General features: G+C 70.9%; 59 protein-coding genes and 1 riboswitch (1 of these 60 cut by a window edge). Of the genes, 30 read left to right on the top strand and 29 right to left on the bottom strand.

The genetic code is table 11. The features are described 5' to 3' along the window. From B2363_RS01860 to B2363_RS01870, 3 genes are all read right to left on the bottom strand, one after another. Positions 1-540 (bottom strand): DUF6801 domain-containing protein (locus B2363_RS01860; protein WP_286928056.1); only part of this gene is annotated, 540 nt, incomplete at its 3' end. A 374-nt stretch (positions 541-914) separates the two neighbouring features. After that, positions 915-2,192, bottom strand: coding sequence for a fatty acid desaturase family protein (locus B2363_RS01865; RefSeq protein ID WP_181756667.1), 1,278 nt, complete (start codon positions 2,190-2,192; stop codon positions 915-917). Positions 2,193-2,203: 11 nt separating this feature from the next. Continuing rightward, positions 2,204-3,295, bottom strand: a complete 1,092-nt coding sequence (locus B2363_RS01870; protein WP_206680094.1) for a ferredoxin reductase — start codon at positions 3,293-3,295, stop codon at positions 2,204-2,206. A gap of 171 nt (positions 3,296-3,466) precedes the next feature. On the opposite strand from B2363_RS01870, the gene B2363_RS01875 reads away from it, so the two are divergent. The 4 genes from B2363_RS01875 (at position 3,467) to B2363_RS01890 (ending at position 7,095) form a co-directional block, all read left to right on the top strand. Beyond that, positions 3,467-4,093 carry a TetR family transcriptional regulator gene (locus tag B2363_RS01875; RefSeq protein WP_078700620.1) on the top strand — a complete coding sequence of 209 codons (627 nt, stop codon included), beginning with the start codon at positions 3,467-3,469 and terminating at the stop codon, positions 4,091-4,093. Positions 4,094-4,128: 35 nt separating this feature from the next. After that, positions 4,129-4,833 (top strand): GTP pyrophosphokinase, encoded by a 705-nt coding sequence (locus B2363_RS01880; RefSeq protein WP_181756669.1) that lies wholly within the window; start codon positions 4,129-4,131, stop codon positions 4,831-4,833. A 48-nt stretch (positions 4,834-4,881) separates the two neighbouring features. Continuing rightward, the gene (locus B2363_RS01885; protein WP_286928063.1) at positions 4,882-6,675 is read left to right on the top strand and encodes an acyl-CoA dehydrogenase; all 1,794 of its coding nucleotides are present in this window, start codon (positions 4,882-4,884) and stop codon (positions 6,673-6,675) included. A gap of 114 nt (positions 6,676-6,789) precedes the next feature. Beyond that, positions 6,790-7,095 carry a hypothetical protein gene (locus tag B2363_RS01890; RefSeq protein ID WP_286928065.1) on the top strand — a complete coding sequence of 102 codons (306 nt, stop codon included), beginning with the start codon at positions 6,790-6,792 and terminating at the stop codon, positions 7,093-7,095. Here B2363_RS01890 and B2363_RS01895 read toward each other — a convergent pair whose 3' ends face one another. Next, positions 7,096-7,641, bottom strand: a complete 546-nt coding sequence (locus B2363_RS01895; protein WP_181756672.1) for a MarR family winged helix-turn-helix transcriptional regulator — start codon at positions 7,639-7,641, stop codon at positions 7,096-7,098. A 48-nt stretch (positions 7,642-7,689) separates the two neighbouring features. Continuing rightward, positions 7,690-8,283 (bottom strand): TetR/AcrR family transcriptional regulator, encoded by a 594-nt coding sequence (locus B2363_RS01900; protein WP_181756673.1) that lies wholly within the window; start codon positions 8,281-8,283, stop codon positions 7,690-7,692. 187 nt (positions 8,284-8,470) lie between these two features. Here B2363_RS01900 and B2363_RS01905 point away from each other — a divergent pair, with 187 nt between their 5' ends. Both B2363_RS01905 and B2363_RS01910 read left to right on the top strand, forming a co-directional pair. Next, on the top strand, positions 8,471-9,583 hold the full coding sequence (locus B2363_RS01905; RefSeq protein WP_286928066.1) for a ScyD/ScyE family protein: 1,113 nt from the start codon (positions 8,471-8,473) through the stop codon (positions 9,581-9,583). A gap of 132 nt (positions 9,584-9,715) precedes the next feature. Continuing rightward, positions 9,716-11,428 carry an AMP-binding protein gene (locus B2363_RS01910; RefSeq protein WP_286928067.1) on the top strand — a complete coding sequence of 571 codons (1,713 nt, stop codon included), beginning with the start codon at positions 9,716-9,718 and terminating at the stop codon, positions 11,426-11,428. Between the two features lie 12 nt (positions 11,429-11,440). Here the strand turns inward: B2363_RS01910 and B2363_RS01915 are convergent, their stop codons facing one another. Continuing rightward, complete coding sequence (locus tag B2363_RS01915) at positions 11,441-12,178, bottom strand: MBL fold metallo-hydrolase (RefSeq protein WP_286928069.1); 738 nt, start codon at positions 12,176-12,178, stop codon at positions 11,441-11,443. 114 nt (positions 12,179-12,292) lie between these two features. Here B2363_RS01915 and B2363_RS01920 point away from each other — a divergent pair, with 114 nt between their 5' ends. From B2363_RS01920 to B2363_RS01930, 3 genes are all read left to right on the top strand, one after another. After that, complete coding sequence (locus B2363_RS01920) at positions 12,293-13,129, top strand: sulfurtransferase (RefSeq protein WP_286928070.1); 837 nt, start codon at positions 12,293-12,295, stop codon at positions 13,127-13,129. Between the two features lie 220 nt (positions 13,130-13,349). Beyond that, positions 13,350-13,826 carry a UdgX family uracil-DNA binding protein gene (locus tag B2363_RS01925; RefSeq protein WP_313600920.1) on the top strand — a complete coding sequence of 159 codons (477 nt, stop codon included), beginning with the start codon at positions 13,350-13,352 and terminating at the stop codon, positions 13,824-13,826. Positions 13,827-13,870: 44 nt separating this feature from the next. Further along, a complete protein-coding gene (locus B2363_RS01930) occupies positions 13,871-14,347 on the top strand; it encodes a TspO/MBR family protein (protein WP_286928071.1) in 477 nt (158 codons plus the stop codon). Between the two features lie 32 nt (positions 14,348-14,379). Here the strand turns inward: B2363_RS01930 and B2363_RS01935 are convergent, their stop codons facing one another. The 5 genes from B2363_RS01935 to B2363_RS01955 all read right to left on the bottom strand — a co-directional run bounded on the left by B2363_RS01935 (position 14,380) and on the right by B2363_RS01955 (position 18,349). Next, on the bottom strand, positions 14,380-14,682 hold the full coding sequence (locus B2363_RS01935) for an addiction module antidote protein (protein ID WP_286928073.1): 303 nt from the start codon (positions 14,680-14,682) through the stop codon (positions 14,380-14,382). Then, entirely contained in the window at positions 14,666-14,923 is a 258-nt protein-coding gene (locus B2363_RS01940; RefSeq protein ID WP_286928075.1) for a type II toxin-antitoxin system RelE/ParE family toxin, read from the bottom strand. The genes B2363_RS01935 and B2363_RS01940 overlap by 17 nt, the downstream gene beginning before the upstream one ends. 187 nt (positions 14,924-15,110) lie before the next feature. Next, positions 15,111-16,175: a helix-turn-helix domain-containing protein gene (locus tag B2363_RS01945; protein ID WP_286928076.1), complete on the bottom strand. Its 1,065-nt coding sequence runs from the start codon at positions 16,173-16,175 to the stop codon at positions 15,111-15,113. A 106-nt stretch (positions 16,176-16,281) separates the two neighbouring features. Further along, a complete protein-coding gene (locus B2363_RS01950; protein ID WP_286928077.1) occupies positions 16,282-17,331 on the bottom strand; it encodes an FUSC family protein in 1,050 nt (349 codons plus the stop codon). 61 nt (positions 17,332-17,392) lie between these two features. After that, positions 17,393-18,349 (bottom strand): alcohol dehydrogenase catalytic domain-containing protein, encoded by a 957-nt coding sequence (locus tag B2363_RS01955; protein ID WP_286928079.1) that lies wholly within the window; start codon positions 18,347-18,349, stop codon positions 17,393-17,395. Positions 18,350-18,437: 88 nt separating this feature from the next. Here B2363_RS01955 and B2363_RS01960 point away from each other — a divergent pair, with 88 nt between their 5' ends. From B2363_RS01960 to B2363_RS01975, 4 genes are all read left to right on the top strand, one after another. Next, positions 18,438-19,076, top strand: coding sequence for an alpha/beta hydrolase family protein (locus B2363_RS01960; RefSeq protein ID WP_286928080.1), 639 nt, complete (start codon positions 18,438-18,440; stop codon positions 19,074-19,076). A gap of 37 nt (positions 19,077-19,113) precedes the next feature. Continuing rightward, a riboswitch (TPP riboswitch) is annotated at positions 19,114-19,206 on the top strand. Further along, positions 19,197-20,006 (top strand): hydroxyethylthiazole kinase, encoded by an 810-nt coding sequence (thiM, locus tag B2363_RS01965; protein ID WP_286928081.1) that lies wholly within the window; start codon positions 19,197-19,199, stop codon positions 20,004-20,006. It overlaps the preceding riboswitch by 10 nt. Continuing rightward, positions 20,003-20,653 carry a thiamine phosphate synthase gene (thiE, locus tag B2363_RS01970; RefSeq protein WP_286928083.1) on the top strand — a complete coding sequence of 217 codons (651 nt, stop codon included), beginning with the start codon at positions 20,003-20,005 and terminating at the stop codon, positions 20,651-20,653. Before thiM ends, thiE begins: the two co-directional genes overlap by 4 nt. After that, a complete protein-coding gene (locus B2363_RS01975; RefSeq protein ID WP_286928084.1) occupies positions 20,650-22,155 on the top strand; it encodes a bifunctional hydroxymethylpyrimidine kinase/phosphomethylpyrimidine kinase in 1,506 nt (501 codons plus the stop codon). The genes thiE and B2363_RS01975 overlap by 4 nt, the downstream gene beginning before the upstream one ends. Here B2363_RS01975 and B2363_RS01980 read toward each other — a convergent pair. After that, positions 22,150-24,597: an ABC transporter permease gene (locus B2363_RS01980; RefSeq protein WP_286928086.1), complete on the bottom strand. Its 2,448-nt coding sequence runs from the start codon at positions 24,595-24,597 to the stop codon at positions 22,150-22,152. The genes B2363_RS01975 and B2363_RS01980 overlap by 6 nt on opposite strands. Next, positions 24,597-25,325, bottom strand: a complete 729-nt coding sequence (locus tag B2363_RS01985; protein ID WP_286928088.1) for an ABC transporter ATP-binding protein — start codon at positions 25,323-25,325, stop codon at positions 24,597-24,599. The genes B2363_RS01980 and B2363_RS01985 overlap by 1 nt, the downstream gene beginning before the upstream one ends. Positions 25,326-25,434: 109 nt before the next feature. Here B2363_RS01985 and B2363_RS01990 point away from each other — a divergent pair, with 109 nt between their 5' ends. The 4 genes from B2363_RS01990 to B2363_RS02005 are packed head-to-tail and all read left to right on the top strand — an operon-like array spanning position 25,435 to position 28,187. Next, entirely contained in the window at positions 25,435-26,679 is a 1,245-nt protein-coding gene (locus tag B2363_RS01990; protein ID WP_286928091.1) for a sensor histidine kinase, read from the top strand. Next, positions 26,667-27,314 carry a response regulator transcription factor gene (locus tag B2363_RS01995; RefSeq protein WP_286928093.1) on the top strand — a complete coding sequence of 216 codons (648 nt, stop codon included), beginning with the start codon at positions 26,667-26,669 and terminating at the stop codon, positions 27,312-27,314. The genes B2363_RS01990 and B2363_RS01995 overlap by 13 nt, the downstream gene beginning before the upstream one ends. Positions 27,315-27,366: 52 nt before the next feature. Then, complete coding sequence (locus B2363_RS02000; RefSeq protein WP_286928095.1) at positions 27,367-27,702, top strand: ArsR/SmtB family transcription factor; 336 nt, start codon at positions 27,367-27,369, stop codon at positions 27,700-27,702. After that, positions 27,699-28,187 carry an SRPBCC domain-containing protein gene (locus B2363_RS02005; protein WP_286928096.1) on the top strand — a complete coding sequence of 163 codons (489 nt, stop codon included), beginning with the start codon at positions 27,699-27,701 and terminating at the stop codon, positions 28,185-28,187. The genes B2363_RS02000 and B2363_RS02005 overlap by 4 nt, the downstream gene beginning before the upstream one ends. Here B2363_RS02005 and B2363_RS02010 read toward each other — a convergent pair. From B2363_RS02010 to B2363_RS02045, 8 genes are all read right to left on the bottom strand, one after another. Continuing rightward, positions 28,177-29,739, bottom strand: coding sequence for a hypothetical protein (locus tag B2363_RS02010; protein ID WP_286928097.1), 1,563 nt, complete (start codon positions 29,737-29,739; stop codon positions 28,177-28,179). The genes B2363_RS02005 and B2363_RS02010 overlap by 11 nt on opposite strands. 77 nt (positions 29,740-29,816) lie before the next feature. Then, positions 29,817-30,182, bottom strand: a complete 366-nt coding sequence (locus B2363_RS02015; RefSeq protein WP_286928099.1) for an HNH endonuclease — start codon at positions 30,180-30,182, stop codon at positions 29,817-29,819. Between the two features lie 40 nt (positions 30,183-30,222). Next, positions 30,223-31,788 carry a peptide chain release factor 3 gene (locus B2363_RS02020; protein ID WP_286928102.1) on the bottom strand — a complete coding sequence of 522 codons (1,566 nt, stop codon included), beginning with the start codon at positions 31,786-31,788 and terminating at the stop codon, positions 30,223-30,225. A gap of 19 nt (positions 31,789-31,807) precedes the next feature. After that, the gene (locus B2363_RS02025) at positions 31,808-32,815 is read right to left on the bottom strand and encodes a 5'-3' exonuclease (protein WP_286928104.1); all 1,008 of its coding nucleotides are present in this window, start codon (positions 32,813-32,815) and stop codon (positions 31,808-31,810) included. 43 nt (positions 32,816-32,858) lie between these two features. Next, positions 32,859-33,494, bottom strand: coding sequence for a hypothetical protein (locus B2363_RS02030; protein WP_286928105.1), 636 nt, complete (start codon positions 33,492-33,494; stop codon positions 32,859-32,861). Positions 33,495-33,607: 113 nt separating this feature from the next. Further along, positions 33,608-33,931, bottom strand: coding sequence for a hypothetical protein (locus tag B2363_RS02035; RefSeq protein WP_286928107.1), 324 nt, complete (start codon positions 33,929-33,931; stop codon positions 33,608-33,610). 114 nt (positions 33,932-34,045) lie between these two features. Beyond that, a complete protein-coding gene (locus B2363_RS02040; protein ID WP_181756713.1) occupies positions 34,046-34,174 on the bottom strand; it encodes a methionine/alanine import family NSS transporter small subunit in 129 nt (42 codons plus the stop codon). Then, complete coding sequence (locus B2363_RS02045; protein WP_286928108.1) at positions 34,171-35,712, bottom strand: sodium-dependent transporter; 1,542 nt, start codon at positions 35,710-35,712, stop codon at positions 34,171-34,173. The genes B2363_RS02040 and B2363_RS02045 overlap by 4 nt, the downstream gene beginning before the upstream one ends. A 208-nt stretch (positions 35,713-35,920) precedes the next feature. Here B2363_RS02045 and putP point away from each other — a divergent pair, with 208 nt between their 5' ends. Further along, a complete protein-coding gene (putP, locus tag B2363_RS02050) occupies positions 35,921-37,432 on the top strand; it encodes a sodium/proline symporter PutP (protein WP_286928109.1) in 1,512 nt (503 codons plus the stop codon). 104 nt (positions 37,433-37,536) lie between these two features. On the opposite strand, the gene glnA is transcribed toward putP, so the two are convergent. Next, positions 37,537-38,958, bottom strand: coding sequence for a type I glutamate--ammonia ligase (gene glnA, locus B2363_RS02055; protein WP_181756716.1), 1,422 nt, complete (start codon positions 38,956-38,958; stop codon positions 37,537-37,539). Between the two features lie 162 nt (positions 38,959-39,120). Then, positions 39,121-40,242: a CHAP domain-containing protein gene (locus tag B2363_RS02060; protein WP_286928111.1), complete on the bottom strand. Its 1,122-nt coding sequence runs from the start codon at positions 40,240-40,242 to the stop codon at positions 39,121-39,123. 361 nt (positions 40,243-40,603) lie between these two features. Here B2363_RS02060 and B2363_RS02065 point away from each other — a divergent pair, with 361 nt between their 5' ends. The 11 genes from B2363_RS02065 to B2363_RS02115 all read left to right on the top strand — a co-directional run bounded on the left by B2363_RS02065 (position 40,604) and on the right by B2363_RS02115 (position 47,923). Continuing rightward, positions 40,604-41,116 carry a hypothetical protein gene (locus B2363_RS02065; RefSeq protein ID WP_286928113.1) on the top strand — a complete coding sequence of 171 codons (513 nt, stop codon included), beginning with the start codon at positions 40,604-40,606 and terminating at the stop codon, positions 41,114-41,116. 143 nt (positions 41,117-41,259) lie between these two features. Next, a complete protein-coding gene (locus B2363_RS02070; protein ID WP_286928114.1) occupies positions 41,260-42,471 on the top strand; it encodes a CpaF family protein in 1,212 nt (403 codons plus the stop codon). Continuing rightward, a complete protein-coding gene (locus tag B2363_RS02075) occupies positions 42,459-43,313 on the top strand; it encodes a type II secretion system F family protein (RefSeq protein ID WP_286928115.1) in 855 nt (284 codons plus the stop codon). The genes B2363_RS02070 and B2363_RS02075 overlap by 13 nt, the downstream gene beginning before the upstream one ends. Then, entirely contained in the window at positions 43,310-44,218 is a 909-nt protein-coding gene (locus tag B2363_RS02080) for a type II secretion system F family protein (RefSeq protein WP_286928116.1), read from the top strand. The genes B2363_RS02075 and B2363_RS02080 overlap by 4 nt, the downstream gene beginning before the upstream one ends. Before the next feature lie 15 nt (positions 44,219-44,233). Continuing rightward, a complete protein-coding gene (locus B2363_RS02085) occupies positions 44,234-44,407 on the top strand; it encodes a hypothetical protein (RefSeq protein WP_286928117.1) in 174 nt (57 codons plus the stop codon). 2 nt (positions 44,408-44,409) lie between these two features. After that, on the top strand, positions 44,410-44,805 hold the full coding sequence (locus B2363_RS02090; RefSeq protein WP_286928118.1) for a TadE/TadG family type IV pilus assembly protein: 396 nt from the start codon (positions 44,410-44,412) through the stop codon (positions 44,803-44,805). Further along, positions 44,802-45,218 (top strand): hypothetical protein, encoded by a 417-nt coding sequence (locus B2363_RS02095; protein WP_286928119.1) that lies wholly within the window; start codon positions 44,802-44,804, stop codon positions 45,216-45,218. Before B2363_RS02090 ends, B2363_RS02095 begins: the two co-directional genes overlap by 4 nt. Then, positions 45,215-45,619, top strand: a complete 405-nt coding sequence (locus B2363_RS02100; RefSeq protein ID WP_286928120.1) for a pilus assembly protein TadG-related protein — start codon at positions 45,215-45,217, stop codon at positions 45,617-45,619. Before B2363_RS02095 ends, B2363_RS02100 begins: the two co-directional genes overlap by 4 nt. 208 nt (positions 45,620-45,827) lie before the next feature. Beyond that, the gene (locus B2363_RS02105; RefSeq protein ID WP_286928121.1) at positions 45,828-46,439 is read left to right on the top strand and encodes a type IV toxin-antitoxin system AbiEi family antitoxin domain-containing protein; all 612 of its coding nucleotides are present in this window, start codon (positions 45,828-45,830) and stop codon (positions 46,437-46,439) included. Continuing rightward, positions 46,439-47,203 carry a nucleotidyl transferase AbiEii/AbiGii toxin family protein gene (locus tag B2363_RS02110; RefSeq protein WP_286928122.1) on the top strand — a complete coding sequence of 255 codons (765 nt, stop codon included), beginning with the start codon at positions 46,439-46,441 and terminating at the stop codon, positions 47,201-47,203. The genes B2363_RS02105 and B2363_RS02110 overlap by 1 nt, the downstream gene beginning before the upstream one ends. A 339-nt stretch (positions 47,204-47,542) precedes the next feature. Beyond that, the gene (locus B2363_RS02115; protein ID WP_078700673.1) at positions 47,543-47,923 is read left to right on the top strand and encodes an RDD family protein; all 381 of its coding nucleotides are present in this window, start codon (positions 47,543-47,545) and stop codon (positions 47,921-47,923) included. A gap of 121 nt (positions 47,924-48,044) precedes the next feature. On the opposite strand, the gene B2363_RS02120 is transcribed toward B2363_RS02115, so the two are convergent. From B2363_RS02120 to B2363_RS02135, 4 genes are read right to left on the bottom strand one after another with little or no spacing between them, the layout of a single operon-like run. Beyond that, complete coding sequence (locus tag B2363_RS02120; RefSeq protein ID WP_286928123.1) at positions 48,045-48,752, bottom strand: DUF4191 domain-containing protein; 708 nt, start codon at positions 48,750-48,752, stop codon at positions 48,045-48,047. Between the two features lie 15 nt (positions 48,753-48,767). Continuing rightward, positions 48,768-49,664 carry a lipoyl synthase gene (gene lipA / locus B2363_RS02125; RefSeq protein ID WP_078701445.1) on the bottom strand — a complete coding sequence of 299 codons (897 nt, stop codon included), beginning with the start codon at positions 49,662-49,664 and terminating at the stop codon, positions 48,768-48,770. A 55-nt stretch (positions 49,665-49,719) separates the two neighbouring features. Next, entirely contained in the window at positions 49,720-50,412 is a 693-nt protein-coding gene (gene lipB, locus B2363_RS02130) for a lipoyl(octanoyl) transferase LipB (RefSeq protein WP_286928124.1), read from the bottom strand. Positions 50,413-50,416: 4 nt separating this feature from the next. Then, a complete protein-coding gene (locus B2363_RS02135; protein ID WP_286928126.1) occupies positions 50,417-50,914 on the bottom strand; it encodes a GNAT family N-acetyltransferase in 498 nt (165 codons plus the stop codon). A 68-nt stretch (positions 50,915-50,982) separates the two neighbouring features. Here B2363_RS02135 and B2363_RS02140 point away from each other — a divergent pair, with 68 nt between their 5' ends. After that, complete coding sequence (locus B2363_RS02140; RefSeq protein WP_286928127.1) at positions 50,983-51,375, top strand: hypothetical protein; 393 nt, start codon at positions 50,983-50,985, stop codon at positions 51,373-51,375. Between the two features lies 1 nt (position 51,376). Here B2363_RS02140 and B2363_RS02145 read toward each other — a convergent pair whose 3' ends face one another. Both B2363_RS02145 and sucB read right to left on the bottom strand, forming a co-directional pair. Next, positions 51,377-52,270 (bottom strand): TIGR01777 family oxidoreductase, encoded by an 894-nt coding sequence (locus tag B2363_RS02145; protein WP_181756728.1) that lies wholly within the window; start codon positions 52,268-52,270, stop codon positions 51,377-51,379. Between the two features lie 2 nt (positions 52,271-52,272). Then, a protein-coding gene (sucB, locus tag B2363_RS02150; protein ID WP_286928128.1) for a 2-oxoglutarate dehydrogenase, E2 component, dihydrolipoamide succinyltransferase crosses the window boundary here: on the bottom strand, positions 52,273-54,011 show its 3' portion. 88 nt of this gene lie beyond the right edge of the window; 1,739 of the gene's 1,827 nt are visible here — the last part of the coding sequence; the start codon falls outside the window, past its right edge — the gene reads right to left on this strand; it ends in the stop codon at positions 52,273-52,275.

Here is a 54,011-nt window from a genome sequence, read left to right on the forward strand (position 1 = left end):
CGGCTCCGTCGTGGGCTCCGTCACGCCGATCGAGCCCAGCGCCAGGTCGGCGGGGCCGTTGCAGGCGAGGGTCGACGGGATGGTGGAGTTGTCGGCCTTGAAGATCGTCGCGGTGATGTTGAACGAGGCCGGCATGCCGATGACGACCGAGTCGACCGCGTAGTCCGGGGTCGTGATCGGGGGAACGAGTCCGGTGGCGGGGATGAGCCACGGCTCGTTGGCCACCTGCGGGATCGGCGTGCGGGGCGCACCGAGGTTCGGGATGGCGATCGTCGTGGTCTGTCCACCCGTGGTCAGGGTGACGGCCGAGTTGGTGGACGCACCCGAGGCCTCGCGGCCACCGAGCAGCAGCGCGGTGGACTGGCGGAGCAGCTCCGGCATGGTGAGGGTGATGTTCACGGGGGTCTCGGGGATCACCTGACCGGGGGTCACGGTGTCCGGGACGCTGGTCGACGCGAGCACGCCGATGTCCTGGATGCCGAGGTTCAGTCCGCCGGCGACGACCTCACACTTGTAGAGGAAGTTCTTCTCCAACGTCACGTCCGCAGCGCTCGCGCTGGCGGCTCCAATCACACTGATGGCCCCGGCGCTGAGGGCTGCAGCTGCCCCTGTTGCCAGGACCTTTCCGGTCTTCGTCATCTTCTTCACAAGGGTGTCCTTCTTTGGGAGTTGAGCCGACGCGTCGAGAGCGCGAGAGGTGCCCTCGTGAGAGCCGGCTGTGACAGACACCACACAACCTAGAGCCACGAAAACGAAAGTGCAACTAGTGGTTACAAAGTCAGTGACCACTTACGTCACACCTGCCACACAACCCGGTTGGCCCCTGGAATGACGGTAGAAACTCTGGGTCACATACACGACAGAGCGCACCGAATCAGTGATTCGGTGCGCTCTGGGGCGGGGTCGGGCAGGCGTCAGGCAGCCTGTGCGGCCTCCTTGGCCTCGCGCTTGGCGCGGCGCAGGGCCTTCGACTCGGGGGACTTGCCCACCTTGTACGGGTCGGACGGCTTCTTGGAGTAGATCGCCAGCTGGCGCGCCACGCTCATGAGCTGCTTGGACAGCCGGCCCTCGTTGTAGCGCAGGCCGTACTTCTCGACGAGACGCTGCACGTCCACCTTGACCTCGCGGTAGCGCCGCGCCGGGATGTCGGGGAACAGGTGGTGCTCGATCTGGTGGCTGAGGTTGCCGGTCATCACGTGGAAGGGCTTGGAGCCGGAGATGTTCGCCGACCCGAGCAGCTGGCGCAGGTACCACTGGCCGCGGGTCTCGTTCTGCGCGTCCTGCTCGTCGAACGTCTCGACGTCGGCCGGGAAGTGACCGCAGAAGATCACCAGGAAGGTCCAGATGTTGCGGATCAGGTTGGCCGTGAAGTTGGCTCCGAGCACCGCGAGAGGGGCCCACCAGCCGACGAACGGGATCGCGGCGCAGGCGATGACCGGGTAGACGACGTAGTCCTTGAAGAGCTGGCGCCGGACCTTGACGTAGGCGCGCTTCTTGCGGGCGACGAACTCCTCCTTGCTCATCTTGCCGCCGAGGTACTCGTCGAGCTCGATGCCGTGGTACATCACGCCCCACTCGAAGAAGAGCATGAGCAGGAACGCCAGCGGGAGGTTGAACCGGTGGTTCGGGTACCACGGCTGGCCATCGTCGATCCGCAGCAGGCCGTAGCCGATGTCGCGGTCCATGCCGTGGATGTTCGTGTACGTGTGGTGGATGAAGTTGTGGCCGTGCTTCCAGTCCTGCGCAGGGGCCACGTTGTCCCACTCGTAGCGCTTGCCGTCGATCATCGGGTCGTTCATCCAGTCGTACTGACCGTGCATGACGTTGTGCCCGATCTCCATGTTCTCGATGATCTTCGAGAGCCCGAGGAAGATGACGCCGGCGATGAAGGCGGGCGGGAAGATCGGCAGGAAGATGCCGATGCGGCCCAGCACCTCGAACCACTTCTGCACGCGGATGACGCGACGGATGTAGTCGGCGTCCTCCTGGCCGAGGTTGTCGAGCACGCGCTGGCGCACGGCGTCGAGCTCCTGGCCGAACTCCTCGAGCTGCTCGTACGTCATGAGGTCGAGGCCGACCGTGGACTTGCGGTTCGGGTCATACGCGTCGACCAGGGGGACGGGCGCCTGGTTGTGGGCCGAGGCGCTGAGCGGCTCGATCGGCGCGTGCTTCGTGCGCTGGAAGAGGGACATGTTCTTCTCCTTCACAGATCCACCGCGACATCGCCCACCGGGACGTTGACGCAGACCTTGATCGTTTCGTCGGTGTCGGCACTGACCTCACCGCTGATGACATGGCGCACCGCGCCGTGGAGCTTCTTGACCGCGCAGGTGTTGCACACACCCATGCGGCATCCGTAGACGGGGGAGAGCCCGGCGGCCTCGGCCTGCTCGAGGATCGTGGCGCCGGAGTTCGGGGCGTCGACACCGCTGGCGTCGAAGCTGACGGCGCCGGTGGCGTCCTCGGCGTCGAGGTCGACCGACGGAACCTTGAAGTACTCGGCCGTGAGCTGGTCACGCGCGTCGAGGTCGGTGTAGAGCTCGGTGACCGTGGCGATGAGGCCGGCCGGGCCACACACCCACGTGGGGGTGGTGGCCGGGTCGAGGCCGAGTCCGTGCAGGTGGTCGAGCGTGATGCGGCCGTTGAGCCGCGCGTCGGGCTCGGGGTCGCGCGTGTAGACGCGGACCATGTCGACGAAGGGCAGCTCGGCCATCGCGTCCAGCTCGATCGAGAACATCTCGTCGTCGCGCGAGCGCGCGTAGTGCAGGAAGGTGACGCGGCCCCGGTGGCCGCGGTCGGCCAGGGTGCGCAGCATGCTCATGACGGGCGTGATGCCGGAGCCGCCGCTGATGAGCAGGATGTGCTCGGGCACGCGCTTCGGCAGGACGAACTCGCCCGAGGCGGGGGAGAGGTACACGACCGTGCCGGGGCGCAGGCTGCCCGCGTGCAGGAACTGGGAGACGTAGCCGTCGGGGTGGGCCTTCACCGAGACGCTGAACATGCCGTCCTTGCGCTCGGCCGAGCTCGAGACGCTGAAGACGCGGACCCGTCGGGTGCCCTCGACCTCGACGCCGAACTCCACGTGCTGGCCGGGGGTGAACCCGGACCAGGCGCCGTTGGGACGCAGCACCACCGTGCTGGCGGCGCCGGTCTCGCGGATCACGTCGACGACGCGGCCGCGAACGGCCTCGACCGTGAGCATGGGGTGCAGGAGAGTCAGGTACTCGTCAGGATGGTGAGGAGACGTCACCTTGGTGACGACCGGTGAGGCCAAGGCCTTGCGGATCAGTCCCATGGGACTCCTGTCGTGAGCGGCGCGGCGAGCGGGGCGGCGTCCACCAATGTCAGTGAACATCTGTTCACCCAAGGATGACAGGTGGGGCCGGGGTCGGTCAACACGACGTGCCGTGTCGTGGAACACGTGTTCACCCAACCGTGGCTGGAGGCCACGCCCTAGGCTGGGCGCGTGTCCGAGGCCGTCAACGCGCGTCAGCTCCAGAAGGAGCGCACGCGCGGTGCGTTGCTCGACGCCGCGCTCGAGCTGAGCAGCGAGCAGGGATTCGCCCAGACCAGCCTGCGGCAGGTGGCCAAGCGCGCCGGCGTAGTCCCGGCGGCGTTCTACCGGCACTTCGCCTCGATGGACGAGCTCGGCCTGGCCCTCGTCGAGCGCTGCTTCGGGACGCTGCGCACCATGATCCGCGACGCGTCGCGCGATCCCGAGGTCTTCCTGCAGATCATCGACGCCGCGGCTCAGATCCTCATCGATGCGGTCAAGGAGAACAAGGCCGACTTCGCCTTCGTGGCGCGCGAGCGCGTCGGGGGGTCCGAGGCCGTGCGCCGGGCCATCGGCCACGAGCTGGACCTCTTCGTCTCCGAGCTCGCGGTGGTGCTGGCGCGGCTGCCCAACATCGAGACCTGGAGCGCCGACGACGTCCAGATGGTGTCGCGCCTCTTCGTCCGCAACATGGTCGCGAACGCCGAGGAGGTCGTGGAGATGCCGGCCGGGCGCCCCGACCTCGAGGAGAAGATCCGCGAGGGCGCGCGGCGTCAGATGCGCCTCATCGTGCTCGGCTTCAAGGACTGGCGCAGTTGAGCGGGGCCTCACCAGCGCCCGGGCACGATGGAGGCATGACGAGTTCCGAGGCGTCCGAGTCACTGGACCTCGGGGTCCTGCGCCAGCTGGCCGGGACCCCGCACGGCCCGGTGGAGTTCCGGCGCCGCCTGCGCGAGGCCCAGCAGCAGATGTCGGGCTTCCTGATGGAGTACAAGTTCGCCCTCGACGAGATCGAGACGAAGATCTCGATCCTGCGCGAGGAGTTCGAGCTGGCCCACGAGTACAGCCCGATCGAGCACGTGAAGTCGCGACTGAAGACGCTCGAGAGCCTCGTCGCCAAGGTCGACCGCACCGGCTGCCCCCGTGACCTGCCCACGATCCGCGAGCGGATCCGCGACATCGCGGGCATCCGGGTTTCGTGCGTCTTCGTCGAGGACACCTACCGCTTCGCGCGGATGCTCACGCAGCAGCAGGACCTGACGGTGCTGGAGACCAAGGACTACATCGCCGAGCCCAAGCCCAACGGCTACCGCAGCCTGCACCTGATCCTGCAGCTGCCGGTGTTCCTCTCCGACCGCACGGTGCACGTGCCGGTCGAGGTGCAGATCCGCACGATCGCGATGGACTTCTGGGCCAGCGTCGAGCACCAGATCTACTACAAGTACGGCATGCACGTGCCGGAGCACCTGAGCGACAAGCTCACCGAGGTGGCCGGCACCGCGGCCGACCTGGACGCCCAGATGGGCCGGCTGCGCGAGGAGATCCGTTCCCTCAGCTGACGGACGTCGGCTAGAGTGACTAAGCAAGCGCTTAGTCAGGAGTTCTCCATGTCCGTGGTCCTGTCCCGTCGGGACGTCGATTTCCTTCTCTTCGACTGGCTCCGTGCCGCCGATCTCGCCGAGCGCGAGCGGTACGCCGAGCACTCGAGGGACACGTTCGACGCCGTGCTCGACCTGTCCGAGACGATCGCCACCGAGCGGTTCGCGCCGATCAACCGGCTGCTCGACACGCAGGAGCCGGTCGTGGGCGAGGACGGCAAGGTCGTCCTGCCGGCCGAGCTCAGCGCCGCGCTCGCGGTCTACCGCGACTCCGGGATGCCCGCGGGCGTGTTCGACGCCGAGCTCGGCGGCATGCAGCTGCCCTTCGTGGTGAGCCAGGGCGCCTTCGCGTTCTTCCAGGCGGCGAGCGCCGCGGCGTCGTCGTACCCGTTCCTGTCCACCGGCAACGCCAACCTGCTGGTCGAGCACGGCTCGCCGGAGCAGGTCCGCGACTACGCCGTGCCCGTGATCGAGGGCCGCTGGTACGGGACGATGTGCCTGTCGGAGCCGCAGGCCGGCTCGTCGCTCGGCGACATCACCACGCGCGCCGTGCGCCAGGACGACGGCACCTACCGCCTGTTCGGCACGAAGATGTGGATCTCCGGCGGCGACCACGAGCTGACCGAGAACATCGTGCACCTCGTGCTGGCCAAGGTCGAGGGAGCGCCCCCGGGCGTCAAGGGCATCTCGCTGTTCATCGTGCCGAAGTACCTCGTCGAGGACGGGGCCATCGGCGAGCGGAACGACGTCGCACTGGTCGGCCTCAACCACAAGATGGGCTGGCGCGGCACCACGAACACGCTGCTGAACTTCGGCGAGGGTCTCGCCACGCCCGGCGGCGCGCCCGGCGCGATCGGCCACCGCGTGGGCGAGGAGGGCCAGGGCCTGGCCCAGATGTTCCACATGATGAACGAGGCCCGGATCTCGGTGGGCATGGGCGCGGTCGCGCTCGGCTACACCGGCTACCTGCACGCCCTGGACTACGCCCGCACGCGCACCCAGGGCCGCGTGCCCGGGGCGAAGGACCCGTCCGCCCCGATGGTGCCGCTGACCCAGCACGCCGACGTCCGTCGCATGCTGCTGGCGCAGAAGTCCTACGTCGAGGGTGGCCTCGGCCTGCTGCTGTACTGCTCGCGGCTCATCGACGAGCAGCTCACCGGGGCCGACGAGGCCGCCAGGACGCGGGCCCACGACCTGCTCGAGGTGCTGACCCCGATCGCCAAGTCGTGGCCCTCGCAGTGGTGCCTGGTCGCGAACGACCTCGCCATCCAGGTGCACGGCGGGTACGGCTACACGCGCGACTACGCGGTGGAGCAGTTCTACCGCGACAACCGGCTGAACCCGATCCACGAGGGGACGCACGGCATCCAGAGCCTCGACCTGCTGGGCCGCAAGGTCATCGCCGGCGGGGGAGCCGGGCTCGCGACGCTCGTCGGCGCGATCAAGGAGACCATCAAGCGCGCCGCCGACGTGGACGGCCCGGCGGCCGCCTACGCCGCGCAGCTCGACGCCCGGGTCGCCCGTCTCGTCGAGGTCACGTCGCAGCTGTGGGCCGGTGGTGACCCGGCGCTGGCGCTGGCCAACTCCGCGGTCTACCTCGAGGCCGCCGGCCACGTCGTGGTCGCGTGGATCTGGCTCGAGCAACTGCTGGCCGTGGGCGATCGCTCCGACACGTTCTTCGACGGCAAGCGTGCCGCGGCCCGGTACTTCTTCGCGTTCGAGCTGCCGAAGGTCGACCCGCAGTTCGACCTGCTGGCCTCCCTCGACCGGACCGTGCTGGACCTGGATCCCGCCGCGCTCTGACGGCGACGCCGTCGTCCGGCGGGCGACGTCACACGCGAGTTGTGGACCCCGGCGGTCCGGCCTAGACTGGGATCAGAAAGTTGTATCTACAACTATTTTCCCAGGAGGAAAGTCATGGGTGCGTCGGAGACCCCGGATCTCCGCCACGACGGCGGTCACGGTGTTCAGGATCGAGCCAGCGAGCGGAACACCGATGCCGTTGCCCCGGGTCAGCCGACGAAGCGCGGCGGTCAGTTCCTGAGGGGTCTCATGGTGCTGACCGCGGTGGTGTGGGTGTTCTCGTTCGTCCAGCTCGTGCAGCAGCCCTCCCAGGAGGGCTCGACCACCACGTCGTGGGACCTGGCCTTCTGGGTCGCGATGGCACTCGGGTCCGCGATCGCGACCTTCATCCTCGGCTTCTGGAAGGTCCACCGGACCTGATCAGTCGGTGACCTCGGGCCGCTGGGGGAGCCGCGAGAGTCCCTGACGTCCTCGCGTGGAGTCGCGCGTGCCCGCGAGCACGCTGCCGCCGGGATCGAGCACTGCGAGGATGCGGCTGCCGATCCGGCGGGCCTGCCCGAGCTGCTCGCGGGTGAGGGGACCGACGAAGATCTCGCGCACCAGGTCGACGTGCCCGGGGGAGGCGGTCTCCAGTCGCTGCCACCCGGCGTCGGTCAGGTCCGCGTGGCGCGACCGCGCGTCGTCAGAGTCCGCAGTCCGCGTGACCAGTCCGTCCTTCTCCAGCCGAGCGATGACGCGCGAGAGGCGCGGTGGCGAGGTGTGGGTGGCGGCCGCGAGGTCGGACAGGCGCATCGGCTCGTCACCTGCCTCCGCCAGCTGCACCAGGACGAGGAACTCGAAGAACGTCAGGTCGGCGTCCCGGAGCAGTTGGGCGTCCAGCGCTGCCGGCAGGACCTCCAGGATGGAGACGAGCGCGAGCCACGCCTCGGCCTCGTCGTCGTCGAGCCACGGCCCGCTGTGCGTCATGGCGCCGACGCTAGTGGGCACTCAGGGACGGGCCAAGCAGGATCGCCGTCAATTCGCCGGGGGTCGACCCGAGAGCCCGTGCAACGTCATCGCCGCCAAGGTCTCCGCGACCTCGTCGGCGTCCAGGTCGATGCCTCGGAAGTGCGCGTCCATGGCGACGCCCCAGCACATGCCCACGCACATCGGGGCCGTGAGCTTCGGGTCCGCCTTCTGCGACCACAGCTCGTCGGCGCTTCGGACCTGGTCGACGAGGGAGTCGATGAACGGCGCAATGCGACGCAGGTAGAACTCCTGGCCGCTGTCGCGATCGCGGAACAGCACCACGTTGAAGAGGTCGAGGTACTCCACGAACACCAGGAGCAGCGAGCGGTAGAAGATCTTGACCGCCTCGGACGACCCGTTGATGCTGCCGGCGATCGTCTGGGCGAGCACGTCCTGCAGGAGGTGGTCGATCGGCTCGACGATCGCCTCCTCGAACAGCTGCTCCTTCGAGTCGAAGTAGCGGTACAGCAGGGCGACGTTCACGCCGGCGAGCCGGGCGATGTCGCTGATGCGCGCGCCCTCGGGCCCGACGCGCGCGAACTCCTCGCGTGCCACAGCGAGCAGCTGCTTGCGTCGTTCCTCCGCGTGGAGCCTCACCACGTGCGTCACCTCCGTCCCGGTGAGCCTAGGTCGGATGCCCTCGGGCTTCGTGGGAAACATCTGGTTACAGTCCCCCCGCCACTCACAGGACGGCCCGAGCGGGGGGTTCACCGAGCGCGCCTTCCATGCTAGGTGTGATGTAGGTCACATTATCTCGGGAACCCGTCCCCCTCGTAAGGAGTCCGAGATGCGCCCAGCTGTACGAGTCGTCGCCACCGTCGCGACCGCGACCTGCGTCGCCCTGGCGTTCGCGCCGTCCGCTTCCGCCCACGGGAAGCACCGCCCCGCGCCCCGCCCGATCACCGTCGTGGCCGGTGGCCTCGAGGGCCCGTTCCAGATCTCCCAGGACGGCCACCACCGGCTGCTCGTCATGGAGTCCGGAGCCGGCCGCGTGATTTCTGTCGATCCGAAGAGGCGGGGAAGCGTGCGCACCCTGGTGAGCGGCCTCGGGCCCGGTGCCGCCAGTGGCGCCGTCAGGGTCGGCAAGCACATCGCCATCGTGACCGGAGAGGCCGATCCGTCGGCACCCGCCGGGCCGTACCCCGGCTCCTCGGTGCTGGTGGCCTCGAAGGGCAAGGTCAGCGTGTTCGCCGACCTGATGGCGCACGAGCTGAAGTACAACCCCGACGGCCAGACCCAGTTCGCGCCCGACGGCACCACGCCGCTCGACGCGCTGTCGAACCCGTTCAGCCTGCTGGCCGAGCGAGGACGACACCCGGGAGTGCTCGTCGCCGACGGCGGCGCGAACGCGGTCCTGCGCGTCAGCTCGAAGGGCCGGGTGTCGACGTTCTTCGTCCCGCCGACGATCAACACCGGCGCCTGCGAGGGCCGGCCGAACAACGACGCCGCCCACACGGGCTGCGACGCCGTCCCGACCGGTCTGGCCTACGGTCCGCGCAACACGATCTACGTGTCGGCGCTGACCGGTGAGGCACCCGGCGAGGGTCGCGTCTACGTCCTCGACGCGCGGACCGCGAAGGTGCGCAAGGTGATCAAGGGCTTCACCTCGCCCACCGGCATCGCGGTCGGCAAGGACGGCACGATGTACGTCACCGAGGTCCTGGAGGGCATGCCCGAGGGTGAGCCCGGACCGGAGTTCGACCCGTCGACCGTCGGCCAGATCGTCAAGGTCTCGCCGTGGGGCAAGCGGACGTACGCCCAGGTGACCATGCCGACCGGCGTGGTGCTCTCCGGTGGGTCGCTGTACGCCACCGCGTGGTCGATCGCCGGCTTCCTCGGGATCGAGGGCGCCGGACAGGTGGTGAAGGTCTCGGACCGCGCGTTCCGCAGGGCGTCCTGACCGGACGTCACGCGGGTCGTGCGCGGCGGGCGCCGGTACTCGGACCGGCGCCTCTCGCCGCGCCCCACGACTCCTAGACTCGGGAGGTCGGAGCCCGCCGGCGTCCGACCCCCGACCCCGCTAGGCAGGAACATGCACGAGCACGGTGAGCGCCCCTGGTCCGTCCACTACGGACCCGGTGTGCCGACGCAGATCGACATCCCCGACGAGCCGATCACCGCCGGCCTGGAGCGAGCGGCGCAGCGGTGGCCCGACCGGATCGCGACGGACTTCCTCGGCGCGACGGCGACGTTCGCCGAGACCGACCGGGCGATCCGCCGCGCGATGGTCGTGCTCCGCGACCTCGGCGTCGGGCCGGGCGAGACCGTCGCGCTGGTGCTGCCGAACAGCCCGAGCCACCTGGTGGCGTACCACGCGGTGCTGCGGCTGGGGGCGGTCGTCGTGGACCTCAACCCGACGTACACCGAGGCCGAGCTGGCGCACCTGCTGGTCGACTGCGGCGCGCAGCACGCGCTCGCGTGGCACAAGGTCGTTGCGACGGTGCTGGCCGCGAGCGGGGACTCGTCGCTGCAGGTCGTGAGCGTGGACATCAGCCGCGACCTGCCGACCTCGGCCCAGCTGCTGCTGAGGCTGCCGGTGAAGGCGGCGCGGGCGAAGCGCAGCGCGCTGCGCGGCACGGTCCCTGAGGGCGTGCCCGACTGGCACACGCTCCTGAAGAACGCCCGGGGCGACGTCGCGGCCGCTCCGGTGGGGGCCGACGACCTCGCCCTGCTGCAGTACACCGGCGGGACGACCGGCACGCCGAAGGCGGCGATGCTGACGCACCGGAACCTGGTGGCGAACGTCGTCCACGGCCAGGCCTGGGCGTCGTTCCGCGAGGGCGAGGAGACGGTCTACGGCGTGCTGCCGTTCTTCCACGCGTTCGGGCTGACCTTCTGCCTCAACCTGCCCGGCCACATCGGCGCCACGCTCGTGATGTTCCCGAACTTCGAGCCCGAGACGGTGGTGAAGGCGTTCGGGAGGCGGCCCGCCACGTTCATGGCCGGGGTCGCGCCGATGTTCGAGCGCATCGTCGCCGCCGTGGAGGCCTCGCCGAACCCGCCGCTCGAAGGACTGCGGCAGGCGCGGCTGGGGTTCGCCGGCGCCATGCCGATCCCGCCGGCCACGGTGGAGCGCTGGGAGCGGCTCACCGGGGGACTGCTGATCGAGGGCTACGGCATGACCGAGTGCGCGCCGATCGCGCTGGGCAACCCGTGCCTGCCGACCCGGCGCCCCGGAACCCTCGGGGTGCCGTTCCCGAACACCGACATGAGGATCGTCGACATCGACGACCACACGCGCGAGGTCGAGCCCGACGAGAGCGGCGCGCGCCGCGGCGAGCTGCTCGTGCGCGGGCCCCAGGTGTTCGCGGGCTACCTGAACCGGCCCGAGGAGACCGCGCACCAGCTGCTCGAGGGCGGGTGGTTGCGCACCGGCGACGTCGTCGAGGTCGACCCCACCGGCTGGGTCACGCTCGTCGACCGGGTCAAGGAGATGATCATCGTCGGCGGCTTCAAGGTGTATCCGTCCACGGTGGAGGACCACCTGCGCCTGATGCCAGGCATCGTCGACGTCGCGGTCGTCGGGGTGGCCACGGCGAACGGCGACGACCAGGTCCTGGCGGCCTTCGTGCTCGAGCCTGGGGCCGAGGCCCCCTCGGTCGAGGTGGTGCGCGCGCACGGCGAGCAGCGCCTCGCCCGCTACGCCCTTCCGCGTCGGGTCGAGGTCGTCGACGAGCTGCCGCGCTCGCAGATCGGCAAGGTGCTGCGACGACAGGTGCAGCACCTGTTCACGCCGGGGGAGTAGCCCGGCGGGCGGTCAGGCGACGCCGACGGCGCGGGCCGAGGCGACCGCGGAGTCGACGCCGTTGAGCCACGGCTCTCCGTGGCCCGGCAGCACGGTGCGGGCGCCCGTCTCAGCGATCCGGTCGAGGGACTTCAGCGCCCAGCAGGCGTCCTTCGTCCCGGCGCGGGCGACGATCCGGGGACCCTCGCGACCGGTGTAGGGATCCAGCGTCACGAGTGCGTCGCCGGTGAAGACGGCGTCGGCGTCGGGAAGCTCCAGGACGCAGTGCCCGTCCGTGTGGCCCGGCGTCGTGACGACCCGCAGTCCCGCCGGAAGACCCTCCACGCACGGGTGCAGGCTCTCGACGGATTCGACCCCCTCGACCCGCAGCGCGCCCGCCGCGACCATCCGGGCCAGGATCGGGACGGAGCCCGGGTGCAGGAGGGGATACAGCAGCCGCGGCCGGCCCGGGCGGTAGCGGTAGGGGTGGGCCGCGATCCGGTGGTCCCCGACGTGCGCCCACACGCACGCGCCCGCCTTCGCCGCGTGCGCGGCGAACCCGAGATGGTCGAAGTGGGCGTGGGTGAGGATGACGTCGCTGACGTCGCCCCAGCCGTAGCCGGCGTCGCGCAGTGCCTGCTCGGCCAGCTCACGCGTTCGGGGGAGGCCCGCATCGATGAAGAACGGAGCCTCGCCGCGCGTCACGAGATAGCAGTTGGTGCCGGCCTGCTCGATCCGCACGATGCCCGTGCCGACTTCTGAGATGCCCATCGATTCCCCCTCGCGTCCGTGCACTTCCAGTACCCGCCCGGGACGCTCCGCATGCATGCTGCGCACCAGGTGAGACGGGGCGCCGAGGGTTTCGCGCCGACCTAGGCTCGGAGCATGACCTCCTCGCATCCCCGCCTCGTCGACGTCCAGTGGCTGAAGGACCGGCTCGACGACCCGTCGGTCCGCGTCGTCGACGCCACCGTCCACCTGACCTTCGACGAGAACGGCGCGCACACCGAGTCCGGACGAGAGACCTACCGGGAGGCGCACCTGCCGGGAGCGGTCTTCGCCGACCAGCTCACCGACCTCACCGTCCACGGCGGCGAGGCACCGTTCGAGGCCGCTCCGTCCGAGCAGTTCGCGCGCGTCGTCGGAGACCTCGGCGTCGGCAACGAGCACACCGTCGTCGTGTACGACACGGTCAACGGCATCTGGGCCACGCGCCTGTGGTGGCAGTTCGCGTTCGAGGGCCACGAGGACGTCGTCGTGCTGGACGGCGGGCTCAGGGCGTGGGAGGACGCCGGGCTGCCAGTGGAGTCGGGCGACGCCTCGCCCGCTCCCGCCACCTTCAGGGCCGAGCGGCACCCCGAGCGCAGCGTGGCCACCGCCGACGTGGAGGCCGCGACGCAGGGCTCCTCGGTGCTGCTCATCAACTCCCTCGACCGGGAGGACTTCGCCGGCGGCCGGATCCCCGGCAGCGTGAACGTCCCGTTCTCCGAGCTGGTGGACGACCGGGGCCGGCTGCGCAGCCTCGACGAGCTGCGTCCGCTCTTCGAGTCGGTCGGTGCCCTGGATCCGGAGGTGGCGCCGGTGACGTACTGCGGCGGCGGCATCGCCGCGACCGCGGTGGCCTTCGCGCTGAGGGGTCTGGGTCGCGACGACGTCGCGATCTACGACGGCTCGCTGAACGCGTGGACCGCGGACCCCGCGCGGCCGCTCGAGCGGGACTGAGCGCCGACCGAACTCCCGACCGGCGGGGTTGACCCCTGACGCCAGTGGGTACCCGTTTCCCGCGGCGCTACGCGCGTGGACGGGCGCCCTCCGGGTACTCCGCAGTCGTGACGAGGCTGGACGAGCTCCGGGAGAGCGTGGAGGGCTGCCGCAACTGCGAGCTCTACCGCGATGCGACGCAGGCCGTCTTCTCGGCGGGGGCCGCGCGTCGGCGTCGATCATGCTGGTGGGCGAGCAGCCGGGTGATCGCGAGGACCTCGAGGGCGAGCCCTTCGTCGGTCCCGCCGGCCGGGTCCTCGATGAGGCGCTCGAGCTGGCCGGGGTGCCGCGCTCGGACGTCTACCTCACGAACGCCGTGAAGCACTTCCGCTTCGAGCAGCGCGGCAAGCGCCGCATCCACCAGAAGCCCGGCATCACGCACATCGAGGCCTGCCATCCGTGGCTCCAGTCCGAGCTGGAGGTCGTCAGGCCGAGCACCGTGGTCTGCCTCGGGGCGACCGCCGGCCGCTCGGTCCTCGGCCGCCCGGTGAAGATCGGGGCCGAGCGCGGCCAGGTGATCGACGACGCGCTCCCGGGGGCCGCCGTCGTCGTGACGACCCACCCGTCGTCACTGCTGCGCCTGCGCGACCGCGGCGACTACGCCGACGAGCTGAGGCACCTCGCCGACGACCTGCGGCTCGCCGCCGGCGTCCGGTGAGCACTCGGATCGCGGCGGCTCGGGCCCGCGCCTACCGTGGCTGGATGGAGCCCCGAAGCATCGTCAGCAGCGCGGCACTCCCCGTGGCCGCGGCAGCCCTCGGATCCGTCGCGACCTCGACCGGCATGAAGAGCCTCTGGTACCGGACGCTGCGCAAGCCCTCGATCCAACCGCCGGGACCGGTGTTCGGTGCGGTGTGGACGGCGCTCTACGCCTCGATCGGCGCCGCCTCGCTCGACGCGCAGTCGCGGATGACGCCTGCCGAGGCGAGCAGGTACCGGATGAGGCTCGGACTCAACATGGGCCTCAACGCCGGCTGGTGCTGGGTGTTCTTCCGAGGCCAGAGGCTCGTGCCGTCGATCGCGGTGGCGGGCGCGCTGGCTGCGAGCTCGGCCGACCTCGCGCGCACCGCCGGGGCGGCCTCGCCCCGCGCCGGCTGGGCCCTGGTGCCCTACACGCTGTGGAGCGGCTTCGCGACCGTCCTCACCGCGGCGATCTGGCGCAGCAACCGCGGCCGCTGACCCGAGGTTCCAGGGTTGCTCTCCTGCACCCGCTAGGCGACGGGATGCAGCTCGAATCTCAGCCCGAGCGCTTGGGTGACCTTGATGACGGTCGACCACCGAGGATTGCCGCTCTCGGACAGAGCACGGTAGAGGCCGTCCCGGCTCATGCCGACCGTGCGCGCGAGCTCACTCATGTTCCGCGACCGAGCGATGACGCCGAGCGCGCGAGGAACCGCCGTCGGGTCCTCACGTGAGGCGTCGAGGGCGATCTGCAGGTAGTCCGTGACGTCGGCGAGATTCTCGAGATGGTCGGCCGGATCGAACCTTTGGAACACCTCAGGGGTGGTCGCCATCAGGGGCCTCCTTCTGTGCTTGCCATTCATCAGCGAGCCGGTGTGCCCGCTCGATGTCCTTCGGCTGTGAGGACTTGTCGCCCCCGCACAACAGAACGATCAAGAGGCCACCGTCGCGGATGTAGTAGACCCGGTAGCCCGGGCCGTACGTGAGTCGCAGTTCCGCCACGCCCGCGCCCACGGCTCTCGTGTCGCCCGCATTCCCGTGCGCGAGTCGATCGATCCGTTCCAGGATGCGCAACCTGGCTTGTCGGTCCTGCAGTTTCCTGAGCCACTTTGTCGAAGGTGGCACTGCTGACCACCTCGGCAATGTGTCGACTATAACCGACACCCGACTTCTGTTCAATCATCGAGGGCAGCATGCGATGCCGCACTGACAAGCCGCTGGGGCCGCTGCGCGCCGCCCGCCCGTCAGTTGAGCGACGAGGTCACGACGCGCCGGGCATGCCGTGCGCGTCCACGGCGGGGGCGGGGAGCCTCTCGCGTGAGGCCTGCACGGCGGACACCACGACGAGGACCGCCGCGATCGCGAGGCAGGCGACCAGCACGAGGAGGGAGACGTTGCCGTTGATGTACGGGTCGCGCCAGCGGCTGAGGTCGACGGGCTGGCGGGACTCGCCCAGGATCCGACCGACGGCGGTCTGGAAGAGCCACGTGTAGATCCCGCTGAAGCCGATGATGACGGCGGCGCGGATCAGGCGAGGGGCCGGCAGGTAGCGGACCACGAGGGCGACGACCCAGGGGTAGACCAGGGCCAGGGCGGTGATCGGGACGGTCTGGCTCCACCACGTGTCGAGCTGGTCGGTGGCGAGCATGACCACGAACAGGAAGGCCACGAGTGCGACCGTGTCGAGCGCCAGCGCGATCACGACCTCGTGCCGCGACCACGGAGCGGGCAGGGGAGCGTGGCGCAACGCCAGCGGGCCGAGGACCACCACGACGGCGAGCAGCACCGCCCCGACGGCGATGGGCAGCCACTCGCCGCGCCCATTCATGGCCCACGCGACGGTGAATGTCGCGAGCAGGCTGACCAGGAAGGCGCCGACCACGGTCGGGACCCGGCGCTCCGTGACGACCAGCGGCAACGTGGTGAGGCTGAAGGCCACCCCCACGGAGGCCAGGACGATCCAGAACCAGCTCAGGGTCTGCTCGACGGCGAGGTTCACGATCAGGCACGCCACCAGCGCGACGGCGTAGCTGATCGCGGTCGTCCACAGGATCCCCGCGCGCCACCGCCGGTAGAAGCGCGCCTCGCGGTCCACCCGTGCCGCCACCACGTCGTCGCTGGCCCGGATCAGCTCGCCCTCGCTCACGCCGAGGTGCTCGGCGAGCGGCGCGACCATGGAGATGTCGGGGTAGGAGACCCCGCGCTCCCACTTGGAGACCGCTGACTCGGTGACGAACAGACGCTCTGCCAGCCCTGCCTGCGTCAGGCCGGCGGCCTTCCGCTTCACGGTCACGAACTGACCGAATGCCTTCTTCGACGATGTCATGATCCGAGTCAACCAGCGCGGGAGGCGGTCGATGGAATTCGCGGGTCGAATCGCGACTCGACCGTCAAGCCTGTGCCCCTGACCTGCGGCGATGCCCTGGCGCAGGTCAGGCGAAGGTGTCGAGCGCGCGTCGCAGTGACAGCACGACGCTGTGGACGAGCAGCTGCTCGTGGGTCTCGCCGGCCCGGGTCTCGAGCAGCGCGCTCAGCTCGGTGTCGGCCGCCTCGAGCCTCGGGTCCACGTCCGCGCCGTGCCCGTAGGCGTCCAGTGCGTCGGCGACCCGGTGCATGGCCCGGGCGATCGGCTCGCGGACGTCGTCGCTCAGCACGGTCTGCGTCGACGGGTCACCCGGCACGCCGTGGGGCCGCAGGAGGAGGTCGCTGATGTCGGACACCAGCAGGGAGATCCGGTCGAGGCCGTCGGCCTCCTCGGTGAGGACCGCGAGGGCGTCGCGGTGGCGTCGCGCCCGCGCGTTCGCGGTGAGCGACTCGTGGACCTGCGAGACGGCGTCGCGCATCTCGGTCCGGGCGCGTCGGAGCTCGGAGTGCTCGCGGTGCCACTGGTCGAGGGTCGGCAGATCGTGCTCGACCATGAGGTCGGCGATCTCGCGCAGCTGCTCCGCGAGCACCTCGCGCGTGCGGCCGACCGCCGCCCGTGCGGGTGCGAGCGGCAGCGGTGGCGCGACCATGTTGACGACGATCCCCACGAGCGCGCCGAACAGGGTGAGGCCCCCGTACGCGCCGATGAACTGCGCCTCGCCGTGGCCGATGATCAGCGTGAAGACCGCGGCCGTCGGGGCCCAGCCGCCCATGGCGCCCAGCACACGCCACCCGGCCACGCTGACCGACAGTGCGACGACGATCGCCAGCGTGAACGCCGCGACGTTGTCGCCCGTCGCGGTGTCGACCAGCCAGGCGATGACGCCGCCGACGACGATCGCGCCGACCGCCTGCAGCGACTCGCGCACCGAGCCGGCCAGGGTCGACGTCGTCGCGATGATCGCGCCGAACGGCGCGTAGTACGGGTAGTCCTGCGAGCCGGGGACGAAACGGACGAGGATCCAGGCGATCGCGGCGGCGACGGCCGCGCGCAGCGCGAGGGCGATCCGGGGGTGATTCACCCACCGGTCGAGGAGCCACGCGCGCGCTGTTTCCATCCCTTCACCGTGGCACGCCGCGGCAAGACGGGCACGTCGGAATGCCGGCCGCCCCGCTGGATCAGCGCGGCACCACCAGCACGACCTTGCCCACCGCGGTGCGCGTCTCGAGGGCCCGATGGGCCTCGGCCGCCTCGGCGAGGGGCAGCACCGTCCCGACGTGCGGCACGCGGGTCCCGTCCGCCGCGGCGGCCAGCGCCGCCCGCTCGAACTCCTCGATCCGGTCGAGGATCGGCGGGCCCAGCACGTCGATCACCCGTCGCTGCGGGTCGGCGTAGTCGTTCTGCTCACCCGACGACCAGCCGAAGCGCACGAGACGACCTCCCGGCGCGAGGCCGCGGTACAGCGCGCGCCCGATGGGTCCCGCGACGCCGTCGAGGACGACGGTGGGGATGCCGGCGTCGCGAAGATGGAGCTGCCAGTCGGGGGAGCGGTGGTCGAGGGCGAGAGTGGCGCCGAACCGCGTGGCGAGCGCGGCCTTGTCCGGACCGCCGGCCAGCCCCACGGTCCGTGCGCCGACGTTCGCCGCGCCCTGGAGGAGCAGCGGGCCGAGTCCGCCGGCCGCCGAGGTCACCACGACGACGTCCTCGGGCACCAGCTCGGCGAGCTCCAGGATCGCGGTGGCGGTGCGACCCGTCCCGATCGCGGCCACGGCGGTGGCGGCGTCCATCCCGTCGGGGATCGGGTGGGCGCGCCCGGCGTCGACGACCGCCTGCTCCGCGTAGCCACCGCCACCGAAGCCGAGATGTGCCACGACGCGGCGTCCGAGCCACTCCGCGTCGACGTCCGGGCCGATCCGGTCGACCACGCCTGCCACCTCGCGGCCGGGGACGAGCGGCAGCTCGGGCGCCGGTCCGGCTCCGAACGCCTCCCCGGCACGGATGGAGGTGTCGAGCAGGTGCACGCCGGCTGCCTCGACGGCGATACGGAGCTGGCCTGGTGCCGGTTCCGGATCGGGGAGGGTCTCCAGGCGCAGGACGTCGGCGGGGCCGAACTCGTGGTGTCGTATCGCGTGCATGAGCCCATGAGACAACCTCAACCGGAGTTGAGGTCAAGGGTGCTCGTCGCGCGTGCCGAAGGCGTCCTCCGTGCGTAGGGTCGTGGGCATGACGCCGATCCTGCTGACGTCCGACGATCCCCGCGGCATCCTGCTGTTCGCCCCTGGTGCGGGCGGCGACCCGTCCCGCTACGAGCGGCTGCTCCGCGCCGCCGCCGACGCGGGCTTCATCGTGGCCGCGCCGGCCCATCACCTGACCGAGATCTTCACCGACGACGTGGTGCGTGAGCGCGTGTCCGCTCTCCGCGTGCCACTGACGGAGATCGGGCGGGATGACCTCCCTGTCGTGGCGGCCGGGCACTCGCTGGGCGGGTGCGCGGCCCTGTGCCTCGCGGGGGCCCAACCGCGGAACCGTCAGGGCGAGGCGTTCGAGGTCCCCTCGGAGCCGCGGGTCACCCGAGTCATCGTGCTCGCGCCGGCGGCCGGCTGGTTCGCCGGGCCCGACGCCCTCGACGAGGTCACGGTGCCGATCACCGCGTTCGTCGGGTCGGAGGACGACGTGACGCCCCCGGAGTCGGCCGAGGTGCTGCGCCCGGCTCCCGCCGGAGTCGACCTGCGTCGCCACGAGGGTGTCGGCCACTTCGACTTCATGTCGCCGCTGCCGTCGAACAAGGTGCCCACGCCGGGCCTGGACCACGACGCCTTCCAGGACCGCTTCGTCGCGGAGTTCGTCGCAGCGCTGGGCTAGGCGTCGGCACGACGAAGGCATGGCGCTAGCCTGTGAGCGCCAAGACACGGGGTGCCCCGCCGGGGCTGAGATCACACCCGTCGAACCTGATCTAGTTCGCACTAGCGAAGGGATGTCGCGATGTCGCGCACGCCTGAAGACCTGCTCACCTCCACCACTGAAGCCCTGGCCCGGGTGCGCGCGGACGCGCCCCTCGTGCAGTGCCTCACCAACAGCGTCGTGGTGAACTTCACCGCCAACGCCCTGCTGTCCGTGGGCGCCGCCCCCGCGATGGTCGACGTACCCGAGGAGGCCGGACCGTTCGCAACCGTCGCCGGCGGGGTGCTGATCAACCTCGGCACCCCGGCCGGGGAGCAGCGTGAGGCCATGCTCGAGGCGGCCTCGGCCGCTGCGGGGGCCGGCACGCCGTGGGTGCTCGACCCCGTGGCGGTCGGATCCCTCCCGGTCCGCACCCCGTTCGCCCACCGGCTGCGCGACCTGCGGCCGACGGTGATCCGGGGCAACGCCTCGGAGATCATCGCGGTGGCGGGCGCGGGTGCCGGAGGCCGCGGCGTCGACTCCACCGACGACGTCGACGGCGCGCTGGACGTGGCCCGGAAGCTCGCCTCCACCACCGGGGGCGTCGTCGCCGTTTCCGGGCCGGTCGACGCCGTGACCGACGGCGAGCGCGTCGTGCGGATCGCCAACGGTCACGAGCTCCTGACGAGGGTCACGGGCGGTGGCTGTGCGCTCGGAGCTGTCATGGCCGCGTTCGCCGCGGTCACCGAGGACGCGTTCACGGCCACGGTCGCGGCCGTCACGGTCTACACGGTGGCAGCGGAGCTGGCGGCCGAGCGCAGTGCAGGGCCCGGCAGCTTCGCGGCCTCGTTCATCGACGCTCTGGACTCGGTCGACGCGGCCGACCTCGCGGCGCGGGCGCGGCTGTCATGACCGACCTGTCGGTGTACCTGGTGACCGACAGCGCCCTGGCCGCCTCGCGCGGACGCGACGTCGCCGAGACGGTGGCCGAGGCGGTGGCCGGGGGAGTGACGACCGTGCAGGTGCGCGAGAAGGACCTCCCGGCCGCGCGGTTCCTCGAGACCGTGCTGGCCGTCTCGCGTGCGCTGCCCGACGACGTCGCCCTGATCGTCAACGACCGGGTCGACGTGTTCCTGGCCGCGCGTGCCGCGGGCGCCCGGGTGACGGGTGTGCACGTCGGGCAGTCCGACCTGCCGCCCTCCCTCGTGCGTCGGCTGGTGGGGGAGGGCGCGGTGATCGGCGTGAGCGCGGCGACTCCCGCCGAGCTCGCAGCGGCCGCCGCCGACCCCGGTCGCGTCGACTACGTCGGGTTGGGGGTGGTCCGGCAGACCGCCACCAAGACCGACGCGCCACCGCCCCTGGGGGTGGCGGGCTTCGCCGATCTCGCGCGGTCGACGCAGCTGCCGACCGTCGCGATCGGCGGGATCAGGCTCGCCGACGTGGCTCCGCTGCGGGCCGCCGGTGCGGCGGGAGCCGCCGTGGTCTCCGGCATCTGCGCCGCGGAGGACCCGCGGCGCGCGGCCGCGGAGTTCGCGGCGGCCTGGGCAGGCGTCGCATGAGCGGCGGGAACCGTGTGCCGCGCGTGCTCGCCATCGCGGGCACCGACCCGACGGGCGGCGCGGGGATCCAGGCCGACCTGAAGAGCATCGCCGCCTCCGGCGGTTACGGCATGGCGGTGGTCACGGCACTGGTGGCCCAGAACACCCGCGGCGTCCGCTCGGTCCACGTGCCGCCGACCGACTTCCTCGCCGAGCAGCTGGACGCGGTCAGCGATGACGTGACCGTGGACGCGGTGAAGATCGGGATGCTGGCGGGCCGCGAGGTGATCGAGACGGTCGGGGCGTGGCTTCGCCGGACCCGACCGCCGGTGGTCGTGATCGACCCGGTCATGATCGCCACGAGCGGCGACCGCCTGCTCGACGCCGACGCCGAGCAGGCGCTGCGCGACCTCCTGCCGCTGGCGCATCTGATCACGCCGAACGTGGCCGAGCTCGCGGTGCTCGCGGGGCGTGCTCCGGCGGCCCGGTGGCCGGACGTGCTGGAGCAGGCGCGGGAGGTCTCGGCCGCCCACGACGTCGTCGTCCTGGCGAAAGGTGGGCACGTCGAGGGCGATGCCGTGCCGGACGCGCTCGTCGACGTGGGCGGCACCCGGCTCGGCGGCCGTGAGGTCGTGGAGTTCCCCGGAGTCAGGATCGCGACGACCAACACGCACGGGACGGGCTGCTCGCTGTCCTCGGCCGTGGCCACGCACCGAGCCCGTCTCGGGTCGTGGGAGCCGGCGACCGCGGAGGCGAAGCGGTGGCTGACCGAGAGCATCCGTCATGGAGCGTCACTCGAGGTGGGCCGGGGCAACGGGCCGATCAGCCACTTCGCCGGGATGTGGAATCGCGGTGGGACGGCCACCCGGCCCACCGCGGAGGAGGTGCGGGACCAGTGGTGGGACGGCGTACGGGACGTGCGCGCTGCCATCGCCGAGTCGGCCTTCGTCAGATGCCTGGCCGACGGGTCACTCTCCAAGGAGGCGTTCGGCGTGTACCTCGCGCAGGACGCGCTGTACCTCCGCGACTATGCCCGCGTGCTCTCCGAGGCCAGCCGGCTCGCGCCCACCCTGGACGAGCAGTCGTTCTGGGCCGCCGGAGCCCACGGTGCGCTGGTCACCGAGCTTCAGCTGCACGCCGACTGGCTCGGCGACGTGGAGCCGCCGCCTCCCGGCCCGGCGACCACGGCCTACCTCGATCACCTGCTGGCGACGTCGGCACGCGGCGACCATCGTGTGCTCGCCGCCGCGGTGCTGCCCTGCTACTGGATCTACGCCGACCTCGGGCGGGACCTGCAGGCCCGAGCGGCCGACGGTCACCCCTTCCGTGAGTGGCTGCTCACGTACGGTGACCCGGCGTTCGTCGAGGCCACGGCCCGGGCGATCGACATCACCACCGAGCTGGCGACGTCCGCCGACGACGTGACCCGGGAGGCGATGTGGCACGCCTTCCGGGTCTCCGCGGAGCACGAGCTGGCCTTCTTCGAGGCGCCGCTGCGGATGACCGGTCCGGTTCCCTCATGAGGTGAGCGGCGGCCGCTGCAGGATGCGACGCGTCGCCCCGCGCATCGACGTCAACGCGACCACCATCACCACGGCGCCGATCGCGGGGATGACCCATAGCGGTCCCTGGGGCCACGGCCTCGCGAGGACGCCGAGGCCGAGGATCGACATCGGCAGCACGGAGAGCACCGTGCCCGCCGCGATCGCGAGGCCCGCCAGCAGCATCGCCTCGCGGGTGACCATCGAGCGGATCTGGCGCGGTGTGGCACCCAGCATGCGGAGCGTGGACATCTCCTCACGCCGGCGCCGCGTGGTGGTGCGCAGGCTGCTCGCCACGGCGACCAGCACGTACCCCAGCATCGGGAGCAGCACGATGAGGTTGATCCAGCGCTGCGGGTCGGGCCCGGCGTCGGTCAGCGAGGTCGCCGCGGCGATCCCGTGGTCGGGATGGCTCGCCGCCCAGCCGTCGAGCGCCGCCGGATCGCCCGAGACGAGCACGGCGTCCGCCGAGCGCGCGAGCCCGTGCGCGGCCAGCAGGTCGGTCGAGGCCACGACCGTGCCGAAACCGAAGCCGCGCCGGTAGGTCGCAGCCACCTCGGGACTGACCGGATCGCCGTTGGCGAGCCGCAGCTCGACCCGGTCGCCGACGTCGAGACCCCACCGCCGTGCCGTCGAGTCGTCGAGGGCGACGGTCTCGCCGCGGAGGTCGGCCAGGTCGCCCGCGGCGACGTCGAGGTCGACCACGCGAGCGGCGTCGGGGCCGAGCCCGAGCGCCGGGAACCGCTCCGTCGTCGCGTCGCCCAGCATCCGGGTCGTCCGCACCACCGAGGTGGACACCATCGGCACCGCCGCGTCGACGCCCGCGGTGTCACCGAGCGAGGCGACGTCGGCCGCCGTCAGGGTTCCCGTGACGGTCGCGTCGGCCGTCATTCCCGCGGCCTGCTCGGCGGAGGTCGCCCGCTCGAGCGTGGACTGGGCGAACACCTGGGCCACGGTGAGGCCGAACGCGAGCGCCAGCACGGTCACCGCGCCGGCGGTCCGCAGCGCGTAGGCATGGGTCTGGTGGAGCGCCAGCCAGCGCGTGACGGGGGCTCGCTCGCCACGGCGTTCCGCCAGCCGGCCGGTGACGGCACGCGCCAGCGCGGGCCCGCACAGGGCGAGGCCGACGATGCCGAGCAGGGTCCCGCTCACGGCGGAGAGGAAGGCCTCCTCGCCGGTGATGACCAGCGCACCGAAGGCCGGCGCGAGCGACAGGACGACCAGCCCGAGGCCGAGCCCGGTGCGCGCCCGCGACGGCTGCCGCGGCTCGACCTGGGCGTCGCCCATGGCCTCCGTCGCCGGGCGCCGTGACACGCGGAACGTCGCGCCGCGGGCGGCGAGCTGGACCACGCCTAGGGTCAGTGCGACCACCACCAGTCCGGCGATCGGTGAGCGCGCCACGGGGATCGCGACGGGGAGGACGCCGCGCTCGGCCAGCTGGTCGCAGAACCATCCGGTCGCGAGGTACCCGAGGGCCACGCCGGGGACGAGCCCGCAGGCCGCCGCCACGGTGGCCTGCCGCGCCACGAGTCCTCGGATTTGCCGAGGGGTCGCCCCGACGGCACGCAGCAGGGCCAGCTCGCGGCGCTGGTTCGCGACCGAGGTCGCCATGGCGCTCGCGACGATGCAGCCCACCAGGAGCAGCAGGGTGCCGGCGAGGGAGGCGGCCAGCGCCACCAGCTCCAGCTTCGCGTTGCCGACGGCGAGGGACTCCACGGCCCCGCGTGCGTCGCCCGTCGTCACGGCGTACTCGCCGCCCACGACGTCCTCGATCGCAGCGGCGACGGCGGCGATGTCCGCATCGTCGCTCACGCGGATGGCGAGGAGGTCGCTGGCACCGCCGGGCAGCGCGGCGAGGTCGCTCACGGTCGACGCGGCGAGGTGGACGCCGGCACCGGGGGCGTCGACGATGCCGCTGACCAGCAGGTCCCGGCGTGTCTCACCGGCTCCGACCACGAGACGGTCGCCGACCTCGACCCCGGCGGGTTCGGCGAACTCGTCGTCCACCACCACGGCGTCCGGGCCGGGGGCCGCGCCGCGCAGCGCCGGGTCGCCGAGGTCGGCGACCGGCCACGGGTGCGCCTCGATGGTCCGGGTCACGCCGTCGGCGGTGATCGAGAGCGGGAGTGCCACGTCGGCGGCCACGGCCGAGACCCCGGGAACTCGACCGACCCGCTCACCGAGGTCGGCGGGGACCGTCGCGCGCTCGGGCAGTCGCACGTCGAAGTCCTCGGCGACGGGGACGCGCTGGGCCGCGGAGACCAGGATCTCGGCGTCCGCCAGGCGCGTGGGCGGAACCTCCGCGCGCAGGCTGGTCTCGGTCAGCACCGCTCCCACGGTGATGAAGGCGCTGCCGCCGAGGATCGCGAAGGCGAGCCCCACGAGCGCACCGACGTGGTCGCGGGCGAGGGCACGGGCGGACATCACCGGGCCCCGACCAGGCTGCCGGCGAGCGTCTCGGCCGTGGGTGCGGCGAGGTACTCCCGGATGCGCCCGTCGGCCACGACCACGGTGGCGTGGGCGCGGTGGGCGGCGCGCGGGTCGTGGGTGACCATCACGACGGTCTGGCCGAAGTCGTCGACGAGGTCGCGCAGCAGCCCGAGCACGTCGCTCGCGGTGTGGGCGTCGAGCGCGCCGGTCGGCTCGTCCGCGAAGACCACCTCGGGCCGGGCCGCGAGCGACCGGGCGATCGCCACCCGCTGCTGCTGACCACCGGACAGCTCGGCGGGCCGCCGCGCCAGGAACGGGCGCAGGCCGATCCGGTCGACCACCCGGTCCAGCCAGGTGCGGTCTCCGTCGGTGCCCGCCAGCCGCAGCGGCAGGGTGATGTTCTCCTGCACGCTGAGCGACGGCAGCAGGTTGTACGACTGGAACACGAAGCCGACGGCGTCGCGCCGCACCAGGGTGCGCCGGGTCTCGTTCAGCCCGGAGATCTCGCGGCCGCCGATGAGGACCTGCCCCGAGGTCGGCACGTCGAGGCCCGCTGCGCACTGCAGCAGCGTCGACTTGCCCGACCCGGAGGGGCCCATGACAGCCAGGAAGGTGCCCCGGGGCACCTGCAGGCTGACCCGGTCCAGGGCGTGGACCGTGCCGTAGGTCTTGGTGACGTCGCGCAGCTCCAGCGCGTGGTTCGAGGGAGTGTGGAGGCTCATGCCTCGACGCTAGGAATTCCGGACCCGCGAACCCATCCAGCCAGCTGCTCGATCGAAGGTACAGCGCGCTGTACCGACGCCGCGTCGGCCGGCCGGTAGCGTGAACGCGATGGACAGCGAACAGCCAGCACGAGGCCTCCGGGCACGGCTGCGCGACGCGTTCCGCAGCACCGGCTACGCGGTGTACGGCGCGGGCCTCGGGTTCCTCGCGGTCCTCACGATCCCCTTCGCGATCGTGGTCGCGGTGCTGTGGTTCCTGCGGATCGGCCGCCCGCTGGTCCTGCCCTCGCTGCGCTGGCTGCAGTGGCTGAGCGGAGCCGAGCGCACCCGTCTGCGCCGCATCGGCCACCGCATCGACGACCCGCCCCGGGTGGCCGGCGAGCCGGAGCAGCAGGTGACGGACCCGGCCACCCGCCGCGAGCTCGGGTGGGGGCTGATCCACGGGACGGTCGGGCTCTTCCTCGGCCTGCTCGCCCTGCAGCTGCTGCTCGTCGGCGTGCACGACCTCGCCTACCCGCTGTGGTGGAAGCACGTGGGCGCGGGGGAGCAGGAGCTGCTGAACGGACTGGTCCCAGCCCGCAGCGCCGACGCGGCGATGTGGGGTCTCGCGACCGGCACGCTCGCGCTGGTGCTCTGGTTCGTCGGCGCGCCGCGGCTGCTCGACTGGCAGTCGCGGAGCGGGCTGGCCCTGCTCGGCCCGGCCCCGGGCGCCGACCTCTCGCAGCGGGTCGTCGAGCTCACCGCGACCCGCGCGGCCGCCCTCGACGCCCATGCGGTCGAGCTGCGTCGCATCGAGCGAGCCCTCCACGACGGGGCGCAGAACCGGGTGGTCGGCGTGGCGGTGCTGATCGGCGCCGCGCGACGCGAGGTGGAGCGGGACCCGGGCCGTGCGGAGGAGATCCTCGCGAGGGCCCAGGACACGACGGAGGAGGCGCTCGCCGAGCTGCGTGCCGTCGTCCGCTCGATCCTGCCGCCGGTGCTCGAGAATCGCGGACTCGCCGGAGCCCTCACGGCCCTGGCCGCCGACTGCGCGGTGCCGTGCACCGTCACGATCGACGTGCCGGTGCGGTGCCCGGCCAGCGTCGAGACGACCGCCTACTTCGTGGTGGCCGAGTCGCTGACCAACGTGGCCAGACACAGCCACGCCAGCCGCGCCGAGGTCGAGGTGCGCCTGGACGGCGGTCGTCTCCACGTGCGTGTCGCCGACGACGGCCGTGGGGGAGCGGACCCCGCGGCGGGCTCAGGCCTGGCCGGGATCATCCGCCGGGTCGAGGCGCTCGACGGCGAGGCCCGGCTGAGCAGTCCACCCGGCGGGCCGACCGCGCTGGAGGTGGAGCTGCCGTGCGGATCGTGATCGCCGAGGACGACACCCTGCTGCGCGAGGGCCTCAGCCTGGTGCTGGCCGGTGAGGGCTTCGACGTCGTCGCCGCCACCGCGGGCCCGGACGAGTTCCTGGCGGCCGTGGCCGAGCACCGCCCCGATCTCGCCGTGGTCGACGTGCGGATGCCGCCGACCCACACCGACGAGGGCATCAAGGCCGCGGTCGCGGCGCGCCGCGCCCAGCCGGGCCTCGCGGTGCTCGTGCTCTCGGCGTACGTCGAGCAGAGCTTCGCCACCGACCTCCTCGCCGACGGCGCCGAGCGGGTGGGCTACCTGCTCAAGGAGCGCGTGGGCCGGGTCGACGCGTTCGTGGAGGCGCTCCAGCGCGTGGCCGACGGCGGCACCGCCATCGACCCCGAGGTGGTCGCCCAGCTGTTCGCGCAGAAGCGCTCCGGTGACCCGCTCGAGCGTCTGACCGCGCGGGAGCGCGAGGTGCTCTCGGTGATGGCCGAGGGGCTCGGCAACGCCGCGATCGGGCAGCGGCTGCACATCACCGACAACGCGGTGCACAAGCACATCCGCAACATCTTCATGAAGCTCGACCTCGCCCCCGACGACCACACCGACCGCCGTGTCGCCGCCGTCCTGCGCTACCTCGACGGCGCCTGAGGGAAACACTTAGCCCTTGCACTAAGTGTTCTGGTCGTGAACACTGAGCCCCATGGCACAGTCAGTCGCTGAGCTCGACGGCGTCTTCGCCGCCCTCGCGGACCCGACCCGCCGCGCCGTCGTGCGCCGGCTGGGCCACGGGTCGACCAGCGTGGGCGAGTTGGCCCGGGAGTTCCCGATGAGCCTCCCGTCGTTCATGAGGCACGTCCGGACGCTGGAGTCGAGCGGCCTGATCCACACCTCCAAGAGGGGACGCGTGCGCACGTGCGTCCTGGACCGTGAGCGCCTCGCCCTGGTGGACGACTGGCTGGCGGACGAGCGCCGGCTCTGGGAGCAGCGCACCGATCGACTCGAGCCCTTCGTCACCGACCCGCAGGAGCAAGCATGAACCCGACCTTCGACCGCGCCCTCGACCTCTCCCTGGAGCGGATCATCCGCACGTCACCCCAGGTAGTGTGGGACGCCTGGACGGATCCAGCGCGGCTCCAGCAGTGGTGGCTTCCCGCTCCGTCGCTCTGCCGTGTCGAGCACCTCGACGTCCGGCCCAGCGGAGGATTCGTCACCCGGATGAGCGAGGACGGGGGCGCGAGCTGGGTCCCGCACATGAACGCGTGCTTCCTGGCGGTGGACGCGGGGGAGCGGCTCGTCTTCACCAACACCGTCGACAGCACGTGGCGACCGGCGGCTCCCGCGCCGGTGCACATGACCGCCACGGTCACGTTCGACGACCATCCCGAGGGCACCGCCTACCTCGTCGTGGTCCGGCACGGCGATCCCGCCGCCCGTGACCTCCACGCCGACCTCGGCTTCCACGAGGGCTGGGGCTCGGTCACCGACCAGCTCACCGCCCTCGCAGAGGCCGTCACCGCTTGATCTTGCGACCCTTGCTGGTCTTGGCGACCGTCAGGTAGTTCGTCTTCGAGACGCTGATCCGGACGCGGAGGACCTTGCCGCGGTCGGACTTCTTGACCTTGTACGTCGACTTCACGGCGCCGCGGATCGGCTTGCCGTTGCGCGTCCAGCGGTAGCGGACCTTGACCGGCTTCGGCCCCCACTTGGCGGTGTACGCCTTGAGCTTCTTCCCGGCCTTCGCGGTCCCGACCACCTTGACCGTGCCGACCTTGAGGGGACGCTTCGCGAGCGTGGCGCCCGAGGTGCTGACGTAGTGGTTCCACCAGCCGGGGCGGGTGACCGTCGTGCGCACCCGGACCTTCTGGTTCACGTCGGCGGAGCGCAGCGTGTAGCGGCTGCCGGTGGCGCCCGCGATGGCCGTCGAGCCGCGCAGCCACTGGTGCGTCACCTTCGCGGCGGGGTCCGCGGTCAGGCCGGTCGGCGCAGCCAGGACCCGTCCGACGGTCGGCGTGCCGGCGGGCGCCGGAGTCGCGCGCAGCGCCTGGACCGGACGGCTGCCTGCGACCTGCACCTGCGCGCGCTGGAAGCTGTCGCTGCCGTCGACGTAGTTGCCCTGGGCGTCGGTCCGATAGATCTTCAGGCGGGCGTCGATCCGCGCCCCGGCGTAAACCGCGGCCACGGTGAAGCGGGAGGTCGCGCCGTTGTACGTGGTGGAGGCCGGCTGCGGGACGCCGTCCACGAACCAGGAGATCTCGCTGTACGTGCTGGCCGGCTTGCCGAAGCTCGCGGTGAGCGTGGCGCCGGGCGTGGCCGTGCCGGAGATCGACAGCGGCGACGTCGGCTGCACGTGCTGCGTGCCGCCGACCTTCGTCGTGGGCGTGATGAGCGAGGCCGGCTTGTAGCCCGGGCGGCTGGCAGTCACCCGCGCGTGGATCCAGGCGCCGTCCTGGGCCGGCGTGGGGGTGAAGCTCGCCGAGGTGGCTCCCGGGATCGTCACCGAGGGGGAGCCGTCGCGCCGCGAGATCCACTGGTAGCTGAAAGTGGCGTCCGTGGGACGCCAGCCCTCCTGGCCCACGATCGTCAGCGGCTCGCCGACGCGGTACGACCCGACGATGAACGGGTCGACCGGCGCCATGCCCAGGCCCTGCTTGGGCAGCCTGACCGAGAAGGTCTTCGACGGCGTGGCGGTCGAGGAGGTCCAGGTCTGCGCGGTCTCGAACGACGTGGCGTTGGGCCAGCACGTGTCGCGGTGGCGCACCTCCGGCTGCCAGAACTTCGTCGAGGACACCTCGCCGTAGTAGGTGTCGGAGAAGCAGACGCGGTACTGCCCGCCGACCGGCACCTGCCACGAGAAGCGTCCCTGCGCGTCGGTCAGCTTCGGCCCGAACTGCAGCGTCGTCCACTCGCTGCCCTCGCGGATGTAGATCTCCCACCCGACGTTCTGCAGCGGCTTGCCGCTGGGGTCGAGGGCGACGCCCGTGATCCGGCCGTCCGCCGCCTGGGCCGACGTGGCGGTCAGCGGGACGAGCAACAGGGCGAGGAGGGCGAGCAGCACGGGACGCAGGAGACGCATGGTGCTGAACCTAGTGGCCCGGCCGCGTGCTGACTGCCCCCGTTAACGGGGGGTGCGACTCGCCCCGAGGCGCGAGGTCAGTCGGGTGACAGTGCCCGCAGGATCTCGGCGTGGCGGAGCAGGAAGGCGCCCTCGTCGAGTCGCTTGCGACGCAGCCACCCGGACACCTCGCTGTTGTGCTTGCTCGCGTTGCACGACGTGCACGCCGGGACGACGTTCGTCACCGTGTAGCGGCCACCGCGTGAGATCGGCAGGACGCAGTCCTTCTGGATCGCCGCCGTGGTCGTGCCGCAGTACGCGCAGCCGCCCCACTGCAGGACGAGCGTGTCCCACTGCGCCGGGGTCAGGTCGTTGTCGACGCGGTCGAGGCGCCGCTGCCGGCGCTTCGCGTAGCGGGCGCGCGTGGCAGCCGAGGTGCTGCTGGGAAACCGACGTCGCGCCACGAGGTGACGCTACCGGACGCCGGAGACGGACGAGGCTGCCTCAGCTGCCCCCGGCCGGCAGCTCCTCCAGCAGGATGTCCGGCTCGTCGCGGGCCACCTTGTTCGCCCGCCACTTGTCGGTGAAGAGCGCGAGGTGGGTGCCGTCGGCGCGCTGGAGGACCTCGACGCCACGCTGGCCGCGCAGGGCCCGTGCGCCTTCCGCATCGGTGCGCCGGGCCACCTGGTAGTCCAGGCGCGAGAGCCGGATCGGGGAGGTGAACTCGTTCTTCATCCGCTCCTCGACCACCTCGAACTGCAGCGGGCCGACGGCGGCCAGGACGGGGGTCTGGTCACCTCGGAGGTCGGAGCGCAGGACCTGGACGACGCCTTCCTGGTCGAGCTGCTCGATGCCGCGTCGGAACTGCTTGTACCGCCCGATGTCCTTCGCGGTGGCGGTCATGAAGTGCTCGGGCGCGAAGCTCGGCACCGGCGGGTAGTCGATCGCGTCTCCGTCGTAGACGGTGTCGCCGACGCGCAGCGCCTGGGCGTTGACGAAGCCGATGATGTCGCCGGGAGCAGCCTGCTCCACCGAGGACGTCGTCCGGCCGAAGACGGCCTGGGCGTACTTCGTGGCGAAGGGCCGGCCGGTCGAGGCGTGGGTCACGACCATGCCGCGCTCGAAGGTCCCGGACACCACGCGGGCGTACGCGAGCCGGTCGCGGTGGGACGTGTTCATGCCGGACTGCACCTTGAAGACGAACGCGCTGAAGGCGTCGTCGACCTGACGCACCGAGCCGTCGACGCCCGCGGTCGCGCTCGGTCCGGGCGCCAGCTCGAGCAGCAGCTCGAGCAGCTGGGCCACGCCGAAGTTCTGCAGTGCCGAGGCGAACATGACCGGCGTGGTCTCGCCGCCGAGGAACCGCTCCTGGTCGTGGTCGGCGCCGTCGAGGGAGAGCAGCTCGCTCTCGTCCACCGCGGCCGACCAGACGTCGGCGTCCACGTCCTCGACCTCGTCCGGCGACAGCCGTCGCTCGGGCGCCCGCTCGGCCCCGCCGGCGGTCCGGGTGTACTTGACGAACTCGCCGGTGCGGCGGTCCAGGACGCCTCGGAAGTCGCCCGCCTCGCCCACGGGCCAGGTGAGCGGGGTCGGACGCAGCTTGATCTCCTGCTCGATCTCGTCCATCAGGCCCAGCGGCGACAGCCCGGGGCGGTCCCACTTGTTGATGACGGTGATCACCGGAATGCCGCGGAGCGCGCACACCCGGAAGAGCTTGAGGGTCTGGGGCTCGAGGCCCTTGCCGGCGTCGACCAGCATCACGGCCGAGTCGACCGCCGACAGCACGCGGTAGGTGTCCTCCGAGAAGTCGCTGTGGCCGGGAGTGTCCACGAGGTTCACCACGTGGTCGCGGTACACGAACTGCAGCGCCGCGGACGTGATCGAGATGCCACGCGCCTTCTCCATGTCCATCCAGTCCGAGACCGTCGCCTTGCGGTCGTCCTTGCCGTGGACGGCACCGGCCTGGTTGATGACGCGGGCGTGCAGCGCGAGCGCTTCGGTCAGCGTGGACTTGCCGGCGTCGGGGTGGCTGATGACGGCGAAGGTGCGGCGGGGGCGTTTGTCGGACACCCATCGAATTTACCCGGCGTCACAGCATGGGGACGACGGAGGCCGGGCTCGTGCTCAGCACCCGCACGGCGAGCGTCGTCGTCGCCTCCACCCCGAGGTAGCCCACGACCGTGTTGACCCGGCCGAGATCCAGTGGGAGCAGGCCCGGGGTGCCGGGGACGTCAGGGGTGAGACCGAGGTCGAGGTCCTCGCGGCCCGACATGATCCGCACGTTGAAGTCGTAGCGCTCGCGGGCCCCGGGGGCGGCGAGGCGGCGGACCACCGTGGCACCCATCCGTCGCGCGCCGGTCTCGGCCGCCCAGCCGTCCAGGGTGGCGGCGAGGGTGCGTCCCTCGTTGTGGTCGATGTCCGCCCAGACGGTCTCCATCGACCCGGCCTGGGTCAGCAGGATCGCGGCGGTCTTCTCCCCGATGCCGGACACGCCCGGGAGGTTGTCGCTGGGGTCGCCGCGCAGGGCCGCGAACGCCAGGTAGTGCTCGGCCGCGATCCCGTACATCGTGAGCAGCCGCGCCGGGTTGAGCAGCGGAGAGCCGTCGATCCCGCCGCTGATCAGCCGCAGCACCTGCGTGTGGTCACTGATGTGGGCGAACGCGTCCCGGTCCGACGTGACGATCACGCAGTTCCAGCCGTTGTCGCGGGCCCACGTGGCGGCCGAGGCGCTCACGTCGTCGGCCTCGAGGCCCGGGGGAGTGAGCGTCGCCAGGCCGAGGGCGTCGAGGAACGCCCCCGTGCGCTCGAGCTGGCCGACGAGCGCCGCGTCCTTCTCGGCCCGTCCCGCCTTGTAGGCGGGATAGAAGTCCGCGCGCACCGACGCGGTCCGGTCGTCGAGCCCGAAGATCACGGCGTCGGGGGCGAACCGCTCGATCGCCTCGATGATCTGGCGCAGCATGCCGTGCAGGGCCCACGCGGGACGACCCGATCGGTCCATCAGCCTCGTGTGGGCCCGGGCATGGTGGTTGCGGTGCAGCAGCGAGGGCGCGTCGACCACGAGCAGCAGCTTGCGGGGACGATTCACGGGGGCAGACATGGGATCCTCGCCATCCTAGGCCGGGTCCCGCGCGACGCCGCCGTCAGATCAGCTTGGGGAAGCTGAGCAGGAATCCCGTCGTCGCCAGGAACCCGACCCCCGCGATCGCCAGCAGCACCCACTGCGTCCGCGGGCGCCGCAGGCGCGTGGCCAGGGCGGTGAAGAACAGCACGCTCGCGAAGGCGACGGTGAGGATCGTGTAGTTGTCGCCGCGCTGGTTGTTGCGCAGGGCCTCCTGGTACTTGGCGTCGGCACGGGCGTCGGCCGCCCGCGCCTGCTCCAGCTCCGGAATCGCGTACTCCTTGACCTGGAACGGGGTCGGCGCGGCCGCCGGGTTCTTCAACGGCCGCTCGGCGATCCACACGGGGAAGGCGCTGGCCAGCGGCTCGGGGAACCGCTCCTCAAGGAAGGCAGTCAGCGTGTCGTCCTCGGCCTGGTACGCCTGCAGCCACTGCGTGAACAGCGACACCTGGACAGTTTGCTTGCGGTTGGCGTCGCCTTCGAGGCGCGCTGCCTCGATGCGGGCCGTCGACGCCTGCGCGAAGGAGATCGACATGGCGCCGCCCCATTTGCTGGCCTGGAAGCCGGTCCATGCCGTCAGGATCGCCGTGACCGACAGGAGCACGACGGCGACCAGCTCGAGCCAGTCGACGGAATCATGGGAGGGCTCGTCCGTCACGTGGTCCTCCGTCGAGTCTGTGCCGGGCTCAGAGAGTCCCGTCGCGCCGATGGCTCATCCTAGGCACCGGCGGGTGCCGGACACCCGAATCTGGAGACGGCAACGGCACCACCTCACCGGAGGCACCCGACCAATTCCTCCTCGCCGCTGCCCTGGCTGGTCTCGCGATGCCGGACGTACTCGAACCTCAGGTACCAGACGAGCATGAAGACCGTGCTCCCCAGGTGGAACGAGTGCAGCGCCCACAGCGGGCCCGGCGGCAGGCTGAAGACGTACAGCGAGTGCACCGCGTTGCCGACGTTCGCCAGCGCGAGGTTGCCCAGGCTGTACGAGCGCAGATCACGCGTGCGCAGGGCCTTGGCGAGCATCGGGAAGGTGCTGGACGCGAAGATCGCCGTCGAGACGATCCCGGCCAGCACGGGCAGTGCAGAGTTCATGCACGTCGAGAGGCGCCTGCGGCCCGGTCCCGGACCTCAGGGACGAAAGATGATGCCTTCGGACCCGCTGGGGTACCCGAAAGCATCATCCTTCGTGCCGCCCCCGGGTCAGCCTCAGAGGTCGCGGTGGAAGTCCTCCGCGTCGGCGCCGTCGTGGCGCGTCAGGTTGAAGATCGCCAGCGCCAGGCCGCCCCAGAGGGCGACCATGGCGACGATCATCATGGTGATGGCCTCGGCGTTCATCGTTCGACTCCTTCGGTGTCGTCGGCGGGGATCTCCAGCGAAGTGCCCTCACGCCATCGGATGGGGGCGAGGACGTAGCCGGCGACCATGACGGACGCGGCGGCACCCCAGCCGAACAGCGCGATCATCCAGGTCGGGTAGCCACCGTAGGGCGTCTGGACGTCCGTGCGGAACGAGTCGAACGCCAGGTAGGCCAGGGCGATCGGCACCACGACGCCCACCAGGAGTCGCCACCACAGCAGCAGCTGGATGGACCCGTGCCGGTTCATGTGGGCGGCCAGCTGTGGCACGGCCCGCAACGACCACGCCACGACCACCATCGAGACCATCGCGACGAGCAGGATTCCGAACTGGTTGATGAAGTGGTCGAGGATGTCCAGGACGTACAGGCCGCTCGCGGTGGAGAAGAACACCAGGCTGATCACGGCTGCAGGGATGCTGACGGCGGCAGCCGCCACAGGCCGCGAGAGCTCGAACTTGTCCCGCACGGCGGAGACGACCACCTCGAGCACCGAGACCAGGGACGTGATGCCCGCGACGACGAGGGAGCCGAAGAACAGCACGCCGATCAGCGCCCCGCCGGTCGCCTCACCGATGATCGTCGGGAAGGTGATGAAGGCCAGACCGACTCCGCCCTGGACGACCTCGTCGACGGCAACACCCTGGCTCTGCGCCATGAAGCCCAGCGCGGCGAACACGCCGATGCCGGCGAGCAGCTCGAAGCTGGAGTTCGCGAGGCCGACGACCGTGCCCGAGCCCGTCATGTCGGTGTCCCGGCCGACGTACGAGGCGTAGGTGATCATGATGCCGAAGCCGATCGAGAGCGAGAAGAAGATCTGTCCGAAGGCGGCCGCCCAGACGCCTCCGTGGGTCAGGGTGCTCCAGTCGGGAGTGAAGAACGCTTCCAGTCCCTCGGCGGCGCCCGGCAGGAACAGCGAGCGAATCACCAGGGCGAGGAACGCGAGGACGAGTACGGGGATGGCGACCAGAGAGGTCAGGCCGATGCCCTTCTCGACGCCGACCACCATCATGACGATGACGGCGAGCCACACGATCACCATCGGGATCAGCACGCCGGCCACGACCTTCAGGTCGACCGTGAGGTCCCCGGTCTGCAGGAAGTCCTTCATGAAGAACGTCTCGGGATCGTCCCCCCACGCCGTGTTCACCGAGAAGAACGTGTAGCGCAGGGCCCACGCGATCACGGCGGCGTAGTAGATGGCGATCATGAAGCAGATGCCGACCTGCCACCAGCCGATGGCCTCGGCCGGACGACTCAGCCGTGCGAAGGACAGGGGAGCCGAGCCGCGGAACCGGTGACCCAGCGCGTAGTCCAGGAAGAGGAACGGCAGCCCGGCGCAGAACAGTGCCACCAGGTAGGGGATCAGGAACGCTCCGCCGCCGTTCTCGTACGCGACGTAGGGGAACCGCCAGATGTTCCCCAGCCCGACGGCCGAGCCGATCGCGGCGAAGATGAAGACCTTGCGCGAGGAGAAAGCTCCCCGCTTGGCCTTCTCGGTCGTGACATCGGCCGTCATGTCGCTCCTCTCGACGGGGGATCCCTGGTGCCGGATCACCACGCAGTCCGACCATCGTGGCAGAAGTCGGGATCCGGCGTCGGGCGGCGACGGGCCGGGCGAACTGCTCGGTCGGCACGCGGGGGGTCGTCACCGTCCCTGTCGCCTTGCATCGGTGATGTGACGAGAGAGACTCATGGGAGACGTTCGACGGCGGGAAGGTTCCATCATGAGCGACGAAGCGTTTCAGATCACCGCGTTGATCATCTATTTCCTGGTGATGATCGGCATCGGCGTCTACGCCTACACCAAGACGTCCGATCACGAGGGGTACATGCTCGCCGGACGGCAGCTGCCCCCCTGGACGGCCGCGTTGAGCGCGGGGGCGTCCGACATGTCCGGCTGGCTCATGATGGGTCTGCCCGGCGCGATCTACGCCGCCGGCCTGATCGAGGCGTGGATCGCGATCGGCCTGACGATCGGCGCCTACCTCAACTGGACGTTCGTGGCGCCGCGCCTGCGCGCCTACACCGAGGTGGCGCAGAACTCGATCACGGTCCCGAGCTTCTTCGAGAACCGCCTGCACGACGGCTCCCGGTCGCTGCGGGTGGCCTCCGGCGGGATCGTGCTGGTGTTCTTCACGTTTTACGTGTCGTCGATGATGGTGGCCGGCGGCGAGTTCTTCCGTCTCGCGTTCGGCACCTCGTACACGAACGGCATGCTGATCGTCGTCGCGGTGACGCTCGGCTACACGATGATCGGCGGCTTCCTGGGCGCCTCGCTGACGGACGTCGTGCAGGGCACGATGATGATGGCGGCGCTGATCGTCATCCCGATCGCGGCGGTCATCACGATCGGCGGCTGGGGCGAGACCACCGACGCGATACGCGAGGTCAGTCCCGACCACCTGTCCCTGCTCTCCGGGACGAGCCTCACGGCCGCGACGGTCGTGTCGATCATCTCGGCGTTGGCCTGGGGCCTGGGCTACTTCGGTCAGCCTCACATCATCGTGCGGTTCATGGCGATGCGTGACGCCGGCTCGGCCAAGAGCGCTCGCCGCATCGGGATGAGCTGGATGATCATCTCGCTGGTCGGTGCGGTCGCCTGCGGCCTCATCGGCGTGGCGTTCTTCGAGCTCACCGAGAACTCGCTCGACAACCCCGAGCTCGTCGTGCTCGCGATGGGCGAGGCGCTGCTGCACCCGCTGATCGCCGGTTTCGTGTTCGCCGCGGTGCTCGCCGCGATCATGAGCACCGTCTCGAGCCAGCTGATCGTCTGCTCGTCGGCGTTCGTCGAGGACCTGTTCAAGGTGTTCCGGCCTGACGCGGGCCCGCGGACGCTGCTGAACCTCGGTCGCCTGTGCGTGCTCGCGGTCGCGGTGATCGCGACGGTGCTCGCGATCAACCCGAGCGGCACGATCCTCGAGCTGGTCGCGTTCGCGTGGGCGGGCTTCGGTGCCTCGTTCGGACCGGCGGTCCTGCTGTGCCTGTACTGGCGCAGGCTGACCAACTGGGGAGCCCTGGCCGGCATGGTCTCCGGTGCGGTGACGGTGTTCCTGTGGAGCTCCTACGGTCCAGAGATCTCCGGCGTGGCCCTGTACGAGATCGTGCCCGGCTTCATCGTGAACATGGTCGTGGCGATCGTCGTCAGCCTGATGACCCAGCCCGTCGATGCAGCCGTCGAGCGCGAGTTCGACGCGGCCGTCGATCTGGCCGCGGCGAAGCAGGCCGTCGCGGGGTGACCTGACCGACCACGTGGAAAGGGGAACGGCTCCTCAGCTGGATCAGAGTCCAGATGAGGAGCCGTTCCTGCCAGCTCTCATGCGGCCGGCACGCCGCGGTCGACTCAGATGTCGTAGTACAGCTCGAACTCGTGCGGGTGCGGGCGCAGTGCGATCGGCAGGATCTCCTCCTGGCGCTTGTACTCGATCCACGTCTCGATCAGGTCGGGCGTGAACACGTCACCGGCCGTCAGGAACTCGTGGTCGGCCTCGAGCGCGTCGAGGACGGCACCGAGCGAGGTCGGGACCATGTCGATCTCGGCGTACTCCTCGGGCGGCAGCTCGTAGATGTTCTTGTCGATCGGGGCCGGCGGCTCGATCTTGTTCTTGATGCCGTCGATGCCGGCGAGCAGCAGAGCGGAGAACGCGAGGTACGGGTTGCTCGACGGGTCGGGGCAACGGAACTCGATGCGCTTGGCCTTGGCGTTCGCGCCGGTGATCGGGATGCGGACACAGGCCGAGCGGTTGCGAGCCGAGTAGACCAGAGCGATCGGGGCCTCGAAGCCCGGCACCAGACGGCGGTAGGAGTTCACCGACGGGTTGGTGAACGCCAGCAGCGACGGCGCGTGCTTCAGGATGCCGCCGATGTACCAGCGAGCCGTGTCGGACAGTCCGCCGTAGCCGGACTCGTCGTAGAACAGCGGCTCGCCGTTGTTCCAGATCGACTGGTGCACGTGCATGCCCGAGCCGTTGTCGCCGAAGATCGGCTTCGGCATGAAGGTCACGGTCTTGTCCTGGGCCCACGCGGTGTTGCGCACCAGGTACTTGAACTTCATCGTGTCGTCGGCAGCCTTGAGCAGCGTGTCGAAGCGGTAGTTGATCTCGGCCTGGCCGGCGGTGCCGACCTCGTGGTGGCCACGCTCGAGGATGAGGCCCGCGTTCGACAGGTTCGTCATCATGTCGTTGCGCAGGTCCGCGAAGCGGTCGGTCGGCTGGACGGGGAAGTAGCCGCCCTTGTAGCGGACCTTGTAGCCGCGGTTGTCGGCCAGGTCGTCGCCGGTGGACCAGGCGGACTCGGCGGACTGGATCTCGTAGTAGCTCTTGTTCGGGCTGGTGCCGTACGAGACACGGTCGAAGATGTAGAACTCGGCCTCGGGGGCGAAGAACGCCGTGTCGCCGATGCCGGTGGTCTTGAGGTACGCCTCGGCCTTGCGCGCGATGTTGCGCGGGTCGCGCGAGTAGGCCTCGCCCGTGATCGGGTCGTGGACGAAGAAGTCCATCGCGATCGTCTTGGGGTTGCGGAAGGGGTCGACGTACGCCGTGCCGTAGTCCGGCAGCAGCTTCATGTCCGACTGGTCGATCGTCTGGAACCCGCGGATCGACGAGCCGTCGAACGCGACGCCCTCGGCGGCGGTGTCCTCGTCGAAGCCCGAGATCGGCATCGTGACCTGCTGCTGGATGCCCGGGAGGTCGGTGAATCGGACGTCGATGTACTCGACGCCCTCGTCCCGGACAAACTTGAAGAACTCGTCGGCATTGCCGAACATGTGGCCTCCTCGACCGCGGTGCGGCGGATAGATCGGTGCGGACAGCATCTCCCTGCGTCCACCTAGAGGCTAGGCGGAGGCAGTTTCCCGTCCATCACCGGATTGTTACATGCAGGTTACGCGTGTTCGGCGGGCCGCCGAGGGGCTCGGTTGCCCGCTCACTCAGTACTTCGGGTCGGCGTAGAAGACGACCGCGGACTTGTGCCGCTTGATCACGTGGACGCCGCGAGGATGCTTCGACCCGCCGCCGGAGTCGACGTTGCCCTCGACCATCCAGACGTGGTCGCCCTGGGCCTTCACGACGATCCCGACGTGCGAGGGAGTGCCCTTCGCGAAGTAGCCGATGTAGGCGAGGCGGCCGACCCGAGGCGTCTTCGAGGTGCGTCCGCGCTTGCGCTCGGCCTTGAGCAGCGAGGGGTACGACTTGGCCTTGATCACCGATCCGGGCTTGCCGGCGGCGTGTGCCAGCCAGGACACGAAGTAGCCGCACCACGGGTCGCGGGGGCCCGTGCGACCGATCCACTTGTTGTACTTGCTCTTACGGGGGCTTTTCTCGCGGTAGCCCACCTGCGACTTCGCGACGGCGATCAGGTCGGCGGCGCCGAGCTTCGACGCCACGGCCGACGTCACGGTCTTCTTGGCCTTCTTGTTCACGTAGACCGCACCGGTGCGGAACTGCTGGAGGCAGGCGCCCTCGGGTAGGCCGCACCGGAGGTCGCCGGTCGGGGCGCCGAGCCTGCCGGTGGGGCCACCGTGGGTCCGCATCTGCTTGAGTGCGTGCGTGCGGACGACCGAGGTGCGGGTGCCCCGCTGGACGAGTGTCGCCTTCGTGTAGTCGCGCCAGACGACGCCGTTGGCGCGCTGGACGCCGCCCTTCGGCGTGCCGAGGAGGAAGGACATCGACTTCGCGCGCGATGCGAGCGTCCGCGTGCCGTAGGTGCGCTTCACGGTGATCTTGGGGGAGTAGCGGACCGAGCTGACGATGGCGCGGTACTTGCCGCTCTTGGGCACGCGCGGCATCCACGAGTACCAGCCGTTCGCCGAGGTGCGCACCGTGGCGACCTTGACGCGGCCCTTGCTCGTGTCGCGGTAGATCCGCACCTTCGTGCGGGCGTGCGGCTTGCCACTGGTGGTCAGGACGCGGCCGCGGAGCCAGAAGTTCTCGCGCGTCAGGACGCGGGTGTCGGCGCCGCTGTTGATGCGGATGCTCACCCAGCGGCCCGACTTCGCCGGCGTCTTGACCGAGGGCGCCGAGGCGGCGGCCGGCGCTCGCGAAGCCGTCATGCGGCGGGCCGGCGCGGCGGGCGCGGCCGTCGAAGGCTCGGAGGAAGCAACCGGCTCGGGTTCAGGGCTCGCAGCGTTCTCGGGGAGCGCGGTGACGGCGGGAGCGGACGGGGTCGAGCTCGGTTCGGATTCCGGGGTCTCGGCATGGCTGGGAAGGGCGACAAGGGAGAGGGCGAGGGAGGAGGCGACTGCAATGCTCCACCGACGGGCGACGCGGACCATGCCCACAGCGTGCAACACATCGGTCCCAGACGCATCCTGCGCCCCGGTGTAGCAACCGCTGGGCAGGTATCGGTCGGAGCGCGCGCCGCTCACCTGGGGAGAGGGCGGGCACGGTGTCCGCGCGCGAAGGAGGCCGACGATGAGGCGTTCAACCATGGTTCCCGCGCTGCTCGGCGCAGTGCTGCTCGTGGGTGGGGTGGCCGCCCCGGCCTCCGCCCAGACCGTCACGAGGAACGACCCGAGCGGCGACGCACCGGCTCGGATCGACATCACGAAGGTGCGGTACACCCACGAGTCCGACCGCGTGCGCGTCGCCGCGAAGATCCCCGAGCTCGGGAAGTCCGGCACGGCCGACTTCCTGGTGTCCCGCTACGAGATCTTCGAGGCCGGCTACGTCGTGCGGATCCGGCAGCACCGGGGCCAGCCCGCCAAGGTGTCGTTGCTCTACTTCGACCACTTCGACCTGAAGAAGCGCACCTGCGAGGGCCTCTCCGGCAGCTGGGGTCCGCAGGTGGTCCGGCTGAAGGTGCCGCGGTCGTGCCTGAAGGGGCACGCGACGAAGTACGTCTCGACCCAGTTCGTCATCTCATTCGGCGCCGGCGGTGAGCAGTTCGACGAGGCCCCGATGGTGAAGCGGTTGCGCCGGTCGTAGGCGCTCGGACGAGCCTGGATTCCCCCATCAGGCTCGTCCGTCCCACCGTCCACAGGGTTTGGGACGACGGCTTGCACGCGTCACTGCGAGTTGGGCAGGATCGGGCCCACGTTCGGGTGGGAACGGCTTTCGGGGGGAAGCGAATGGAAGTACTGAGCGATCGCGTGCGCGCGCTCGTCCGTGAGCGACGGATCGATCCGCGCACCGACGTCGAGGCCGTGCACCGGGCCGCCGCCGAGGCGGTTGCGGAGCACGAGCAGCGCAGCCTCACCGGTGCGGTCCGGGCGCTCGACGAGCCCGACCGGGTCGTGGGCGAGCTTGTCTCCGACCTCGTCGGCTTCGGCCCGCTGCAGCGGTTCCTCGACGACCCGGAGGTCGAGGAGGTCTGGGTCAACGAGCCCGACCGGGTCTTCGTCGCCCGCGCCGGCCGGCACGAGCTGACCTCGGTCATGCTGACCACCGCGCAGGTGCGTGAGCTGGTGGAGCGCATGCTGTCGTCCAGTGGCCGACGCCTCGACCTCAGTCAGCCGTTCGTCGACGCCATGCTGCCCGGCGGGCACCGCCTCCACGTGGTGCTCGACGGCATCACCCGCGGGTTCACCGCCGTCAACATCCGCAAGTTCGTCGCCAAGGCGGCGAGCCTCGACGACCTCGTCGCGCTCGGCACCCTCGACGAGCGGTCGGCCGCCTTCCTCACGTCGTGCGTCCAGGCAGGCCTCAACATCGTCGTCAGCGGAGGCACCCAGGCCGGCAAGACCACGCTGCTGAACTGCCTCACCGGCGCGATCCCCGGCACGCAGCGCCTCGTGTCGGTCGAGGAGGTCTTCGAGCTCAGGACCGGGCACCCCGACTGGGTCGCGATGCAGACCCGACAGGCCGGACTGGAGGGCACGGGCGAGATCACGCTCCGCATGCTCGTGAAGGAAGCATTGCGGATGCGCCCGAACCGGATCATCGTCGGGGAGGTGCGCGCCGAGGAGGCGCTCGACCTCCTGCTCGCGCTGAACTCGGGCCTGCCCGGGATGGCGTCGATCCACGCGAACTCGGCGAAGCAGGCGCTCGTGAAGCTGTGCACCCTGCCGCTGCTCGCCGGTGAGAACGTCTCGGCCGGCTTCGTAGTGCCCACCGTGGCCACGGCGGTCGACATCGTCATCCACACCGGCATCGACGCGGCTGGCCGCCGCGCCGTCCGGGAGATCGTCGCCACCACGGGCCGCGCCGAGAACGGGATCATCGAGGCCGAGCCGGTCTTCGTGCGCCGTGGCGGCGTCTTGGTACGAGGGGCGGGGACGCCCCAGCGTCGCGAGGCCTTCGAGGCCGCCGGGATCGATCCGGAGGCGCTGTGGGAACACTGATCGGCCTCGTCTTCGGCATCGGCGTGTTGCTGATCGTGGACAGCCGACATCCTCGGCCGTCGCGGGCGGCCCGTCCGGTGCGCCCTCCTCGCCTGGCGGGGTTGCTGCAGCGGGCGGGAATGCCCGACGTCGCGCCGCTCACGCTGATACTGGGCTCGCTGGTCCTCGCGGTGGTCGCGGCTCTCGTGGCATCCACCCTCACCGCGGTTCCGGTGGTGGGCCTGCTGGCGGGCATCGCCGGAGGATGGCTGCCTTTCGCGCTCGTCCGGTCGCGGGCGGGCCGTCGCCAGCGTGAGCACGCCGAGGCCTGGCCCGACGCCGTCGACCACCTCGCGTCGGCGGTCCGAGCGGGACTGTCGCTGCCCGAGGCGCTCATCCAGCTGGGGGAGCGGGGGCCAGAGCAGCTGCGCGAGCCGTTCAGCCATTTCGGGCGCGACTACACGTCCACGGGCCGGTTCGCCGAGAGCCTCGACCGCCTGAAGGAACGCCTGGCCGACCCCATCGGGGATCGCGTGGTGGAGGCGCTGCGCATCGCGCGCGAGGTGGGTGGTGGAGATCTCGGACGGCTGCTGCGCTCACTGTCGGGCTTCCTGCGCGACGACCTGCGCACGCGCGGTGAGCTGGAGTCGCGTCAGTCGTGGACGATCGGCGCCGCCCGGCTCGCGGTCGCGGCGCCCTGGCTCGTCCTGCTGATGATGAGCCTCCAGCGTGACGTCATCGCCCGCTTCGCCACGCCGTCCGGCGTCGTCCTGCTCGTGGCGGGCGCCACGACGTGCCTCGTGGCCTACCGACTGATGCTGCGACTCGGTCGGCTCCCCACCGAGCAGCGGATCCTCGCATGACCGGCGCGATCGTCGCGGCCATGCTCACGACGGGGCTCCTGCTCGTCGCCGACGGGTGGCGGCGGGCACGACGGCCGTCCCTGGCCGATCGCGTCGTGCCCTACGTCCGCGACGTCCACCCCACCGCCGACCTCCCCGCGAGCCGGGTGATCGACCAGCTCATCGGGCCGTGGTGGCGTCGCCTGACGCGCTCCATCGGCGAGTCCCTCGGCAGCAACGCCGCGATCGCCCGCCGGCTGCGTCGGTGTGCGAGCGACGAGACCGTCGAGAGCTTCCGCGTCCGGCAGGCCACGTGGGGAGCGACCGGCCTCGCGGGCGCGGTGGCCGTGTCCATGGTGGCGTGGTCGATCGCTCGGCCTCCTGTCATCGCGCTGCTGCTGTGGTGCGCTGCCGGGTTGGTCGTCGGCTGCCTCGCTTGCGATCAGTGGCTGTCCTCGCGGGTGCGCACCCACGAGGCCCGGATGCGGGCCGAGTTCCCGACGGTCGCCGACCTGCTGGCACTGTCGGTGGCGGCGGGGGAGAGCCCGGTGGCCTCGATCGATCGCGTCAGCCACGTCAGTCACGGCGCGCTCTCGCTGGAGCTCGGCCGTGTCCTGGCCGAGGTCCGAGCCGGTGCCACGGTCGTCGACGCCCTCGACAGTCTGGCGTCCCGCACTGGCGTGATGAGCGTGGCTCGGTTCGCCGAGGCCCTGGCCGTCGCGATCGACCGTGGCACTCCGCTCATCGACGTCCTGCACGCGCAGGCCGCCGACGTCCGTGAGCACGCCCGCCGCGAGCTCATCGAGTCGGGCGGGCGGCGCGAGATCGCGATGATGGTGCCGGTCGTCTTCATGATCCTGCCCGTCACCATCGCGTTCGCATTCTTCCCAGGTTTGGCCGGACTCCACCTGTCCTCGGGTGGTTGAGATGAAGGAGACCGCATGACGTCACGGATCGACCAGCTGCGCCGACGCCGCCATCACGAGCGAGGTGACGTGCCCGGCTGGGTCATGATCACGCTCATGACGGCAGGCATCGTCGTCGGGCTCACCGCGATGGCCGGGCCGAGGCTGTCGGCCATGCTCAACCAGGCGCTGTCGTCCGTCGGCGGCTGAGCGTGCGCACGCGGTGGCCGGTGCGCGACGAGCGCGGCTCCGCGGTCCCCGAGTTCGTCATGGTGCTGATGGTCCTGATCCCGCTGGTGTTCGCCATCGCCCAGGTCGCGCTCGTGATGCACGTGCGGAACACGATGACCGCCGCCGCGTCCGACGGTGCGCGGGCCGCAGCGTCGTTGGACGCGCCGATCGGCGAGGCGCGCTCGCGGGCTCGCGAGGTGCTGCGGACGACCCTGGCCGACCGGTACGCCGAGGACGTGAACGTCCGGGAGGCGCAGGTGGACGGGATCCCGGTCATCGAGGTGCGCGTCAGCGCCGAGGTGCCGCCACTCGGGCTGTGGGGTCCAGGTGTCGCCGTGGATGCGGTGGGCCGGGCCGTCCGTCAGGAGGCCCCATGAGGGGCGAGCGGGGGAGCGCGACCGTGGAGTTCACCTGGCTGACGCTGCTGCTGCTCGTGCCGCTGGTCTACATCGTGGTCGCGGTGTTCGAGACGCAGCGCGCGGCGTACGGGGTCACGGCCGCGAGCGAGGCCGCGGCACGCGCCTTCATCCAGTCCGACAGCCCCGCAGGAGCGGAGGCGCGGGCTCGGGTTGCTGCGCGGGTGGTCCTGGCCGACCACGACGTCGTCGGTGCCTCCATCTCCACCGAGTGCCGGCCCGAGTGCTTCGCGCCCGGCTCCAGCGTGGTCGTCCGGGTGCGCTCGTCCCAGCGTCTCCCACTGGCTCCTGACCTCTTCGGCGATCCCATCGCAGCATTCGACGTCGCCTCCACCCACACCGAGCCCTTCGGCCGGTACAGGGCGGCACCGTGAGCACCCGCGAGCGCGGCAACGTCACGGTGCTGACCGTGGGGTTCCTCGCGGTGCTGGGCCTGCTCGTCGTCGTCGTGGTCAACGCCTCGGCCGCGTTCCTCGAGCGCCGCGAGCTGATGAACCTCGCCGACCGGATCGCGCTGCACGCCGCCGACGGCCTCGACCGCGACCGCGTCTACCTCGGCGGTCTCACGGACGAGGCGACCCTCGACGCTGCCGACGCCCGCGCGCTGACGGCCGGGATCGTCCCGACCGACGTGAGCCTCACGTTGACGACCACCGACGACCGCGTCGCCGTCCGGGTGACGCGCCGCGCACGGTTGCCGCTCGTGCCGCCGGGCCTCCCCGACACGGCGACGGTCCGCGCCGAGGCCTCCGCCCGCCTGCACCTCGCGCCCTGACAGTCCGCTCGCCAGGTCACGCCGCGACTGGAGGGCCAGTGCGAGGCCGAATCACATCACCAGACGAAGATCAGGAAGAAGGCGAGAAATTCGGGCCCGACGAGGCGTTCGGGGACGTTGGCGGTAACTCTCTGTGACCGCTCAGGGGATCCACTAATGAAATCGTAGTGTCTCATGCTACGATTTAATTATTAGCGAAGGACGGGACATGACTGCACTCCGAGATGTCGCACGTGCGCAACTCCGCGCCGCACGCCCGGTGAACCTCGCGGACAAGTACGCGAACCCGCGCGCCCTCCTGCGCCACCACGCTGCGAAGGGTGAGCTGATTCGGCTTGCTCCCGGCTACTACATGGCTCCGCCGGACGACCAGCCCCTCGCATGGCGGCCCACTATCGAGACCGCCGCCGCGGCTATCGCAACGACCGCCTATCCCGACGAGGATGTCGTGCTCATGGGCCTGACCGCAGCACGCATCCACGGGGCGCTGCCTCGCGCGATCGGTGTCGGCATCGTCGCCATCCCACGCCAGCACACGCCCATCACCCTCGATGACGGAGGCCGAGTCCTCTTTGTCGCCCGCGACACCGACCGTCTCGACGCAGTGCGGATGCCCGTGGAGACCGGCCACGTCCTGGTCACTACCGTCGAGCAGACCGTCCTCGACCTCGCACGACGCCCGACCCTGGGAGGTCTTGAGGTCGAGGCTCGTGGCGCGATCGCGAACCTGATGCCGCGCGTTGACACCGAGTACCTGCTCGAGCTCGCTGACGAGAACAACTTCGGCCGCCGCGCCGCTGAGCTCGTCAGGACTGCGTGATGACCGGACCGTCCGACCCGCCGCCGGCCACAGACGAAGCTCGTGTCGCCGAGCAGTTCGGCGTCGGCAACGCACAGGTCGAGCGCGACAAGCTGATCTCGCACATCCTGTTCGCCTTGTCGAAGCTGCCCGATGACCGGCTGATGTTCTTTGGTGGCACCGCGCTCAGCCGTACCCACCTGCCCGATCTGCGGCTCAGTGAGGACATCGATCTGATCGCCCTGGGTCGTCGCGCTGACGTCGCCAACGATGTTGACCGCGTCGTCTCGCGTGCGCTGGCCAGGACTTACGGTGAGGTGACTTGGCTGCCGGAACTCACCATCACCCGCGGCTCAGAGCCGGCGGTCTTGCAGGTCGCCGGCCTCCAGGTGCAGGTGCAACTCCTCGACGGCACCGGCTATCCCGCCTGGCCCACAGAGGTTGTCAGCCTGTATCAGCGGTACGCCGGCGTTCCCGCCGCCACGATGCGCGTCCCAACGCTCGCTGCCTTCGCCGCTTCCAAGCTCGCCGCATGGTGCGAACGTGCAGCCCCGCGCGACCTGTACGACCTCTGGGCACTCGCTCAGCGTGGCGCAGTCACCACCGAGGCCGTAGACCTGTTCGTCAAGCACGGCCCCACCGCCCGCGGGCCAGCGTCCTTCATGTTCGCCAGCGCGCCGACTGAAGACGAGTGGACCACGGCGCTGGGCCACCAGTGCGTAGTCCGGGTCGGCCCCGACGAGGCGTGGGCCGTCGTCCGGAACGCCTGGCTGGCCGACGCCTGACTAATCCGGCCGGACGTGTTCGTCAAGTTGGCTGGTGTGCTGAACTGCCACGCGGGGCGCTCCGCGAGCCGGTCCACCCATGCCAGGGCACAAAGCTCGGCTACTTGGTGACGTTCATGGCGCCTGGCCGTGGGCGCGCCATGCCCTCCGGCGGTTCGCCGAGCTCGGAGCGTCAGAGGTGCATCAACTCAGCGACCTAGGCACGGGGTTCTGTTGACCTGATGCTCGTCGTTGTCGTTGCTGGTTCCGCCGGCGAAGGACTGCCTGCTCCTGCCGCGATCCGGGCGCGAGACCGTAGGCGTCGAAGCCGAGGGCGGTGCCGCTGCCTAGGCTGGGCCCGTGACCGAGACCTTCGACGAGCCGTCCTTGGGGCGGCGCCTGGTGGCGCTGCTGATCGACTGGGTGATCGCCTCGTTCTCCGCCGTGGCGCTGTTCGGGTGGACCGGGGTGCGGTTCCCGCCCGACGGCATCCGCGACCAGCTGATCATCAACGGCGTGTTCGTCGTCGAGGTTGCGATCCTCGTCGGGCTCACCGGGTTCTCGATCGGCAAGCGCATCATGGGCCTGCGGCTGATCAACCCCGACGGTCGCCCGATCGGCGTGCTGCGGGCGCTGCTGCGCACCGTGCTGCTGAGCCTCGTGATCCCCGCCATCGTGATGACCGACGACAAGCGCGGTCTGCACGACCTCGCCGCGGGCAGCAAGGTGGTCAAGGCCTAGGTTCGGCGCGGCCAAGCGTGATCTCGATATGCGTCTCGCTGCGCTCGCCAGCTACTCGATCACCGAGGGGCGCGACAACGCCCGCCACTCGACGAGTGGCGTGGGCGAAGCGGAGGCTCGGTCAGCCGCGCATCATCTTGCGGGCGCCCTTGGTGCTGGTGGGCACCGGGCCGCGCGGCATCGGGGCGGCGGGGCGCATCGCGTCGAGCGCCTTCAGCTTGTAGAGCACGTCGGTCTGCTGCGCCGGCTTGATCGCCTTCTTCAGTTTCTTGACCCGCTTCACCAGCTGGGGCAGGGGCACCTCGCCCTCGCCGCGACCCACGATGAGGGTGGTGATCGGGACGCTGTCGCCGACGATGCGGCGGTGCTTCTTGACCTCGGAGCCGAGCAGGTTGCTCACGCGGGCGTGCTGGCCCTCGCCCACGAGGACGACGCCGGGACGGCCGACGAGACGGTGCACCACGTCCTGCTGCTTCGTGAAGCCGACGGCGGGCTTGACGTCCCAGCCGCGGCGCAGCATCTGCAGCGCACCCGCGCCGGCACCCAGCTGGCCCTCGGCCTGCTCGTACATTGACTTCTCGGCGCGCTTGCCGAACACGATCATCGTGACCAGCAGGGCGGTGGTCAGCGAGAGCAGGACCGCGATGATGATGCCCAGCCACCAGATCCCGAAGATGAACAGGGACAGCGCCGCCATGGCGGCGGCGGTGAGCACGAAGACACCGAGCAGGAGCAGGCCGAGACGCGGCTGCGTCCGCTTGGTCATCTGGTACGCATTGCGCAGCTGCGCAATGCGTCCGGCGGGTGCTGCGGGAGCGGGGCTGGACATGAGCCCGATTCTACGTCAGGCCCGAGCGTCCATGGCCTGCTGGTAGAGCCTTCCGGCGCGGTAGGACGAACGGACCAGCGGTCCGGACATCACACCGGAGAATCCGATCTCGTCGGCCTCCTGCTGCAGCTCGACGAACTCCTCGGGCTTGACCCACCGCTCGACGGGGTGGTGACGGGCCGAGGGGCGCAGGTACTGGGTGATCGTGATGAGCTCGCAACCGGCCGCGTGCAGGTCGCGCAGCGCCTGCGAGACCTCCTCGCGCGTCTCGCCCAGGCCCAGGATCAGGTTCGACTTCGTGACCAGACCGAAGGCCCGCGCCTGCGTCAGCACGTCGAGCGAGCGCTCGTAGCGGAACGCCGGGCGGATGCGCTTGAAGATCCTCGGCACGGTCTCGACGTTGTGCGCGAGCACCTCGGGACGCGACTCGAAGACCTCGGTCAGCAGCTCGGGGATGCCGTTGAAGTCGGGGATCAGGTTCTCCACGCCGGTGCCCGGGTTGAGCTCGTGGATCTTGCGGACCGTCTCGGCGTAGAGCCACGCGCCACCGTCGGGCAGGTCGTCGCGGGCGACGCCGGTGATGGTGGCGTACTTCAGCTCCATCGTGCGAACGCTCTCGGCCACGCGGCGGGGCTCGTCACGGTCGAGGTCCGACGGCTTGCCGGTGTCGATCTGGCAGAAGTCGCAGCGGCGCGTGCACTGCTCGCCGCCGATGAGGAAGGTGGCCTCGCGGTCCTCCCAGCACTCGAAGATGTTGGGACAGCCGGCTTCCTGGCAGACCGTGTGCAGGCCCTCACTCTTCACGAGCTTCATCAGCTCGTTGTACTCCGGCCCCATCTTGGCGCGCGTCTTGATCCACGCGGGCTTCTTCTCGATGGGGGTCTCGGCGTTGCGGACCTCGAGCCGCAACATCTTGCGTCCTTCGGGAGCGATGGTCACGGTCACCACCCTACGTGGCGTCCGGTGATCAGAGCAGCGGGACCGCCGCGTGCTCGACGCGGTCGATGTCGGGGGAGGGCTCGTAGGTGCGCCAGGTCAGCAGGTCGTCGAGGTGGGCGATCACCGTGGGCGCCACGTCGCGCGGTGCGGCGTCGTGTCCGATCTCGCGGTCGAGCGAGGTCACGCCCGCATCGGCGATGCCGCACGGGACGAAGCGGTCGTACCAGCCCAGGTCGACGTCGCAGTTCAGGCTGAAGCCGTGCATCGCCACGCCGCGTGAGACGCGGATGCCGATCGCGGCGATCTTGCGCTCGGGGCGACCCGCGGACTCGGGCAGCCACACGCCCGAGCGACCCGGCACGCGGCCGGTGGCCAGTCCGTGGTCGGACAGCGAGCGGATCAGCGCCTCCTCGATGCGACGCACGTAGTCGACGACCAGCACGTGCGAGGGCAGCTTCACGATCGGGTAGCCCACCAGCTGGCCGGGGCCGTGGAACGTGATCTTGCCGCCGCGGTCGACGTCGACGACGGGCGTGCCGTCCTGGGGGCGCTCGTGGGGCTCCGTGCGCCGGCCCGCGGTGTACACCGGCGGGTGCTCCAGCAGTAGGGCCGTGTCCTCGATGCGGTCGGCCACGCGGTCGGCGTGCAGGTCGCGCTGGAGCTGCCACGCCTGCGTGTAGTCGATCGCAGCGTCGCCGTACCAGTCCTGGAGGTAGCGCACGGGGTCAGCCTACGACGCGGCGCAGGATCGTCAGGTCGAGCCAGCGGTCGAACTTGCGGCCGACCTCCTCGAGGCGCCCGGTCTGCTCGAAGCCCAGGTCCTCGTGCAGCTCGATCGAGACGGTGTTCCCCGACTCGATCAGGGCCAGCACCACGTGGACGTCGGGCGCATCGCAGGCGTGCCCCAGCAGCGCGACCATGAGCTGGCGGGCGATGCCGCGGCGCCGGTGGTCGCGGTGGACGTAGACCGCGTTCTCGACCGTGTGCCGGTAGGACTCGCGCGGGCGGAACGTCCCGTAGCTGGCGTAGCCGGCCACCTCGCCGTGCACGTCGGCCACCAAGACCGGGTGACCGGCGCGGACGCGGGTCTCGTACCAGTGCAGGCGATCGGCGAGGTCGACCGGCGTCTCGTCCCAGATCGCCGTGGTGTTCTCGATGGCTTCGTTGTGGATGTCGAGGATCGCCGGCAGGTCGGCCGGGGTCGCTGCGCGGATGGTCGCCACCGGTCCATCGTGGCAGGGCTGTGGACCGCGAGTCGACACGGCACGCGGGCACCCGCGAGGCTGCGGCCATGGGGGAGTGGATCGCGGCCCTCGCCGCCCTCGCCGTGCCGTTCACGGGGCACTGCGACGCGCTCACGGCGCTCGACGTCCTGCGTGCCCTCGCGTGGACCTCGGGGGACGAGCGGCTGCTCGCCCGGGCCTACGCGTCAGGCACGGACGAGGCCGACGTCGAGCGGCTGCGGTCCTGGCGCGAGCGGGGGATCACGGTCGAGGGAGCGCGCACCGTGCGGGCCTCGTGTCGCGTGGGTGCCAGCGGGGTGGAGGTCGTCGAGCGCCTCGGGCCCACGGTGGCGGTGCTCGCCGACGGCACGCGACGTCCGCTGCCCGCCGACGCGTGGGACCGCAGGATCGTCGAGGTCGCCCACCGCGACGGTTGGTGGCGGATCGTGCGGGTGCGCTGAGTCAGGCGCCGCGGCCCAGGGCCGTGCGCAGCACGCGGTCGATGCCCGGGTCGGCGAAGGAGAACCGGTCGGCCATCAGCGCCGCGGGACGGACCCGCAGCGAGCCGAGGAGGTCGTCGGCCAGGCCGCCGAGAGCCAGCCGGATCGCGAACGCCGGAGCGGCCAGCACGGCCGGCCGGTGCACGGTGGTGGCCAGCGTGCGGGTGAAGTCGCGGTTGGTGACGTCGTCGGGGATCGCGAGGTTCACCGGGCCGCTGAGGTCGCCCTCGAGCACGTGCGTCACCGCCGACACCCAGTCGCGACGGGAGATCGTGGAGAAGTACTGGTGCCCGTCGCCGAGCCGGGCGCCCAGGCCGAGCCGGAACGGCAGCAGCATGAGCTTCAGTGCACCACCGGACTTGTCCAGCACGATCGCCGTGCGCAGGTAGGCCACACGGGCGCCGGACTCGACGGCCGGCGCGGCCGCCGCCTCCCACTGCTGGGCCACTTCGGCGAGGAAGCCCGTGCCGGGTCCGGAGGTCTCGTCGAGCTCCTCGTCACCGCGGTCGACGCCGTACCAGGACATCCCCGATCCGGACAGGAACGCGGGAGGGGTGGGCGACGCGGCGACGGCGCGCGCGAGCGTGGAGGTGGCGCCGAGGCGGGAGGCAAGGATCTCGCGCTTGCGCGACGGGGTGCGGGGCCACTGCGAGATCGGCGACCCGGACAGGTTGATCACCGCGTCGGCCCGGGCGATCAGGTCCTGGTCGATGAGACCCTCGGAGGGCTTCCACCAGGACTCGCCATCGCCCGCCGTGCGCCGCACCAGCGTCGTGACCTCGTGGCCACGCTGGCGCAGGTGGTGGACCAGGGGCGCGCCGAGAAATCCCGACGCGCCCCCGATCACGACTCGCATGCTCAGCCCAGCTCACCTTCGAAGGCGCCGGCCTGCAGCCGCTCCTTGATGGCGGTCAGGAAGCGGCCCGCGTCGGCACCGTCGATGATGCGGTGGTCGTACGTGAGCGCCAGGTAGGCCATCGAGCGGATCGCGATGGACTCCGAGCCGTTCGCGTCGGTGATGACCACCGGACGCTTGACGATCGAGCCGACGCCGAGGATCGCGACCTGCGGCTGGTTGATGATCGGCGTGTCGAACAGGGCGCCGTTGCTGCCCAGGTTCGTGATCGAGAACGTGCCGCCGGAGAGCTCGTCCGGAAGGATCTTGTTGTTCCGGGTGCGATCGGCGATGTCGGCGATCTTGCGGGCCAGGCCGGCGATGTTGAGGTCGCCGGCGTCCTTGATCGTGGGCGCCAGCAGGCCGCGCTCGGTGTCGACCGCGATCGAGAGGTGCTCGCCGTCGGGGTAGGTGACGGTGCCCCCCTCGAGGTCGAGCGCCGCGTTGACCTGCGGGTACTGCTTGAGCGCCTCGATGGCCGCCTTCGCGAAGAACGGGAGGTACGTCAGCTTGACGCCCTCACGCTCCAGGAACGCGTCCTTGTGCTGGGCGCGCAGGCGGACGACCTCGGTGACGTCGACCTCGTGCACCTGCGTGAGCTGGGCCGCGACCTGCAGCGACTCGACCATGCGGTTGGCGATGGTCTTGCGCAGGCGGCTGAGCTTGTCGGTGCGACCGCGCAGCGGCGAAGCCGGGGCCGACGGCGCCGCGGAGGCGGCAGCCGGCTTCTCGGCGGGAGCCTCGGCGGCCTTGCTCTTCTCGGCGGCGTCGAGGATGTCCTGCTTGCGGATCCGGCCACCGACACCGGAGCCGGTGACGGTGGACAGGTCCACGCCGTGCTGCTTGGCGAGCTTGCGGACGATCGGGGTCACGTAGCCCTCGGATGAACCGGCGTCGGAGGACGCGGAGACCTCGACCTTCGGCTCCTCGGCCTTCGGCTGCTCCTGGGGCTCCTCGGCCTTCGGCTCCTCCTGGGGCTGCTCGGGCTCCGGCTCGGGCTGGGGCTCCTCGGCCTTCGGCTCCTCGGCCGGGGCCTCCTCCTGCTCGGGCTCCGGCTCGGGCTCGGGCTCGGGCTCGGGCGCCGACTCGGCCGGCGCTGCGCCCTCCTCGCCGATGATCGCGAGCTCGGCGCCGACCTCGACGGTCTCGTCCTCGTCGACCTTGATCTCCAGCAGCGTGCCGGCGATCGGGGACGGGATCTCCGTGTCGACCTTGTCGGTGGAGATCTCGAGCAGGGGCTCGTCGACCTCGACGGTGTCGCCGACGGACTTGAGCCACTGGGTGACGGTGCCCTCGGTGACGGACTCGCCGAGCGCGGGCAGCGTGACGGCCTGGCCGCTCGTGCCGCCGGACGACGCGGGCTTCGTCTCGGGTTCGGGGGCCGGGGCCTCCTCGTCGGGCTCCGCCGCGGGGGCGGGCTCCTCGGCGGGAGCCGGCTGCGACTCCTCCTCGGCCTCGCCGGCGCTCTCGGCGGGCTCCTCGGCGGCGGGCTCGGCCTCGGGCTCGGCCTGCGACGACTCACCCGAGTCGCCGGAGTCGGAGGAGGACTCGTCCGCGTCACCGATGATCGCCAGCACGGCGCCCACCTCGACGGTGTCGTCCTCCTCGGCCCGGATCTCCAGGATCGTGCCGGCGACGGGGGAGGGGATCTCGGTGTCGACCTTGTCGGTGGAGATCTCGAGCAGGGGCTCGTCGACCTCGA

This window comes from Aeromicrobium sp. UBA7512, from assembly GCF_002476985.1.
Taxonomy (GTDB): Bacteria; Actinomycetota; Actinomycetes; order Propionibacteriales; family Nocardioidaceae; genus Aeromicrobium; species Aeromicrobium phoceense.

What these genes read in the sequence shown, in the direction of transcription:
- putP (WP_286928109.1), top strand. Translation starts at nt 35,921, where the DNA reads ATGAGCGACGAAGCGTTTCAGATCACCGCGTTGATCATCTATTTCCTG.
- B2363_RS02035 (WP_286928107.1), bottom strand. Translation starts at nt 33,931, where the DNA reads ATGAACTCTGCACTGCCCGTGCTGGCCGGGATCGTCTCGACGGCGATC.
- B2363_RS01930 (WP_286928071.1), top strand. Translation starts at nt 13,871, where the DNA reads ATGGAGCCCCGAAGCATCGTCAGCAGCGCGGCACTCCCCGTGGCCGCG.
- B2363_RS01910 (WP_286928067.1), top strand. Translation starts at nt 9,716, where the DNA reads ATGCACGAGCACGGTGAGCGCCCCTGGTCCGTCCACTACGGACCCGGT.
- B2363_RS02065 (WP_286928113.1), top strand. Translation starts at nt 40,604, where the DNA reads ATGAGGCGTTCAACCATGGTTCCCGCGCTGCTCGGCGCAGTGCTGCTC.
- B2363_RS02080 (WP_286928116.1), top strand. Translation starts at nt 43,310, where the DNA reads ATGACCGGCGCGATCGTCGCGGCCATGCTCACGACGGGGCTCCTGCTC.
- B2363_RS01990 (WP_286928091.1), top strand. Translation starts at nt 25,435, where the DNA reads ATGGACAGCGAACAGCCAGCACGAGGCCTCCGGGCACGGCTGCGCGAC.
- B2363_RS01950 (WP_286928077.1), bottom strand. Translation starts at nt 17,331, where the DNA reads ATGGAAACAGCGCGCGCGTGGCTCCTCGACCGGTGGGTGAATCACCCC.
- B2363_RS01890 (WP_286928065.1), top strand. Translation starts at nt 6,790, where the DNA reads ATGGGTGCGTCGGAGACCCCGGATCTCCGCCACGACGGCGGTCACGGT.
- B2363_RS01985 (WP_286928088.1), bottom strand. Translation starts at nt 25,325, where the DNA reads ATGAGCCTCCACACTCCCTCGAACCACGCGCTGGAGCTGCGCGACGTC.
- thiM (WP_286928081.1), top strand. Translation starts at nt 19,197, where the DNA reads ATGTCGCGCACGCCTGAAGACCTGCTCACCTCCACCACTGAAGCCCTG.
- B2363_RS02095 (WP_286928119.1), top strand. Translation starts at nt 44,802, where the DNA reads ATGAGGGGCGAGCGGGGGAGCGCGACCGTGGAGTTCACCTGGCTGACG.
- B2363_RS02040 (WP_181756713.1), bottom strand. Translation starts at nt 34,174, where the DNA reads ATGAACGCCGAGGCCATCACCATGATGATCGTCGCCATGGTCGCCCTC.
- thiE (WP_286928083.1), top strand. Translation starts at nt 20,003, where the DNA reads ATGACCGACCTGTCGGTGTACCTGGTGACCGACAGCGCCCTGGCCGCC.
- B2363_RS02060 (WP_286928111.1), bottom strand. Translation starts at nt 40,242, where the DNA reads ATGACGGCTTCGCGAGCGCCGGCCGCCGCCTCGGCGCCCTCGGTCAAG.
- B2363_RS01955 (WP_286928079.1), bottom strand. Translation starts at nt 18,349, where the DNA reads ATGCACGCGATACGACACCACGAGTTCGGCCCCGCCGACGTCCTGCGC.
- B2363_RS02110 (WP_286928122.1), top strand. Translation starts at nt 46,439, where the DNA reads ATGACCGGACCGTCCGACCCGCCGCCGGCCACAGACGAAGCTCGTGTC.
- glnA (WP_181756716.1), bottom strand. Translation starts at nt 38,958, where the DNA reads ATGTTCGGCAATGCCGACGAGTTCTTCAAGTTTGTCCGGGACGAGGGC.
- B2363_RS01870 (WP_206680094.1), bottom strand. Translation starts at nt 3,295, where the DNA reads ATGGGACTGATCCGCAAGGCCTTGGCCTCACCGGTCGTCACCAAGGTG.
- B2363_RS01960 (WP_286928080.1), top strand. Translation starts at nt 18,438, where the DNA reads ATGACGCCGATCCTGCTGACGTCCGACGATCCCCGCGGCATCCTGCTG.
- B2363_RS02000 (WP_286928095.1), top strand. Translation starts at nt 27,367, where the DNA reads ATGGCACAGTCAGTCGCTGAGCTCGACGGCGTCTTCGCCGCCCTCGCG.
- B2363_RS01865 (WP_181756667.1), bottom strand. Translation starts at nt 2,192, where the DNA reads ATGTCCCTCTTCCAGCGCACGAAGCACGCGCCGATCGAGCCGCTCAGC.
- B2363_RS02085 (WP_286928117.1), top strand. Translation starts at nt 44,234, where the DNA reads ATGACGTCACGGATCGACCAGCTGCGCCGACGCCGCCATCACGAGCGA.
- B2363_RS01915 (WP_286928069.1), bottom strand. Translation starts at nt 12,178, where the DNA reads ATGGGCATCTCAGAAGTCGGCACGGGCATCGTGCGGATCGAGCAGGCC.
- B2363_RS02120 (WP_286928123.1), bottom strand. Translation starts at nt 48,752, where the DNA reads ATGTCCAGCCCCGCTCCCGCAGCACCCGCCGGACGCATTGCGCAGCTG.
- B2363_RS01925 (WP_313600920.1), top strand. Translation starts at nt 13,350, where the DNA reads ATGCTGGTGGGCGAGCAGCCGGGTGATCGCGAGGACCTCGAGGGCGAG.
- B2363_RS01920 (WP_286928070.1), top strand. Translation starts at nt 12,293, where the DNA reads ATGACCTCCTCGCATCCCCGCCTCGTCGACGTCCAGTGGCTGAAGGAC.
- B2363_RS02045 (WP_286928108.1), bottom strand. Translation starts at nt 35,712, where the DNA reads ATGACGGCCGATGTCACGACCGAGAAGGCCAAGCGGGGAGCTTTCTCC.
- B2363_RS01975 (WP_286928084.1), top strand. Translation starts at nt 20,650, where the DNA reads ATGAGCGGCGGGAACCGTGTGCCGCGCGTGCTCGCCATCGCGGGCACC.
- B2363_RS02010 (WP_286928097.1), bottom strand. Translation starts at nt 29,739, where the DNA reads ATGCGTCTCCTGCGTCCCGTGCTGCTCGCCCTCCTCGCCCTGTTGCTC.
- B2363_RS02140 (WP_286928127.1), top strand. Translation starts at nt 50,983, where the DNA reads ATGGGGGAGTGGATCGCGGCCCTCGCCGCCCTCGCCGTGCCGTTCACG.
- B2363_RS02005 (WP_286928096.1), top strand. Translation starts at nt 27,699, where the DNA reads ATGAACCCGACCTTCGACCGCGCCCTCGACCTCTCCCTGGAGCGGATC.
- B2363_RS01885 (WP_286928063.1), top strand. Translation starts at nt 4,882, where the DNA reads ATGTCCGTGGTCCTGTCCCGTCGGGACGTCGATTTCCTTCTCTTCGAC.
- lipA (WP_078701445.1), bottom strand. Translation starts at nt 49,664, where the DNA reads ATGTTGCGGCTCGAGGTCCGCAACGCCGAGACCCCCATCGAGAAGAAG.
- B2363_RS01895 (WP_181756672.1), bottom strand. Translation starts at nt 7,641, where the DNA reads ATGACGCACAGCGGGCCGTGGCTCGACGACGACGAGGCCGAGGCGTGG.
- B2363_RS02070 (WP_286928114.1), top strand. Translation starts at nt 41,260, where the DNA reads ATGGAAGTACTGAGCGATCGCGTGCGCGCGCTCGTCCGTGAGCGACGG.
- B2363_RS02105 (WP_286928121.1), top strand. Translation starts at nt 45,828, where the DNA reads ATGACTGCACTCCGAGATGTCGCACGTGCGCAACTCCGCGCCGCACGC.
- B2363_RS01945 (WP_286928076.1), bottom strand. Translation starts at nt 16,175, where the DNA reads ATGACATCGTCGAAGAAGGCATTCGGTCAGTTCGTGACCGTGAAGCGG.
- B2363_RS02025 (WP_286928104.1), bottom strand. Translation starts at nt 32,815, where the DNA reads ATGTCTGCCCCCGTGAATCGTCCCCGCAAGCTGCTGCTCGTGGTCGAC.
- B2363_RS01980 (WP_286928086.1), bottom strand. Translation starts at nt 24,597, where the DNA reads ATGTCCGCCCGTGCCCTCGCCCGCGACCACGTCGGTGCGCTCGTGGGG.
- B2363_RS01880 (WP_181756669.1), top strand. Translation starts at nt 4,129, where the DNA reads ATGACGAGTTCCGAGGCGTCCGAGTCACTGGACCTCGGGGTCCTGCGC.
- B2363_RS01935 (WP_286928073.1), bottom strand. Translation starts at nt 14,682, where the DNA reads ATGGCGACCACCCCTGAGGTGTTCCAAAGGTTCGATCCGGCCGACCAT.
- B2363_RS02145 (WP_181756728.1), bottom strand. Translation starts at nt 52,270, where the DNA reads ATGCGAGTCGTGATCGGGGGCGCGTCGGGATTTCTCGGCGCGCCCCTG.
- B2363_RS01905 (WP_286928066.1), top strand. Translation starts at nt 8,471, where the DNA reads ATGCGCCCAGCTGTACGAGTCGTCGCCACCGTCGCGACCGCGACCTGC.